The following is a 56,924-nucleotide window of genomic DNA, read 5'->3' on the forward strand; positions in this document are numbered from 1 at the left end:
ATCGCGAAGAAGAGGGAGACCAGGTAGCGCGCCGTGCCCAGCTCGGGCAGCACCCGGTCGAGCTGGCCGCCGAAGACCCAGGTGATCAGTGCGGCCACGAGGAACCAGCTGGGCGCGACGTACACCGGCACGCCGAACGGGCGGCCCATGAGAAGGCCGCCTCCGGGCTCTTCGGGGCGCTGCGGCTCGCCCTTGCCGGGGCCGGTTCCGGGGGTCGTGCCCCCTGCACCGGGCTGCGGCCGCCCGCTGTCGCCGCTCTCGTCCACGAGGTCCCTTCGGTCGGTGCCCTACGGCACGATCATGCAGTGTTCGAGGCTGTTGTGGTCGATGGTATGCCGACTGCTGTCAGTGGCGGGCCGTAGGGTCTTCGACATGACCTCCCTGCCGCGGCCCGCTCAGCCGCCTTCGTCCCTGTCGCCGTCGCGGGCGAGCGATTTCATGCAGTGTCCGCTGCTGTACCGCTTCCGGGTCATCGACAAGCTGCCGGAGAAGCCCAGCGAGGCGGCTACCCGGGGCACGCTCGTCCATGCGGTGCTGGAGCGCCTCTTCGACAATCCCGCGGTGGAGCGCACGACGGGCCGGGCCACGGCGCTGATCCCCGCCCAGTGGGACCGCCTGCTGGAGGCCAGGCCGGAGCTGTCGGAGCTGTTCGCCGAGGATGCCGGGGGCGAGCGGCTGGCGCGCTGGCTCTCGGAGGCGGAGAGCCTGGTGGAGCGGTGGTTCTCGCTGGAGGATCCGACGCGTCTGGAGCCCGCCGAGCGGGAGCTCTTCGTCGAGACGGAGCTGGAGTCGGGGCTGCGGCTGCGCGGGGTGATCGACCGGATCGACGTGGCGCCGACGGGCGAGGTCCGGATCGTCGACTACAAGACGGGGAAGGCACCGCGCCCGGAGTACGCGGAGGGCGCGCTCTTCCAGATGAAGTTCTACGCCCTGGTGATCTGGCGGCTGAAGGGTGTGGTGCCGCGCCGGCTCCAGCTCGTCTATCTCGGCAGCGGGGACATCCTGACGTACGACCCGGTGGTGGCGGACCTGGAGCGGGTGGAGCGCAAGCTGCTGGCGCTGTGGGACGCGATCCGGCTGGCCACCGAGACGGGCGAGTGGCGGCCCCGGCCGACGAAGCTCTGCGGCTGGTGCGACCACCGGTCGGTCTGTCCCGAATTCGGTGGCACTCCCCCGGTCTATCCATTGACGGCCCGCCCGGCCGAGGCGGAGCAGGATGTGCAGGGCAGAATGGATCCGGTCCATGCTGAGGCCGGCCGGCCTGTGGCCCTCGAAGGACCTTGAAGGAGACCCTGTGGCTATCCGCGTCCTACTGGTCGACGACCAGCCCCTGCTGCGTACCGGCTTCCGGATGATTCTGGAGGCGGAGGGCGATCTCGCGGTGGTGGGTGAGGCCGGGGACGGCCTCCAGGCTCTCGACCAGGTGCGGGCGTTGCAGCCCGATGTGGTGCTGATGGACATCCGCATGCCGCGGATGGACGGCGTCGAGGCGACGCGCCAGATCACCGGACCGGGCCGCGACGGCCCCGCGAAGGTGCTGGTGCTGACCACGTTCGATCTCGACGAGTACGTGGTGGAGGCGCTGCGCGCCGGCGCCAGCGGCTTCCTGCTGAAGGACGCTCCGGCCAATGAGCTGGTGCAGGCCATCCGGGTGGTCGCGGCGGGCGAGGCGATGCTCGCCCCGAGCATCACCCGCAGGCTCCTCGACAAGTACGCGGACCATCTGCCGTCCGGCGAGGAGCCGGTGCCCGACACCCTGCACACGCTGACCGACCGTGAGGTCGAGGTGCTGAAGCTGGTGGCACGCGGCCTGTCCAACGCGGAGATCGCCGCGGATCTGTTCGTCAGCGAGACGACGGTCAAGACGCATGTCGGCCATGTGCTGACCAAGCTCGGGCTGCGCGATCGCGTGCAGGCCGCGGTGTACGCGTACGAGAGCGGTCTGGTCCGTCCCGGCGCCCAGTGAGCGGAGCGGGAAGGGCGGCGTCGGCGTCCGTGGACCGGGGCGGCAGGCCGCGCCCGCTGCCCCGGCGTCTGCGGCCCCGGGGCGACGGCCGTGCCTGCGCCCCGGAGCGGCCGAGGTGACGCCCGTCCTCAGACGCGGCCGTCGCCCAGCTCCCAGAGCTGGAGTTCCGCGGAGGAGTTGACCGCCCACTCGACGCCGGTGAGGTCCTCGCGGGAGGCGACGTACTGCTTGCCCTGCCAGATCGGTAGCACCGGGACGTCGTCGGCGACGATGTCCTGGAGCTGCTGGAAGGCCTTGGCCGAGGCGCTGCGGTCGGTCTCGCGGCGGGACTGCGGAATGAGCGTCTTCTGGGCCCGCACCGACCTGTAGGGCGAGTTGAGGAAGTTGTTCCTGTCCAGGAACGGCGCCGTGAAGTTGTCGGGGTCCGGGAAGTCGGGGAACCAGCCCATGCCGTACACGGCGTAGTCGCCGCGCAGCTGTGCCGGGCGGTACTTCGCCCAGGGGGTTCCCTCGACGCTGATCTCGAACAGTCCGGTGTCGTCGAACTGCTTCTTCAGCGTTCCGAACTCGGCGGCGGTGCCGGCGCCGACGCGGTCGGTCGGGTAGTGCAGCGTGAGTTTCACCGGGGTGTCGACACCCGCGTCGTTCAGGATCGCCGCGGCCTTCGTGGTGCTGGGTTCGTTGTACTTGTTGTAGAACGCGTTGGCGTGCGCGGTGATGCCGGACGGGATCAGCGAGTACAGCGGCTCGGCCGTCGTGCCGTACACCTTGCTCGCGATCTCGCCGCGGTCGACGACCTGGGCCATGGCCTGACGGACGGCCTTCTTCTTCACCGCCGGGTCGTTGGTGTTGAAGCCCAGGAAATGGATGGCGAGGCCGGGCATCTCGGTGAGCTTGATGCCGTCCTCGGGCTCTACCAGCATCTGCTGGGACTGCTCGGGCGACATGGTGCGGGCCATCATGTCGATCTTCCGGTCGTCGAGAGCCTTTCCCATGGCCTTCGGGTCAAGAAAGACGTCCAGCTCGACCTTCTCGTTCCGTACCTTCAGATCCCCCTTGTAGTGGGGGTTCCTGGTGAAGAGGACCTTGACGATCTGATCGTGCTCGACTTCCGGCTTCATGGTGTACGGGCCGGATCCGTTCACCTGGAATCCGGTGCGCGCGGACTTCGCCTCGTACTGGCTCCGCGGCACGATCCCGGCGACCGGGGTGGCGAGCTTGTAGGGAAACGTGGCGTCCGGTGCGCGCAGGTGGAAGACGACCTCCCGCTCGCCCTGTGTCTCGACCGTGTCTATGTTGTCGAGCAGGGCGACGGGCCCGTTGGCGGCATCGATGCGGATGACGCGGTCGATGGAGTACTTCACGTCCTCGGCGGTGAGTGCCTTGCCGTCGGCGAACTTCAGACCGCCGCGCAGCTTGCAGCGGTAGCTCTCGTTCTGCGTGTCCGTGAAGGTGCAGCTCTCCGCGGCCTCCGGCACCGGCTCGCCGCCGCCGCGCGGCACGTGCACCAGGGTCTGCACGGTCTGCCGGAGCACGTTCCACACGCCGGCTTCGTAGCCGATGGCGGGATCGAGCGGTGCGGGGTTGTCCTTCGAGGCGACGAACTTGTCCGTGGTGCCGACAACGATGGCGGCGTTGCCATCGCTCCCGTCGCCCGACGCGCCGCAGGCGGCGAGTACGGGCGCGAGCAGGCCGACGACGGCCGGCAGCACCAGAGTCTTGCGGTTCATCTTGGACGCTCTCCCTCATCCGGGCATTGAGAAAGCGAGATTAGTAGGCATCGTCGGCAATGCCGGACCGGGTAACTGCCGGTGTAATCGGATGGTGATGGGAATTAGCGGCGAGCCGCTTTCCCGCCCCGGGCATGTTTCGCGAATATCCGGATGAACCAGGACAATCAAATACCCCAAAACGGGCGGCCCACTGGGACCCGAAAACCCTCCGGGCCGTTTCCGGGTGACAAAGCTCACGCTCCGGGGTGTTCGAATCCTTTAATCGATCACCGGCTCACCCACGCACGAACGACAGAAAATGCACCATCCGCCGCCGAGAGCTTTTCCATTCATTCACAGGAATACTCTCGGTATGCGGATCAATGGTTTCCGGTGACCAGGCCCCGGAGAAAAGCGAGATCGACCTCTTCGAGGGATCGTACGACCACCCGGCCGGACGCGGGGGCGATCGGGGCGACGGACGGTACGGCGACCACCCGGCAGCCCGCCGCCTCCGCGGCCGCGACACCGGTCGCGGTGTCCTCGATGACCGCGCAGCGCTCGGGGTCCGCGCCGAAACCGGATGCGGCGGTCAGATACGGCTCCGGATGCGGCTTGGTACGGGCGACCTCGTCGCCCGCGACGGTGAGGGCGAAGTGGTGGCGTCCCACCGAGTCCAGCACCCGGTCGATGATCCGCCGGTGCGAGGCGGAGACCAGGGCCGTCGGGATCTCGTGCCTGACCAGCTCGGCCAGCAGCCGGGCCGCGCCCGGCATCAGCGGCACACCGCGGCCGATGCGCTTCTCGAAGCGGTCGTTGAGCAGCACGGTCAGCTCGTCGAGGGCGATGTCCGCACCGGTGACATCGATGAGGTAGCCGGCGCTGCGGGTCATCGGCCCGCCGACCACCACATCCCGCCAGGCTTCGTCGAGCTGGTGCCCGAGCTCGGCGAACACCTCCACCTCGGCGTCCCACCAGAACCCCTCGGTGTCGACGAGGGTGCCGTCCATGTCGAGGAGGACGGCCTGGAGCGCGGCGCCTTCGGCCGTGCGGGTCAATGACGCGGGGACCGTGCTGGTCATCCGGCACACCTTCCGTAGGGACGAGAAGGCCGGCCGCCATTTCCCGTGGGAAGGGCGACCGGCCTGCACTGGACCGACAAGTGTACGACTTGTCCTGCTACCGCGCGTTGAACATCGTCTTACCGCGCGTTGAAGTACTTCGCCTCCGGGTGATGGATGACGATCGCGTCGGTGGACTGCTCCGGATGCAGCTGGAACTCCTCCGAGAGATGCACCCCGATCCGCTCGGGCTGGAGCAGCTCGGCGATCTTCGCCCGGTCCTCCAGGTCGGGGCAGGCACCGTAGCCGAGGGAGAAGCGCGCTCCCCGGTACTTCAGCGCGAACATGTCCTCGACGTCCGAGGGGTCCTCGGCTCCGAAGCCCAGCTCACCGCGGACCCGGGCGTGCCAGTACTCGGCGAGGGCCTCGGCCAGCTGTACGGACAGGCCGTGCAGCTCCAGGTAGTCGCGGTAGGAGTTGGCCTCGAAGAGCTTGGCGGTCTCGCCGCCGATCTTCGAGCCGACGGTGACGACCTGGAGGCCGATCACGTCCGTCTCGCCCGACTCCTCGGGACGGAAGAAGTCCGCGAGGCAGAGGCGGCGGCCGCGACGCTGGCGCGGGAAGGTGAAGCGGGTCCGCTCGGAGCCGTCCTCGTGGAGCAGGATCAGGTCGTCGCCCTTGGACACGCACGGGAAGTAGCCGTAGACCACGGCCGCTTCCAGGAGGTTCTCGGTGTGGAGCTTGTCGAGCCAGCCGCGCAGGTGCGGGCGGCCCTCGGTCTCCACCAGCTCCTCGTACGTCGGTCCGTCGCCGGCGCGGGCCTGCTTGAGTCCCCACTGGCCCTTGAAGAGGGCGCCCTCGTCGAGCCAGGAGGCGTACTCCTTGAGCTGGATGCCCTTGATGACACGGGTGCCCCAGAAGGGGGGCTCGGGCACCGGGTTGTCGACCGCGACGTCGGAGCGGACGCCCTCCTGCGGCTCGTCGACCTCCAGTACCGCCGTGTCCCGCTTGGGCACCCGGCGCTGCTTCAGCTCGGGCAGCACCGCGCCCGGGACACCGCGCTTGACCGCGATCAGCGCGTCCATCAGCCGCAGCCCCTCGAAGGCGTCGCGGGCGTAGCGGACCTCGCCCTCGTAGATCTCGTGGAGGTCCTGCTCGACGTAGGCCCGGGTGAGGGCCGCGCCGCCGAGGATGACGGGGAAGTCGGCGGCCAGCTTGCGCTGGTTCAGCTCCTCCAGGTTCTCCTTCATGATCACGGTGGACTTCACCAGGAGGCCGGACATGCCGATGACGTCGGCCCGGTGCTCCTCGGCGGCCTCCAGGATCGCGGAGACGGGCTGCTTGATGCCGAGGTTGACGACGTTGTAGCCGTTGTTGGACAGGATGATGTCGACGAGGTTCTTGCCGATGTCGTGGACGTCGCCGCGGACGGTGGCCAGGACGATGGTGCCCTTGCCCTCGGCGTCGGACTTCTCCATGTGCGGTTCGAGGTACGCCACGGCGGTCTTCATGACCTCGGCGGACTGGAGGACGAAGGGCAGCTGCATCTGGCCGGAGCCGAAGAGCTCGCCGACGACCTTCATGCCCTCCAGGAGGGTGTTGTTCACGATGTCCAGCGCGGGCGTGTCGGTGAGCGCCTCGTCGAGGTCGGCCTCCAGGCCGTTCTTCTCGCCGTCGATGATGCGGCGCTGGAGCCGCTCGTCGAGCGGCAGGGCCAGCAGCTCCTCGGCCTTGCCCGCCTTCATCGACTTGGTGCTGACGCCCTCGAACAGCTCCATGAGCCTCTGGAGCGGGTCGTAGCCCTCGGCGCGCCGGTCGTGGATGAGGTCGAGGGCGACCTTGACCTGCTCCTCCTCCAGTCGGGCGATCGGCAGGATCTTGGAGGCGTGCACGATGGCGGAGTCGAGTCCGGCCTTGACGCACTCGTCGAGGAAGACGGAGTTCAGCACGACGCGGGCGGCCGGGTTGAGGCCGAAGGAGATGTTGGACAGGCCCAGCGTGGTCTGCACATCGGGGTGGCGATTCTTCAGCTCGCGGATCGCCCCGATGGTGGCGATGCCGTCGCCGCGGGACTCCTCCTGGCCGGTGCAGATGGTGAAGGTCAGGGTGTCGATGAGGATGTCGGACTCGTGGATGCCCCAGTTGCCGGTCAGGTCCTCGATGAGCCGCTCGGCGATGGCGACCTTGTGCTCGACGGTCCGGGCCTGGCCCTCCTCGTCGATGGTCAGCGCGATCAGCGCGGCGCCGTGCTCGGCGGCCAGCGCGGTCACCTTGGCGAACCGGGACTCGGGACCGTCGCCGTCCTCGTAGTTGACCGAGTTCAGGACGGCGCGGCCGCCCAGCTTCTCCAGACCGGCCCGCAGGACGGGCAGCTCCGTCGAGTCCAGCACGATCGGCAGGGTGGACGCGGTGGCGAACCGGCCGGCCAGCTCCTCCATGTCGGCGACACCGTCGCGGCCCACGTAGTCGACGCAGAGGTCGAGCATGTGGGCGCCCTCGCGGATCTGGTCGCGGGCCATCTCCACGCAGTCGTCCCAGCGGGCTTCGAGCATGGCCTCGCGGAACTTCTTCGACCCGTTGGCGTTCGTGCGTTCGCCGATCGCCAGGTACGAGGTGTCCTGGCGGAACGGGACGGTCTGGTAGAGGGAGGCGGCGCCCGGCTCGGGGTGCGGAGTGCGGGGGGTGACGGCCACGCCCCGGACCCGCTCGACGACCTGGCGCAGGTGCTCCGGGGTCGTGCCGCAGCAGCCGCCGACCAGCGAGAGGCCGTACTCCCGTACGAAGGTCTCCTGCGCTTCGGCGAGCTCGGCCGGGGACAGCGGGTAGTGCGCGCCGTCCTTGCCGAGGACGGGGAGGCCGGCGTTGGGCATGCAGGAGAGCGGGATGCGGGAGTGCCGGGCGAGGTAGCGCAGGTGCTCGCTCATCTCGGCGGGGCCGGTGGCGCAGTTCAGGCCGATGAGGTCGATGCCGAGGGGTTCCAGGGCGGTGAGTGCCGCGCCGATCTCGGAGCCGAGCAGCATGGTGCCGGTCGTCTCGACGGTCACGGAGCAGATCACCGGGAGGTTGGCCCCGGTGGCCTCCAGCGCTCGGCGGGCGCCGATGACGGAGGCCTTGGTCTGGAGCAGGTCCTGGGTGGTCTCGATCAGCAGGGCGTCGGCGCCACCGGCGATCATGCCCTCGGCGTTCTGCTGGTAGGCGTCGCGGAGCTTGGTGTACGGGGCGTGGCCCAGCGTCGGCAGCTTCGTGCCCGGTCCCATCGAGCCGAGCACCCAGCGCTGCTGCCTGGTGGAGGCGGTGAACTCGTCCGCGACCTCGCGGGCGATGCGCGCGCCGGACTCGGAGAGCTCGAAGACCCGCTCGGGAATGTCGTACTCGCCCAGGGCCGCCAGGTTGGCGCCGAAGGTGTTCGTCTCGACGCAGTCCACGCCGACGGCGAAGTACTCCTGGTGCACCGAGCGCACGATGTCGGGGCGGGTGACGTTCAGGATCTCGTTGCAGCCTTCGAGGTTCTCGAAGTCCTCAAGGGTCGGGTCCTGTGCCTGGAGCATGGTGCCCATGGCACCGTCGGCCACCACGACACGGGTGGCGAGCGCCTCGCGGAGGGCTTCGGCTCGGTTCCGGCTGTCGGCGGAAGGGGTCGGCGACGAGGCCATGGATGTACTCCCTGGGATGCGACGGCTGTCGGCTTTGCGTCTCCGGTGGAAGGCGCACCAGGCCAGCCTAGCCGGGCGGCGGCCGGGGCCGTCACTCCGTCCCACGGAACGGACTGCATGCTGTGCGGGGGATGTCCCGATCGCAGTGGTGTCGCGGTTTTTGGCGCGCAGTCGAGCACGGGTCGGCATCGACCGATAGTGTTCAGCATTGTCGAACCAAGGTGGAGGAGTACGGCGCGATGGCCAAGAACATCCAGTCGCTGGAGCGGGCGGCGGCGATGCTGCGTCTGCTGGCAGGTGGCGAACGTCGGCTGGGGCTCTCCGACATCGCCTCTTCACTGGGCCTGGCCAAGGGCACCGCGCACGGCATCCTGCGCACGCTCCAGCACGAGGGCTTCGTGGAGCAGGACACCGCGTCCGGCCGCTACCAGCTGGGCGCCGAGCTGCTGCGCCTGGGCAACAGCTATCTGGACGTCCACGAGCTGCGGGCCCGCGCGCTCGTGTGGACCGACGACCTGGCCCGCTCCAGCGGCGAGAGCGCCCATCTGGGCGTGCTGCACCAGCAGGGCGTCCTGATCGTCCACCACGTCTTCCGCCCCGACGACAGCCGGCAGGTCCTGGAGGTCGGCGCCATGCAGCCACTGCACTCCACGGCCCTGGGCAAGGTGCTCTCGGCGTACGACCCGGTGGCGCACACCGAGGCGATGGAGGCCGAGCGGCAGCCCTTCACACCGCGCACCGTCACCGACCCGGAGGAGTTCGAGGCGATGCTCGACCTGACCCGGGCGCGCGGCTGGGCGGCCGATGTGGAGGAGACCTGGGAGGGCGTGGCCGCGGTGGCCGCCCCGATCCACGACCGGCGGCGGATGCCGGTCGGCGCGGTGGCCGTGACCGGTGCGGTGGAGCGGGTCTGCGCGGACGGGGAACTGCGCCCCGAGCTGATCGCGGCGGTACGCGACTGCGCCCGGGCGGTCTCCAGGGACCTGGGCGCCGGGCGCTTCTGACCGCTGCGGCGGCGCACCACCCGGTAACGATCGAGTTATAGGCCACACAACCCTTGACGCCCGATTCACCTGGGGGAAGCATTGCCGTTCACCGGTCGGCATTGTCGAACACCAAACGGAAACTCGCGTTAGGGTGTGACAGCGTCAAGGGCCGGAAACGCCCTCCCACGAGGGCGCGGACCACCGGAGGGACCCGGGGTTCGGCTTCCCTGGACGAAGGACAAAGGAGTCGCGGGTGTCCAGCTCCGACATCTTCATCGGCGAGACCATAGGTACCGCCGTGCTCATCCTGCTCGGCGGCGGTGTCTGTGCCGCCGTCACTCTCAAGCGCTCCAAGGCGCAGAACGCCGGCTGGCTGGCCATCACCTTCGGGTGGGGTTTCGCGGTGCTGACCGGCGCGTATCTGGCCGGTGGCGTTTCCGGCGCGCACCTCAACCCGGCGGTCACGATCGGTCTCGCGATCGAGGGCGGCACCAAGTGGAGCGACGTTCCGCTCTACCTCGTGTCCCAGCTGTTCGGCGCGATGATCGGCGCGGTGCTGGTCTGGCTGACGTACTACGGGCAGTTCCGGGCGCACCTCACGGATCCGGAGATCGTGGGCGCCCAGACGGGTGAAGAAGGCATGGTCGACAAGGCCGCCGCACCGAAGGCCGGCCCGGTCCTGGGCATCTTCTCCACCGGCCCGGAGATCCGGCACGCCGTGCAGAACCTGGCCACGGAGATCATCGCCACCGTCGTGCTGGTCCTGGCGATCCTCACCCAGGGCCTCAACAACGAGGGCAACGGTCTGGGCACGCTCGGCGCGCTGGTCACCGCCCTGGTGGTCGTCGGTATCGGCCTCTCGCTCGGCGGCCCGACGGGCTACGCGATCAACCCGGTTCGCGACCTCGGTCCGCGTATCGTGCACGCGCTGCTGCCGTTGCCGAACAAGGGCGGTTCCGACTGGGGCTACGCGTGGATCCCGGTCGCCGGACCGCTCATCGGCGGCGCGATCGCGGGCGGGCTCTACAACGTCGCCTTCGCCTGAGCCGCGGCGCCCAGAGCCGTAACCCTCACGACCACACAGACTTCCGGGAGCACACCGTGACCGACGCACACACCACCGGCCCGTTCATCGCGGCCATCGACCAGGGCACCACCTCCAGCCGCTGCATCGTCTTCGACAAGGACGGCCGGATCGTCTCCGTCGACCAGAAGGAACACGAGCAGATCTTCCCGAAGCCGGGCTGGGTCGAGCACAACGCGACCGAGATCTGGGAGAACGTCCAGGAGGTCGTGGCCGGAGCCATCGTCAAGGCGGGCATCACCGCCGCCGACGTGAAGGCGATCGGCATCACCAACCAGCGCGAGACCACGCTGCTCTGGGACAAGAACACCGGTGAGCCGGTCCACAACGCCCTCGTCTGGCAGGACACCCGGACGGACACGCTCTGCAAGGAGCTCGGCCGCAACGTCGGGCAGGACCGTTTCCGCCGCGAGACCGGTCTGCCGCTCGCCTCGTACTTCGCCGGTCCCAAGGTCCGCTGGCTGCTCGACAACGTCGAGGGGCTGCGCGAGCGCGCCGAGCGCGGCGACATCCTCTTCGGCACCATGGACTCCTGGGTCATCTGGAACCTGACCGGCGGCACCGACGGCGGCGTCCACGTCACCGACGTCACCAACGCCTCGCGCACCCTCCTGATGAACCTGCACGAGATGCAGTGGGACGAGCGGATCCTCCAGTCGATGGAGATCCCGGCCACGGTGCTCCCCGAGATCCGTTCCTCCGCCGAGGTGTACGGCAACGCCAAGGGCGGCGTGCTCGACGGCGTTCCCGTGGCATCCGCGCTCGGCGACCAGCAGGCGGCGCTCTTCGGCCAGACCTGCTTCTCCGAGGGCGAGGCCAAGTCCACGTACGGCACCGGCACCTTCATGCTGATGAACACCGGTGAGAAGCCCGTCAACTCGTACAACGGGCTGCTGACGACCGTCGGGTACCGGATCGGCGACCAGAAGCCGGTCTACGCCCTGGAGGGCTCCATCGCCGTCACCGGTTCGCTGGTGCAGTGGATGCGCGACCAGATGGGCCTGATCAAGTCCGCGGCCGAGATCGAGACCCTGGCCTCCTCGGTCGAGGACAACGGCGGCGCGTACTTCGTGCCCGCGTTCTCCGGTCTGTTCGCCCCCTACTGGCGCTCCGACGCCCGCGGTGTCATCGCCGGTCTGACCAGGTACGTCACCAAGGCGCACATCGCCCGTGCCGTCCTGGAGGCCACCGCCTGGCAGACCCGCGAGATCACCGACGCCATGACCAAGGACTCGGGGGTCGAGCTGACCGCCCTCAAGGTCGACGGCGGCATGACCTCCAACAACCTGCTGATGCAGACGCTCGCCGACTTCCTGGACGCACCCGTGGTGCGGCCGATGGTCGCCGAGACGACCTGCCTCGGCGCCGCCTACGCCGCCGGTCTCGCCGTCGGCTTCTGGCCGGACACCGACGCGCTGCGCGCCAACTGGCGCCGGGCCGCCGAGTGGACCCCCCGCATGGACGCGGACACCCGCGACCGCGAGTACAAGAGCTGGCTCAAGGCCGTAGAGCGCGCCATGGGCTGGCTCGACGAAGACACTGCCGAGGAGTAATCGACATGACCACCCTGCAGAGCGTCCCGGCCCTCGGGACGCACCCGGCCTCCGGCTCCCTCCCGAGCCGCGCCGAGACTCGGGAGCAGCTGTCCAAGGCTGCGTACGACCTCCTGGTGATCGGTGGCGGCATCCTGGGCATCTCCACCGCCTGGCACGCCGCGCAGTCCGGGCTGCGGGTGGCCCTGGTGGACGCCGGCGACTTCGCCGGCGCCACCTCCTCCGCCTCCTCCAAGCTGCTCCACGGCGGTCTGCGCTACCTGCAGACCGGCGCGGTGAAGCTGGTGGCGGAGAACCACTTCGAGCGCCGTGCGGTGTCCCGCCAGGTGGCCCCCCACCTGGCCAATCCGCTCACCTTCTACCTGCCGGTCTACAAGGGCGGCCCGCACGGCGCCGCCAAGCTCGGCGCGGGGGTGTTCGCCTACTCGGCGCTCTCCGCGTTCGGTGACGGCGTCGGGCACGTCATCAGCCCGGCGAAGGCGCAGCGCGATGTGCCGGAGCTGCGTACGGACAACCTGAAGGCCGTCGCGGTCTACGGCGACGACCAGATGAACGACGCCCGGATGGCGCTGATGACGGTGCGCGCGGCCGTCGACGCGGGTGCGGTCGTCCTCAACCACGCGGCGGTGACCGGGCTGCGGTTCACCAGGGGCCGGGTGACCGGCGCCGACCTCGAAGACCGCCTGGACGGCACGGAGTTCGGCGTCAACGCCCGTCTGGTGCTGAACGCCACCGGGCCGTGGGTGGACCACCTGCGCAGGATGGAGAACCCGGACGCGGCGCCTTCCATACGCCTGTCCAAGGGCGCGCACCTCGTCCTGAGGCGCACCCGTCCGTGGAAGGCCGCGCTGGCCACCCCGATCGACAAGTACCGCATCACGTTCGCCCTGCCGTGGGAGGACATGCTGCTGCTCGGCACGACGGACGAGGTGTACGAGGGCGATCCCGCGGACGTCGCGGTCAACGAGAAGGACACCGCGCAGATCCTCGACGAGGCCGCGTTCTCCATCCGGGACCAGCAGCTCTCGCGCGATCTGATCACGTACTCCTTCGCCGGTCTGCGGGTGCTGCCGGGCGGCCCCGGCGACACCTCCAAGGCCAAGCGCGAAACGGTCGTGACGGAGGGCCGGGGCGGGATGCTCTCGGTCGCGGGCGGCAAGTGGACGACGTTCCGCCACATCGGCCGTACGGTGATGAACAAGCTGGCCGCACTCCCCGGGCACCCGCTCGCACAGGACATGGAGCCGATCTCGCACCTGCCGAAGAAGCTCCCGCTGCCCGGCATCGCCAACCCGAACGCGGTGGCGCACCGGCTGCTGATCGACGGCACCGCGCCGGGCCCCCGGATGTCGGCCGACACCGCCCGGCACCTCGCCACGCACTACGGTTCGCTCTCCTTCGACATCGCCCGGATGGCGAACGAGAACCCGGCGCTGGCCGAGCGCATCCACCCGGACGCGCCGGAGATCTGGGCGCAGGTTGCCTACGCCCGTGACCACGAGTGGGCCGAGACGGCCGACGACGTGCTGCGCCGCCGGACGACGCTGACGATCCGGGGCCTGGCGACGGACGAGATCCGGGCCGGCGTCGAGTCCGTGCTCGGCGACCGGGGCTGACCGGACGGGCGTACGGGAAGGGGCGTACGGGAAGGGGCGGCTCCCGCGGGAGCCGCCCCTTCCCGCGTCTGCGGAGCGGCTTGGCCGGCCGACGCGCCACACGGCCGCCATACGGGTGCAATACGGCGCGGGGACAGTTGAGCCATGAAGTTCTCCGTGCTCTCCCTCATCGGCCACGCCCCGCACCCGCTGAACCACCGACTCCCCTCCCCCGCCGAACGGTTCGAGGAAGTGATCGGGACCGGGGTCGTCGCGGAACGGCTGGGATTCGACGCGTACGCGATCGGCGAACGGCACGCGGGCCCCTTCCTCTCGTCCAGCCCGGGCGTGGTGCTCGGCGCGCTGGCGGCCCGTACCTCCACGATCCGGCTGCTGACCGGCGTCACGGTGCTCGCGATCCTCGACCCGGTGCGGGTGGCCGAGGAGTTCGCGACGCTCGACCAGATCTCCGGCGGCCGGGTGGAACTGGTCGTCGGAAAGGGCGCGGAGGCCGGTCACTTCGACCTCTTCGGGCTCGACGAGGAGCGGCAGTGGGACCTCCAGCGGGAGAAGTACGAACTGCTGCGGCGGCTCTGGAGCGAGGAGGGCGTCGACTGGGCGGGCGAGTTCCGGCCGGCGCTGAAGAACACGACGACGCTGCCGCGCCCGTACGCGGGGCCGCCGCGCGTCTGGCACGGCTCGGCGACCAGCCTCGAATCCCCCGAACTGGCGGCGCGCCACGGCGATCCGCTGTTCACCGCCAACGCGATCCAGCCCCGTGCGGCGTACGCCCGGCTGATCGGCCACTACCGGGAGCGCTTCGAGGCGTACGGCCACGATCCGGCCCGCGCGCATGTGGCCGCGGGCTCGGGCGGGCTGCTGATCGCCGACAGCTCGCAGCAGGCGGTGGAGCGGTACAAGGAGGTGTACGAGGCGAGGGTGGCGCAGTCCTTCCGGCCCCATCTGGAGGGGAAGGCCGGGTACAACACGCCGTTCCGGACCATCGAGGAGGCCGTCGCGGACGGGCCCCAGCTGATCGGCAGCCCGCAGCAGATCATCGACAAGATCCTCGGCTGGCACGAGGTGTACGGGCACGACCTCCAGTCCGTCACCGTGGACGGTTTCGGGCTGGGCGCGGACGAGCAGGCCGAGACGCTCCAGCGGTTCGCGGAGGAGATCGCTCCGGTGGTGCGGCGCGAGGCGCCGTCCGCGCTCTGGGACTGAGCCCGGCGGGGCGTCCGGCCGCCCGCACCCGGGACGACCTGCGGCAGACCTGGTTCATCCGCTCTTCCGACCCGCATAATGAAGAGATACATCGGATGTCTGAACCCAGTTCTGATTCCAGTCCGGATCCAGGAGGACCGTCATGGCTGTCACCGACGAGGCGATCGAGAAGATCAAGGGAATGATCGTCTCGGGTGCGCTGCGCCCCGGCGACCGGCTCCCCAAGGAGAGCGAACTCGCGGCGGAGCTCGGCCTGTCCCGCAACTCGCTCCGGGAGGCGGTCCGGGCCCTCTCGCTGATCCGCATCCTCGATGTGCGCCAGGGCGACGGCACCTATGTGACCAGCCTCGATCCGCAGCTGCTCCTGGAGGCACTGAGCTTCGTGGTGGACTTCCACCGGGACGACACGGTGCTGGAGTTCCTCGCGGTCCGCAGGATCCTGGAGCCGGCCGCGACAGCGATGGCCGCCACCCGGATCAGCGAGGCCCAACTGGACGTGCTCAGCTCGCAGTTGGACGCGCTGGGGGCACAGCCCTCGGTGGAGGAGCTGGTCGCCTGCGATCTGGAGTTCCACCGCGGCATCGTGCAGTCGTCCGGGAATTCGGTGCTCTGCTCGCTGCTCGACGGGCTGTCGGGGCCGACGACCCGGGCGCGGGTCTGGCGCGGTCTGACCCAGGAGGACGCGGTCAGCCGCACGCTCCACGAGCACCGGGCGATCGTGTCGGCGCTGCGGGACCGGGACGCGGAGGCCGCGCGGGCGTGGGCGACGGTGCATGTGGCGAGCGTGGAGCAGTGGTTGCGCTCGACGCTGTAGCGCGGAACGGGGCGGGTGGGGCCTGCCCCCACCCGCCCCGTTCGCCGGCGGTCCTCAGTCCTGCTTCTCGCCGCTCGCGAAGCGGGAGATGACCAGGGCGACGATGATGATCGCGCCGTTGAGGAACTGGTTCCACAGCGCCGGGACACCGCCGAGGGTCATCACATTGACCACCAGCTGGAGCGTCAGCACACCGGTCAGCGCGCCGAACAGCGTGCCGCGACCGCCCTTGAGGCTGATGCCGCCGATGACCGCGGCGGCGAACACCTGGAAGATCCAGCCGTTGCCCTGGGTCGCCGCGACCGATCCGTAGTGGCCGGTGTAGAGGATGCCCGCGAAGGCCGCCAGCAGTCCGCCGACGGCGAGCACGATCCAGGTGACCCGGTCCACCCTGATGCCCGCGGCGCGCGCCGCCTCCGGGTTGCCGCCGATGGCGTACAGCGAGCGCCCGTGGCGCAGCCAGGCCAGCGCGGCGCCGCCGACGGCGAACAGCGCGAGGCAGATCCAGACGGCGGCCGGTGCGCCGAGCCACTCGCTCTTGCCGAGGTAGCGGAAGGACTCCGGGACGTCGGTGATGGACTTGCCCTCGGTGATCCCGATGTGCAGCCCGCGCAGCATGGTGAGCATGCCGAGCGTGGCGATGAAGCCGTTGACCCTGAGCTTCAGCATCAGGAAACCGTTGACCGCGCCGATGACGAGACCCACCAGCAGGCAGAGCGGGATCGCCGACCAGGTGGGCAGCAGCCCCAGGCCCGCGAAACGGCCGCCCTCGGCGGGCAGCACCAGCCACATCGCGACGACCGGAGCGATGCCGATCGTCGACTCCAGCGACAGGTCCATCCGGCCGCAGATCAGGATCAGCGCCTGGCCCAGCACCAGCAGGCTCAGCTCGGAGGACTGCTGGACCACGCTGATCAGGTTCTCGGAGGTCAGGAACACCGGCGAGACGATGAACCCGATCACCATCAGCACCAGGATCACCGGCACCAGGGAGAAGTCGCTCCACCTGATCAGCCTGAGCCGGTCCAGGGGCCGTTCGGGCCGTTCGCCGGTCGGGGAGCCCTTGGGCCCGCTGTCGATGCCGTCGGCCGCCAGGGGCCGTACCGTGCCGGTCATTCCCTTTCCCCCACACCTTCCATGGCGGCGACGAGCTCCCCGTCGTTCCACCCGCTTGCGAACGACGCGACCACGCGTCCGTGGAACAGGGCGAGCACCCGGTCGCAGACCCGCAGATCGTCCAGCTCGTCCGAGATGATCACTGCGGCGTTCCCCTCGTCGGCGACCCGTCGCACGACTCCGAGCAGCGAGTCCTTGGACTTGATGTCCACGCCCGCGGTGGGCCGTACCGCCACCAGCACGCTGGGGTCACGGGCCAGCGCCCTGGCGACCACCACCTTCTGCTGGTTGCCGCCGGAGAGTCCGGAGACGGGCTGCTCGGGCCCCTGGGTCTTGATGTCCAGCGAGGCGATCATCGAGCGCGCGAACTCCCTGGTGCGGGAGGGCAGTACGGTTCCCCAGGGGCCGAGCTGGTCGGTGACCGTGAGCGTGGCGTTCTCGGCGACGCTGCGTTCCAGGACCAGGCCCTGGTCGTGCCGGTCCTCGGGGATGTAGCCGATCCCGGCGTCCAGCGCGTGCGGCACGCTGCCCGAACGCACGGCCCTGCCGTGCACCCGGACCGTGCCGCCGCCCGCCTTCCGCATCCCGGCCAGGGTCTCGCCCAGCGCCGTGTTGCCGCTGGCCGCGGAGCCGGCCAGGCCGAGCACCTCGCCGGGCCGGACCTCCAGATCCAGCGGCTCGAACCGGCCCGGGACGGTGAGTCCCTCGGTGCGCAGCACGGGGGCGGCCGACTCGTCCCTCGCCGCCGCGCCGGCACCGTCAGCGTGCCAGGCGGTGGCTCCGGCGGACTGCTCGCCGGTCATCGCCGCCACCAGCTCCGCCTTGGCGATGCCGGCTACGGGGGCGGTCAGCACATGGCGGGCGTCGCGGTAGACGGTGACCGCCGTGCACAGTTCGTACACCTCCTGGAGATGGTGGGAGATGAAGAGGAACGCCACTCCCTGGCTCTGCAGTTCCCGCAGTTTGCCGAAGAGCCGGCCGATGCCCCGGGCGTCGAGCTGGGCGGTCGGCTCGTCCAGGACGATCAGCCGGGCGCCGAAGGACAGCGCCCTGGCGATCTCGACGAACTGCCGCTGCTCGACGGCGAGATCGCGCGCCCGGGTGCCGGGGTCGACCTGGACGCCGTATTCGGCCAGCAGCCGCTCGGCGCGTCTGCGCAGCTTGCCCCAGTTGATCCAGCGGGCGTTGTCGTCGAAGCGGTTGAGGAAGAGGTTCTCCGCGACGGTCAGGTCCGGGACGACCATGGACTTCTGGTAGACGCAGGCGATCTTCGACTGCCAGGCCGTGGTGTCCCCGAAGGCGGGCGCCGGTTCCCCGCCGAACGCGACGGTGCCCGCGTCCGCCTTGTGGAGTCCGGTCAGCACGCTGACCAGGGTCGATTTACCGGCGCCGTTTCGACCGACCAGGGCGTGCGACTCACCCGGCTGCACGGTGAGCCCCACTCCGTCGAGCGCCACGGTGGGCCCGAAGCGTTTGACAACGCCTTCCGCCTGTACGGCAGGTGGTGCCTGGTCCATGGCTAGCTCTTCTTCTCCAGCTGGTTGGCCCACAGCTTCGGGTCGTCGACGTTGTCCTTGGTCACCAGCGGCGCCGGGAGCTGGTCCTCGAAGCCGTTGGGGATCTTGATGATGGTGGAGTCGTGGTCGGTGGGGCCTTCCTTGAAGGTCTTGCCGTCCAGGGCCGCCTTGGCGTAGTACAGCGCGTACTTCGCGTACAGGTCGGCGGGCTGGGAGATCGTCGCGTCGATCTTCCCCGCCTTGATCGCGTCGAACTCCTCGGGAATGCCGTCGTTGGAGATGATCGTGATGTGCCCCGGCGTACCGGCCGGCTTCAGCAGCTTCTTCTGCTCCAGGAGGGCGAGGGTGGGCTGCAGGAAGACACCGCCCGCCTGCATGTAGATGCCGTTGATGTCGGGGTTGGCGGCCAGGGTGGCCTGGAGCTTGGCGGAGGCGACGTCGCCCTTCCAGTCGGTGGCCAGCTCGAAGACCTTGATGCCGGGGAAGTCCTTGTCCATGCAGGCCTTGAACGCCTCGGACCGGTCACGGCCGTTGATCGAGGAGAGGTCGCCCTGGAACTCGACGACCTTGCCCTTGCCCTTGAGCTGCTCGCCGAGGTACTTGCAGGCGTTGGTCCCGTACGCCTTGTTGTCGGCGCGCACCACCATGTAGATGTCGCCCTTGTCGGGGCGGGTGTCGACGCTGACGACCGGGATCTTCTTCTCGTTCAGCGTGTTGAGCGATTCGGCGATGGCGCCGGTGTCCTGCGGCGCCATCACCACGGCCTTGGCGCCCTGGTCGGTGAAGGTCTGCACGTTGGCGACCAGCTTGCCGATGTCGTTCTGCGAGTTGGTCAGCGGCAGCGCCTTCACCTCCCCCGCCTCGACGCCCTTCTCCACGTAGTTCTGGTACGAGTTCCAGAAGTCGCTGTCGCTGCGCGGCAGGTCGATCCCGACCTTCCCGCCGCCCGCGCCGTCGGCGGTGGACTCGCGGTTGCAGCCCGCGAGGGCCGTGACTGCCAGCAGTACGGCGCAGGCCGCCGCACTCGTCGTACGCACTCTCATGGGTGTCCCGTCCTTTGTGAGTACCGGCTCGGAGCTCTGTCGGCAAAACGGAGGTGCATGGTGCGGGGGGGAGGTGCGGCCCATGGCGCGGCTCGGGCCGCTCCCCGGTCAGCTCCCGGCGGGGCGCAGCCGCAGCCCCTGCATGCCGCCGTCGACGGCCAGCGCCGTGCCGGTGACCGAGGCGGCGGCGGGGCTCGCCAGGTAGACGATCGCGGCGGCCACCTCGTCGGCCGACACCAGCCGCCCCAGCGGCTGGCGGGCGTTGAGCGCGGCCCGCTCGGCGGCCGGGTCGCCGGCCTGGCCGAGGAGCCGGCCGATCCACGGGGTGTCCGCGGTGCCGGGGTTGACGCAGTTGACCCGGATGCCCTCGCGGACGTGGTCGGCGGCCATCGCCAGGGTCAGCGAGAGCACCGCGCCCTTGCTCGCGCTGTACAGGGCGCGCTGCGGCAGCCCGGCGGTCGCCGCGATGGAGCAGGTCTGGGTGATCGACACGGCTCCGGGGCGGGCGGCCGCCGCGCGCCGCAGATGGGGCAGGGCGTGCCGGGCGGTGCGGACCATGCCGAGAACGTTGATGTCCAGGACCCGGGTCCACTCGTCGTCGGCGTTGTCCTCGACGGTGCCGATGGATCCGATGCCGGCGTTGGAGACGACGGTGTGCAGTGCGCCCAGTTCGGCGGCGGCCCGGTCGACCGCCGCGCGCACCGCGTCGTCGTCGGTGACGTCGGCCTCGACGGCGAGGACGCCCTCGGGGGCGCCGGCGGTCTCCCGGTCCAGTACGGCCACCCGGGCGCCGCGCGCCAGCAGCATGGTCGCGACGGCGGCCCCGATGCCGGAGGCACCGCCCGTGACCAGGGCTCCCATTCCTTCGAAGTCGCTCGTCGCGGTCATCGGCCGGCCTCCTCGGTGGTGCGGCGGGACTGCCATACGGCGCCCTCCGGGTAGCGGTGTGCGTCGATCGACTCGGGGAGCATCCGGGCGGAGAAGCCCGGGGCGCTCGGCGCGGTGTAGCGGCCCGACTCGATCACGGTGGGATCGGCGAAGTGCTCGTGGAGATGGTCGACGTACTCGATCACGCGGTTGTCCCGGCTCCCGGAGACCGCCACGTAGTCGAACATCGAGAGGTGCTGCACCAGCTCGCAGAGTCCTACCCCGCCCGCGTGCGGGCAGACCGGCACGCCGTACTTGGCGGCGAGCAGCAGGATCGCCAGGTTCTCGTTGACGCCCGCGACACGGGCCGCGTCGATCTGGACGAAGTCGACGGCCCCGGCCTGGAGCAGCTGTTTGAAGACGACCCGGTTCGCGACGTGTTCGCCGGTGGCGACCTTGACCGGCTGGCCGGCCCGGACGGCGGCGTGGCCGAGGATGTCGTCGGGGCTGGTCGGCTCCTCGATCCAGTGCGGGTCGTACGGCGCGAGCGCGGTCATCCACTCGACCGCGCCCGGGACGTCCCAGCGCTGGTTGGCGTCGACGGCGATCCGGATGTCCGGCCCGACGGCCTCGCGGGCCAGGGCGAGCCTGCGGACGTCGTCGCTCAGGCTGCCGCCGACCTTGAGCTTGATCTGGGTGAAGCCGTCGGCGACGGCCTCCTTCGCGAGCCCGACCAGCTTGTCGTCGCTGTAGCCCAGCCAGCCGGGCGAGGTGGTGTACGCGGGGTATCCCTCGGCGCGCAGCCGCTCGGCGCGCTCGGCCCGGCCCGGTTCGGCGGCCCGCAGGATCTCCAGGGCCTCCTCGGGGGTGAGGGCGTCGGTGAGGTAGCGGAAGTCGACGAGGGAGACGAGCTCCTCGGGCGTCATCCCGGCGAGGAACTCCCAGACCGGTCTGCCCGCGAGCTTGGCGGCCAGGTCCCAGGCGGCGTTGACGACCGCTCCGGCCGCCATGTGCATCACGCCCTTCTCCGGGCCGAGCCAGCGCAGTTGCGAGTCGTGGGTGAGCTCGCGGTGCAGTGCGGCGAGATCGGCCGCGGTGCGGGGCACCGGGCGCCCCACCAGATAGGGGCGCAGCGTGTCGATGGCGGCGGCCATCACCTCGTTGCCGCGCCCGATGGTGAAACAGAAGCCATGTCCCTCGATGCCGGCACTGCCGCTGTCCGGTCCGCCCGTGCGGTCCTGGACATCGGTGCGCAGTACGACGTAGGCAGCCGAGTAGTCGGGATCGGGGTTCATGGCGTCCGAGCCGTCCAGTTGTTCCGAGGTCGGAAAACGGATGTCGTGGACCTCGAAATCCGTGACGGTCTGACTCATGTGCGCCCCCAGGGGAATAACATCGGACCTCTGTTCTGGTCATCCGATGTATAGCGCCATGAAGACCCCAACGTCCAGCGCCTGAACGAAATCTACCCACCACAGCTCGGATGTATCCAGGGTCTGATGCCCTGATTCGACCGGTGATACGCCCCCGGGCGCCGGGTTCGCCCGGCTGTGCACGGAGGCTGCGGCGCAGGTGGCCGGAAGCCGTAAGGTTGATGGGTACACAAGGGAACTTCGGAAGGAGGCCTGGGTGATCGAGCTCGAGGGAGTACCCGAGCTGATCGACCCGGTCATGGTGGCCGCGTTCGAGGGATGGAACGACGCGGGGGACGCCGCCTCCACGGCGGTGGCGCACCTGGACCGGGAGTGGAAGGGCGAGGTGTTCGCGGCGCTGGACGCCGAGGACTACTACGACTTCCAGGTCAACCGGCCGACGCTGTGGCTGGACGGCGGGGTGCGCAAGATCACCTGGCCGACCACCCGGCTCTCCGTGGTCCGCGTCGGCGGGGACAAGCCCCGCGATCTCGTCCTGGTCCGCGGTATCGAACCATCCATGCGCTGGCGCTCGTTCTGCAACGAGATCCTGGGTTTCGCCCATGAGCTGGGAGTGGAGATGGTGGTGATCCTGGGCGCCCTGCTCGGCGACACCCCGCACACCCGGCCGGTGCCGGTCAGCGGGGTCACCTCCGACCCGGACCTGGCACGGACCATGGACCTGGAGGAGACCAAGTACGAGGGGCCGACGGGCATCGTCGGCATCCTCCAGGAGGCCTGCACGCACGCGGGCGTGCCCGCGGTGAGCCTGTGGGCGGCGGTGCCGCACTACGTGTCGCAGCCGCCCAACCCGAAGGCCACACTCGCGCTGCTGAACCGTCTGGAGGACCTCATCGGTCTGCGCATCCCGCTGGGCGAACTGCCCGAGGACGCGCGCGCCTGGCAGCTCGGCGTCGATCAACTGGCCGCCGAGGACAGCGAAGTGGCCGAATACGTACAGACGCTGGAGGAGGCCCGGGACACCGCCGAGCTGCCCGAGGCGAGCGGCGAGGCCATCGCCCGGGAGTTCGAGCGCTATCTGCGCCGCCGGGACATCGGTCCGGGCCAGGCACCGGGCGGGCACGCGACGGAGAGCGGCGACACCTCGTACCTGCGCGACACCTCCAGCGGCCGCACCCGGCCGCCGAAGCCGGTCCGCCCCGACAGCGGCGGCGATCCGGGGTCCGGCGCGCCGCCCGCGGGCGGACCCGGCCGGCAGCCACCGGCCGACCGGGAGGGCGACGGGGACGGCGAGGGACCGCAGGGTCCGCCGGAGGACTCCCCGGAGGAGTGACGGGACCGGTGGAGCGCCGGGCGGGTACGTGCCCGCCCGGCGCTCCCGTGCTGTCCGGGTCATTCAGGAACAGGTGAACCGGGCCGCGGCCCAGTCCCCGTGGTCACCGGTCTTGGAGCCGTTGGTGTCCGTGACCTTCAGGTGCACATGGCGCGCGCCGTCGAGCTTCACGTCGACCGGTACGGTCGCCGAGGCCCCGGTCACCTTCGGGGAGGTCCACAGCACCTTGCCGTCCGCCTCGACGGAGAAGGCCACTTCGCCGTAGCCGTTGATCTCGTCGTCGATCCCCGCGTCGGCGGTGAACGCGGTGCAGCGCCCGCCGAGGTAGACCTCGATGTCGGAGTCGGCGTGGGTGCCGATCCCCTTCTCGTACGTCTTCCCGGCGAGGGTCAGCGGCTTGCCGTCGGCCGCGCCCGACTCGCCGTTGCTGCGGTCGCGTTCGGCCGGTCCGTAGCCGTTGGTGGACTTCAGCCAGACCAGATCGCTCGCCCAGGCCTCGCCGGTGGGCGGCGGCGGCATCACCGCGGCGGCGAACCGCTGGGTGGCGGTACGGGCTTCACCGGCCGACCGGTAGCGGACGAGGGCGGTGATCCGTGCCTCCCCCGCCGTGGCGTCCTTCGCGGGGGTGACGGAGACCTCCACCCGCCGGGTGGTGCCCGCCGGGATCCGGTCCACCTTCGCGGGCCGGGCGGCCCAGCCCTCGGGGACGTCCAGGCCGACCTCGGCGCCGGTCACGTCGGCCCTGCCCGCGGTGACGTCGACGGTGACGGTGCTCGCGGCCCCGGCGCCGAGCTCCTGCCCGGCCGGTGCGGAGACCGCGGCGTTCGCCGCGGCGGTCCGCCCGCCGACCGCGCTGGTGTGCTTCAGCTTCACGGAGAACGCCTTGTCGGTGGAGAGCGGCGCGGTCTTGATCTTCACGACACCGCCGCGGTCGTCCCGGTCGTACCACCAGCCCTGCTTCGCGGCCTTGTACGCGGCGGCGGAGTCCAGCCGGGGCAGCTTCCCGCCGAGTTCGACCGCGCTCGGCGCGGAGCCGGTGTGCACGCTGAACTCGTACGGGCGGCTGCTCTGCCTGCCGGTGAACTTCCCCTTGCTCGCGCCGATCCGCACGGTCACGTCGCCCGCGCCCCGGACCGGTGCGTCCACATCGGCCCGCTGGGTGGCGTACTTGCCGTCGCGGTGCTGCCGGGTGACGCCGTCGTCCTCGTACAGCGTGAAGGACGACTTGCCCTGCGGGTAGACGTCCCAGGCGAGCGGGGAGTCGGCGGTGCGGTCCTGGTACGAGCGGATGCCCGGCCACATCGGCACACTGGCACCGCCCTTGACGAACAGCGGCAGGGTGTCGAGCGGGGCGCTGTAGTCGTCGACGGTGACCGGCCCCTGGTAGGTGCGGCCGCTCCAGTAGTCGGTCCAGGTGCCCTTCGGCAGGTAGATGCCGTCGCGCTCGGTGCTGTCCTGGTAGACCGGGGCGACGAGGAAGTCCTCGCCGGACATGAACTCGTACTTCGCCGCGTCCGTCGCGGCCTTCGGGTCGTCCGGGTATTCGAGGACGAGCGGACGGACCATGCCGACGCCGGTCTTCGTCGCCTCGTGCGCGTAGGAGTACTGGTAGGGCAGCAGCGACTCCTTGAGCTTGAGGTAGTCGCGGTTGATGGTGGTGTACGGCTCCCCGTACCGGAAGGGCTGCTTGTCGCTGGCCGCCCAGCCGTCCATCGTCATCGTGGTCCCCAGGAACATCTTCCACTGGAGGTCACGGGTGTAGGTCTTGGCGCTGCCGCCGAAGATGCCGTCCACGTCACCGGTGGTGTAGGCGAGTCCGGACATCGTGGCGCCCGCGTAGGTCGGGATCTGCCAGCGGATGTAGTCCCAGGTGCCGTACTGGTCGCCGGACCACTGCACCCCGCAGCGCTGGGCGCCCGACCAGCTCTCGGGGGCGTAGGTGAAGCCGCGGGCGTCGCTGTTGTCCTCGATGCCCTTGTACGCGTCCTTGCAGCCGTCCAGGGCGAACTTGTAGCCGGCGCCGACCCAGGCCACGTCCAGCTTGGCGACCCGCTGGCCCGCCTTGACCTGCTCGCCGATCCTGTCGATGCCGTCCTCGGTCCACAGGCCCATCTGCATGCCGCGGTCCTGGAGGCCCTCGGCGGTCGCGGCGAGGTCCTCGTATCCGCAGCCGTAGCCGTCGTTGACGAGCATCCAGCCGTTCGGCATGTCGTTCTCGACATAGCCGTCGGCGACCTTCAGGGCGTCCAGGGTGTGGCGCTCACCCCGGTTGGCGTTGTGGAGGTAGCAGTCGGCGTCGCCGATCTCCATCCCGTACACCGGCGGCAGGAACGGCTTGCCGGTGAGCTTCGTGTACTGCCCGATGACGTCCTTGGCGTTGTCGCCCGCGAAGTAGTAGGCGTCGAAGCGCTGCTCCTTCGCGCTGGTGGTCACCGGGTCGGTGAAGGCGTAGGTGTTGGGCGCGTAGGTGTTGCGGAAGACGCCGTAGCCGGCCGAGGAGAGGTAGAACGGCACCGAGTTGGGGTGGCCGCCGTCGTCCCAGTTGTAGTCGACGCCGACCTCGACGGTCTTGTCGCGGTGCGAGGTGTTGCCCCGGCCGTTCTGCATGCCGGCGCCGTAGAACTGCTCGTCCGTGCCGCGGGCCAGCGTCTGGGTGGTCCTCTCGCCGTTCCAGCTCAGCCCCTTGGCCTCGGACCAGACCTGGCTGCCGTCCGCCCGGTACAGGGCGAACCGCAGCGGCGACTTGTAGGCGCGCAGGGTGACGCGGCCGGTGGAGAGTTCGTAGCGGTCGCCACGCTCCTTCCACCGGGTGTGCGGCGGGGTGCCCTGCGGCAGCACGATGTCGTCGCCCGTCGGGTCCGAGAACGTGCCGTCCGGTGCGAGTTCGATGCGGAAGGTCTCGTCGGAGACGAAGCTGACCCGGGCCTCGGCGGCCCCGGCCTTCAGGTGGTAGACGGATCCGTCGGCGGAGAACCCGGTGAGATCGCCGACCGTGGTGTCCGGCTCGGCGGCGCCGGCCTGGGCCGCGCCGGGGCCCGAGAGGACGGCGAGCAGCCCCAGCAAGGCTGCAACTGCCGCCGTTCTGATGCGCGTTGATGATTGCATAGAGCGCTTTTAGCGCAACACCGAGCACTTGACCATGGGCAAAACGGAACCGGCCCTGAACTTCGTCGAGAAGTCCAAGGCCGGTTCGTCCGGAACGTCCGGTGGATGTCAGCGGGTTGTCCCCCGGTGCGGCGCTACAGGGCGACGCCCAGCAGCGCGTCGACGGTGCGCGAGACGAGGCCGGGCGCGCCCTCGTCCGTACCGCCGTCGGCGATCTGCCGCTCGGCCCAGCGGTCCACGGCGGCCAGCGCGGCCGGCGCGTCCAGGTCGTCGGCGAGGGCCTCGCGGACCTCCTCGACCAGCGCGTCGGCGGGCAGTCCGTCGGGCCGGGAGACGGCGGCCCGCCAGCGGGCGAGCCGCTCCACCGCGTCGGCGAGCACCTGGTCCGTCCACTCCCAGTCGGACCGGTAGTGGTGCGAGAGCAGTGCCAGCCGGATCGCCGCCGGGTCCACACCGTCGCGGCGCAGCTGCGAGACGAAGACCAGGTTGCCCCTGGACTTGGACATCTTCTCGCCGTCCAGGCCGACCATTCCGGCGTGCACATAGGCCTGGGCGAAGGGGTGTTCCCCGGTCAGCACCTGGGCGTGCGAGGCACCCATCTCGTGGTGCGGGAAGGCGAGGTCGGACCCGCCGCCCTGGACGTCGAAGCCCATGCCGAGGTGGTCGAGGGCGATGGCGACGCACTCGATGTGCCAGCCGGGCCGGCCGGGGCCGAGCGAGGCGCCGTCCCAGCTCGGCTCGCCCTCGCGGGCGGCCATCCACAGCATCGGGTCGAGCGGGTTCTTCTTGCCGGGGCGCTCCGGGTCGCCGCCGCGCTCGGCGGAGAGCAGCCGCATCGCCTCGGCGTCGAGGTTGGAGACCTCGCCGAAGTGCGGGTCGGTCTCGACGGAGAAGTACACGTCGCCGTCGAGCTCGTAGGCGGCGCCGGCGTCGCGGAGCCGTTCCACCAGCGGGACGATGCCGGGTATCGCCTCCACGGCGCCGATGTAGTGCTTCGGCGGAAGCATGCGCAGGGCAGTCATGTCCTCGCGGAACAGGGCCGTCTCGCGCTCGGCGAGCTCGGTCCAGTCCTGGCCGTCGCGCACGGCCCGCTCCAGGAGCGGGTCGTCCACGTCGGTCACGTTCTGGACATAGTGAACCTGCCGCTTGGTGTCGAGCCACACGCGCTGAACGAGGTCGAACGCGTTGTAGGTCGCCGCATGACCCATGTGGGTCGCGTCGTACGGCGTGATGCCGCAGACGTAGATGCGGGCGACGGGACCGGGGTCAAGGGTGATCCGTCCGCCGGTCGCGGTGTCGTGGATCCGAAGGTCGCGGCCCTTGCCAGGCAGGGCGGGGACCTCAGAAGCGGGCCAGGCATGCATGCCACGAGCGTAACCGGATGCATGTTCCGGATACGAACCGGATGCCGGATCTTGACCGAAGAGGCGCTCTTGCGCCGGGGCGCTCCATCCGCTTCGGGACGCGGCCCCGGTACCCCGGTCCGCGCCCCGCGCCCCGTTCCTCCCCCGCTCCGCTCAGACCGGCGGCCAGGGGATCGAGGGCCACTCGCCGCTCGGCTCCGGGTGCCGTCCACTCGCCCTCAGCCCCGCCACACGGCCCCGCAGCGCCTCGATCTCGGCCTCGGTGATCAGCTCGCCCAGCCGGGTGACGAGCGGGGTGCCCGGCGCGAGTTGCGCCCCCAGCCGTTCGACGACCTCGACGGCCTCGGCCGTCAGCGGCTCTCCCGCCCAGCCCCAGAGCAGCGTGCGCAGCTTGTCGTCGGCGTTGAATGTCACACCGTGGTCGATGCCGTAGAGCCGCCCGTCCGGGGCGGGCAGCAGATGGCCGCCCTTGCGGTCGCCGTTGTTGATCACGGCGTCGAGGACGGCCAGCCGCCGCAGCCGGGCGTCGTCCGCGTGGACGAGCAGGGCCGTCCGGCCCGCACCGACCTCGGCCCGGGCCACCGCCTTCCAGCCCTCGCCGGGCTCCTCGTCCTCGACGAGCGCGAGCAGCCGAGGCCCGCCCGCCCCGTCGTCCTCGCCGTCCGCGTCCTCGCCGTCCGCGTCGTCACGGGAGGCCGCGTCGATCCACAGCTGGCACATGCCCTCGCCGTACGGGCCGTCCCGCAGCACGGTGGGCGGCACCAGGCCCCAGCCGGTCGCCTCGGAGATCTCGTACGCGGCCACCTCGCGCCCGGCGAGCGTGCCGTCCGGGAAGTCCCACAGCGGCTGTTCGCCAGCCACCGGCTTGTAGACGCAGGGAGCCTCCTCGCCGTCGCGCGCGACGGTGCAGTAGAGCACCGCGTTGGACGCGCCGCGGATCTGTCCGAGGACGGTGAGTTCGCCCTCGGTGAGCAGACCGACCAGGTCGGCGCCGGTCAGGCTCCGCGACGGTATCCGTTCTGGCGCGGGCATACGTGTCCTTCCGGGTCGAGCGGCAGGCTGCACAGCGGGCACGGCGGACGGCCGGCGTTCACCACGTCCAGGGCGCGCTTGGCGAAGGCCCTGGCCTGCGCGCCGCTGAGGCGGACCCGGAGCATCGGCGGACCGTTCTCCTCGTCCTGGAGCAGCCGCTCCTCGGCCTCGGCGAGATCCTCGTCGGATTCCACGTCCAGCTCGACCAGCGCCTGTGCCTCGACGATCATGCGCTGTTCCTCGCCGTCCCAGGCGAGCGCCATCGTGCCGACCCGGAACTCCTCCTCGACGGGGTTGTCCAGCGGCGCGGTGTCGGTGACGTCCATCGGCGCGACGGCGGGCACCGGGGAGTTTCCGCCGGTCCGCCGCACCACCTCGTCGAGCAGTTCGTCGATCCGCTCGGCGAGCGCGGCGACCTGGGTCTTCTCCAGGGCCACGCTGGTGACACGTCCGCCTGAGGATGCCTGCAGGAAGAACGTACGGCGTCCAGGCAGCCCGACCGTACCGGCCACGAAACGGTCCGGGGGGTCGTAGAGGAACACCTGACGGGACACGTCCTGTCTCCCTTGAATTCGACGGTGGATGAGGGGTGGCGCGGGCCCGGGACGTCCGTTCCCCGGGCCGGGGCCGTCCGGCCTCCGATCCGCCGGACGGGCCCCGGGGCCTACGGAGCGTCCACCCTACTGCGCGAAGCGATCACGGCGCCCCAGCGCCGCCCCCGACCGCCGCGTCCGCGTCCGAGTCCGCCGCCGGGCGGGGGTGCTCGCGGGGCGCCAGCGGGGCGAGGTCACCGGTGTCACCGAGCCGCAGCAGGAAGGGCCGCAGTCTGGTGTAGCGGATCGCGGTGACCGAACAGGGGTCGGCCTGGATCCGCTGGAAGAGGTCGAGATGCATGCCGAGCGCGTCGGCGACCAGGGCCTTGATGATGTCGCCGTGCGAGCACATCACGTACACGGCGTCGTCGCCGTGCGCGGCCTCGATCCGGGCGTTCCAGTCCCGCACCGCGTCGACCGCGCGCGCCTGCATGCCGCGCATCGACTCGCCGCCGGGGAACGCCGCGGCCGACGGATGCTGCTGCACGACGCCCATCAGCGGTTCGTCGGCGAGCTCCGCGAGCTTGCGCCCCGACCAGTCGCCGTAGTCGCACTCGCTGATCCGGTCCTCGGTGTGCAGCTCCAGCTCCGGCCGGGCGGCCAGCAGTGGCCGCAGGGTCTCCCGGCAGCGCTGGAGGGGGCTGCTGACGGCGGCGGCCAGCGGCAGCCCGGCGAGCCGGCCGGGCAGGGCGGCGGCCTGCTCCGCGCCGCGCTCGTCGAGCGCGACCCCGGGGGTGCGGCCCGCGAGCACCCCGGCGGTGTTGGCGGTGGAGCGTCCGTGGCGTACGAGGATCAGGGTGGGCATGCGGGCCAGCGTAGGGCCTTTCGTCCGGATCGGGACGCCGCCGGCGAGGTGCGCCGGGGAGCGCGGCAGGGAAGAATGCGCGCCGTGATCGTGGACTGTGCCATTTACCGGGACGGGCGCCGCACCGACGGCCCCGCCGACTTCTCCGATGCGCTCGCCAAGGCACGGGCCACCGGGGACGCCTTTCTCTGGATCGGGCTGCACGAACCGACGGAGAAGGAGTTCGACCTCGTCAGCAGCGAGTTCGGGCTGCACCCGCTGGCCGTGGAGGACGCCCTGAGCGCCCATCAGCGTCCCAAGCTGGAGGTGTACGACGACTCGCTCTTCGCGGTCATCAAGCCGGTGGTGTACGAGCAGAGCAGCGACACGGTCACCACCGACGAGCTCATGGCCTTCATCGGCGATTCCTTCGTCGTGACGGTCCGGCACGGGGAGGGCGCGCCGCTCGCCGCGGTACGCCGGCGGCTGGAGGCCGAGCCGGAGGTGCTCAAGCACGGGCCCACCGCGGTGCTGTACGCGATCAGCGACGCCGTCGTCGACCACTACATAGAGGTGGCGGGCGAGCTCCAGGTCGACCTGGAGGAGCTGGAGACCGAGGTGTTCGCGCCGGTCGGCGGTGCCGACACCAAGAGCACCGCGGCCCGCATCTACACCTTCAAGCGGCAGATCCTGGAGTTCCGCCGGGCCACCGGGCCGCTGAGCGCTCCCATGTCCCGGCTGGCGAGCGCGGACGTGCCGTTCGTCCACGAGCACTCGCAGCCGTTCTTCCGCGACGTCGGCGACCACCTGACGCGCGCCAACGAGTACGTGGAGGGGCTGGACCGGCTGCTCTCCGACATCCTCTCGGCCCATCTGGCCCAGGTGGGCGTGCGGCAGAACGACGACATGCGCAAGATCTCGGCCTGGGCGGCGATGGCCGCGGTGCCGACCATGGTGGCGGGGATCTACGGCATGAACTTCGAGCACATGCCGGAACTCCGCTGGGTGTGGGCCTATCCGGTGGTGATCGGACTGATGGGTGCCACGGTGTTCGCGCTGTACCGGCAGTTCAAGCGCCGCGGCTGGCTCTGACGGACGGGCGGTCACCGCACCCGGCTCGCGAGCGGCTCGCCCCGGTTCGTTCCCGGTTCAGGCGAATCCCGGCTCCGGCGTGGCCGGGCCGCCCAGCGCGTCGCGCCGCTCGGGCTGTTCCAGACTCACCATCCGCCGCCAGCCCACGAGCCGTTCGTACACGTAGACGGCGTGGATCCCGGCGGCCAGCAGCACCGATCTGGCCCGGGGCCAGCCCAGGATGCGGCCCATGTGATCCATCACGGCGAGGCTGACGTCGCGGTACACCCGGATCTCGGCGAGCGCGCACTCGCGCAGGGTGCGCTGGATGGTGCGGCCGTGTCCGTCCCGGGCGAGACGGAGCAGTTCCTCGTGGCAGTACGCCAGGTGGTTGTCCTCGTCGTTCGAGATCATCTTCACCGCGCGGCCGAGGTCGGGGTGGTCGGCGAAGTGCCTGCTGAGCAGTGCCATCTGCTCGGAGGCGCGCTGCTCGGTGACCCTGCTGTGCGCGAGGTAGGTGACGATGTCGCGCTCGGAGAGCCGTTCCTCGCCCCGCAGCTGTTCATGGGCGAGGCCGATGCCGTGCTTCTCCAGCAGCATCGTGTAGTCGGTCTCGTGCGGGACCTCCGCCGGCCGGAGCCCGCGCTTCTTCAGCAGCGCGTTGAAGATCCGGCCGTGCTTGTCCTCGTCGGCGCCGTGCCGGGCGATCTTGGGCGCCAGGGCGCGCTGGCTCTCGGGCGCCAGGGCCGCGATCCGGCCGTTCTCCCAGCCGCCCTGGGACTCCCCGCCGGCCGCGATGGAGCAGAACAGCCGGAAGGACTCGTCGTCGTCGAGAATCTCCTGGAACAGGTTCCTTGCCGAGAGCATGACCGCCACCTCCGTGCCGCATCCACCGAGCGCCAGTCAAGTGCGGCGCACCCGGGCGGGCAACAGGAAGGGGTCCCGGCTACGCCGGATGGGGCGCGGGCCGGCGTAACCGCCCGACCGTGCCCGCGTTGATACGCGTGACGGCCGTGGCGGGGAGGCCCCGAGCCCCCACCACGGCCGCGGTGCCGCTCCCGGCGGCGTCCGGGACCTGTTACGCGAGCCCGGAGCGCTCCAGCGCGTCCGTACCGGCCCGCAGGGCCGTGAGCCGCTCCTCCAGCGTGAACCCGGCCGGGGCGAGGGTCAGTGTCGTGACACCGGCCGCTGCGTAGGCCTGCATCCGCTCGGCGATCCGCTCGACCGGTCCGAGCAGCGTGGTCTGGTCGATCAGCCGGTGCGGTACGGCCGCGGCGGCGCCGCTCTTGTCGCCGGACAGGTACTTGTCCTGGATCTCGGCGGCTTCCTTCTCATAGCCCATGCGCTGCGCGAGCTGGTTGTAGAAGTTCTGCTTGCGGCTGCCCATGCCGCCCACGTACAGGGCGGTGTACGGACGGAACATGTCCGCGAGGCCGTTGACGTCGTCGCCGACGGCGAGCGGCAGGGTCGGGCAGACGTCGAAGCCCTCCATGGTCAGGCCCGCCTTCTCCCGGCCCGCCCGCAGGTACTTCACCGCCGTGTCCTCAAGGTGCTCGGCGGAGGGGAAGATCAGCAGCGCGCCGTCGGCGATCTCGCCGGTCTGCTCCAGGTTCTTCGGGCCGATCGCCGCGATGTAGAGCGGGATGTGCTCGCGCTGCGGGTGCACGGTCAGCTTGATGGGCTTGCCCGGACCGTCCGGCAGCGGCAGCGTCCAGTGCTCGCCCTCGTACGAGAGCCGCTCGCGGGACATCGCCCGGCGGACGATCTCGACGTACTCCCGGGTGCGGGCCAGCGGCTTGTCGAACTTGACGCCGTACCAGCCCTCGGAGACCTGCGGCCCCGACACGCCGAGGCCGAGCCGGAACCGGCCGCCGGAGAGCGAGTCGAGGGTGGCGGCGGTCATCGCCGTCATGGCCGGCTGGCGGGCCGGGATCTGCATGATCGCGGAGCCGACGTCGATGGACTCGGTCCGGGCGGCGACCCAGGAGAGCACGGTCGGCGCGTCGGAGCCGTACGCCTCTGCCGCCCAGCAGACGTCGTATCCGAGCCGGTCGGCCTCCTGGGCGACGGCGAGGTTGTCGCCGTCCATTCCCGCACCCCAGTAACCGAGATTGATGCCGAGCCGCATAGCCGCTCCCCTTACCGATCAGTAACGTCCCTGAGCTCCGGACTCTAGCGCGCGGCGGCGCGATCCGGCAGGGGCGACTTGACGCCGGGTTGTCCACAGGCTTCCGCCGGGTGGGGTTCTGGCCAGTAATCTCAGCGCCCATGGAGCAGAGGCATCTCGGCCGCACCGGCCTTCGAGTGTCCCGGATCGGGCTCGGCACCCTCACCTGGGGCCGGGACACCGATGACCACGACGCTGCGGAACAGCTGAAGGCCTTCTGGGAGGCGGGCGGCACGCTGGTCGACACGGCCGATGTGTACGGCGGTGGGGAGGCCGAGTACCTCCTCGGCCAGCTCCTCGACGGCCTGGTGCCCCGGCGTGATCTCGTCATCGCGACGAAGGCCGGCAGCGTGGCCGATCCGTACCGCCGGTTCGACGGATCGCGCGGGCATCTGCTGGCGGCGCTGGACGACTCCCTGGAACGGCTCGGCACGGACCATGTGGATCTGTGGCAGATCCACGCCTTCGACCCGGTGACCCCGCTGGAGGAGACGCTCCAGGCACTGGACCTGGCGGTGTCCAGCGGGCGCGCCCGGTACGCGGGGGTGTCGAACTTCTGCGGCTGGCAGCTGGCCAAGGCGGCGACCTGGCAGCTCGCCTCGCCCGGGGTGCGCACCCGCGTGGCGAGCACCCAGATGGAGTACTCCCTGTTGCAGCGGGGGGTGGAACGCGAGGTGGTGCCCGCCGCCCTCGATCTCGGTGTCGGGCTGCTGCCCTCGTCCCCGCTGGGCCGCGGCGTCCTCACCGGGAAGTACCGGTCGGGCACTCCGGCGGACTCGCGCGGTGCCTCGGAGCTGCTCGCTCCGTTCGTCGAGCCGTATCTCGACGAGGCCGCGAGCCGTGTGGTGGAAGCGGTGGCGACGGCGGCGGACGGGCTGGCCACGACGCCGCTCCAGGTGGCTCTCGCGTGGGTCCGGGACCGGCCGGGGGTGGTGGCCCCGATCGTCGGCGCGCGCAACGCGCGGCAGCTCGCGGAGGCGTTGTCAGTGGAGGCGCTTAGTCTTCCTGACGAGATCTGCCAGGCGCTCGACGATGTGTCGGCGCCCGTGCACCGCTATCCCGACCAGGACTGGAGCACGCTGTGACTGCGCTTCCCCGGGGGGAATCCCCCGGCTCCCCGGCCGCCGACGACGACGTCGCGCCCTCCGCCGCCGTGCCCGCCCCGTCCACCGGGGACGGGCCGGAGACGGACGGCGGCGCCCCCGGGACCGGCGAACGGGCTGAAGCGACGGACGGCACGGCCGACGGCACGGCGGACGGCGAAACGGACGCCGTGGGCGAAGCGACGGCGGACGGCGAAGCAGGTGCCCCCACGGCCGAAGCTCCCGACACCGACGACACTGCCAACCCTGCCGGAGGCTCCGGCGCCGGGCCGGACGCCGACGCCGCAGCCGGGACGGACGCCGGTGCCGCCCCCGCGCCGCTCTCCGAGGCCGAGGCCGAGCTCGCCGCGCAGCGTGAGCTGCGGGAGCGGATCGAGAGACGAAAGGCCGAGAAGGAGGGCCCCATCGCCGCCGGGGGGAAGCTGAGCGGCAAGGCGGCCGACCTGCTGGCGGCGGTGCGCGCGGTGGAGAGCGGCGAGCAGTCCGCCACCTCGTTCTTCGACTCCCCCGCACCCGCCGCCCCGCGCCGGACCGCCCCCGCCCCCGCCCCGGCCCGCCCCCACGTTCCGGAACCGGCGCAGGCACCGCGGAGCGCTTCTCCGGAGGCCGTCGCCGCGGCCGCCGCCGTGCTGGCCGAGGGCGGGGCTCCGGCGGCGCTGGCGGGTCCCGCGGCCGAGACCCTCGGGGCGCAGGCGGCCGACGCCCTGCGCACCGACCCCTGGCAGTTGCTGGGCGTGCCGGGGGTCAAGCCCGAACAGGCCGACGGATTCGCGCGGGCCCTGCTCGGCGCCGAGTGCGGCCCGGACGACGAGCGGCGGACCGCCGCCCTGGTCGGCTGGCTGCTGGAGCGGGCCGCGCTCCGGGGCCACACGGCGCTGGACGCGTCGGAGGTACGGGCCGCGCTGGCCGAGCGTTCGGTGGCCGATCCCGAGGCGGCCGTGCAGCATGCCGTCGCCGAGGGAGTCGTCCTGGTCTTCCAGGACGGCCAGGAGGACGAGCAGGTCCACGACGGCCAGGAATTCGAGGCACCCGCGGAGTCCGACGGGACCGAGGGCGGGGACGAAGGCGCGGGCGCCGGGCAGGCCGGGCAGGAGCCGGTGCAGGTGCTGCTCGGTCTCGACCGCTACGCACTCGCCGAGGAGAGCCTCGCCGACGGGCTGGCCCGGTTGGTCAACGCCTGCGAGAAGGACGCCGACTGGTCGCAGGCCGTCTCGGCCGCGGGCTCCCCCTCCGCGGCCGAGCTGATCCGCGCGGTCGCGGCCCACGGTCTCGTGGCACACACCGGGGGCGAGGCCGCCAGGGCCGAGCCCGCCGCCCTGATCACCGCGGCCCGCGCCCTCGGGCTGCGGGCCCTGGGCGCCGCGCACAGCGCCGACGGCAGGCGCCGGCTGGCCGAAGCGACCGGCGATCCGGAGACGGCCGTCACCCTCGCCGGGCTGCTGTCGGCCGAGCAGGGCCCGGGGCGCGACGGGGAAGGGGCGATCGCCGTCGACCTGCTCGTCGTGCTGGACGCCCCGCAGCTGGACGTGGAGACCGCCGCGATCCTGGTCGAGTCGCTGGCCGACGGCACCCGGCTGGTGCTCAGCGGCGATCCGGGCGTGCTGGGATCGGCCGGTGCGGGGCGGGTGTTCGCGGATGTGCTGGCGGCCCGGGCGTGCCCGCAGATCGTCTCCCGTACGCCGGATCCGGGGCCGATCGGCGAGCTGGTCTCCGGCATCGGCATCGGCGAGCTGAACCAGGTCGAGGCGCCCGGCAAGGAGGTGGTGATCGTCCCCGTGCGCGATGCGGGCGAGGCGGTGCACCGCACCGTGCAGCTGGTGGCCGACTCGGTGCCGCGCGCCATCGGCGTACCGTCGTCGGACACCCAGGTGATCACCGTCGGCCACGGCGGCCAGGCGGGCACCCGGGCGCTGAACGCGGCGTTGAAGCAGCGGCTCAACCCCGGTCCAGGCCGGTTCGGCGGATTCGACCCGGGCGACCGCGTCGTCCATGTCCCGGCACCCGGCAGGGCCGAGCCCGCCGTGGTCGTCTCGGCGGACGCCGAGGGTCTGCATCTGGACTGCGCGGGCACAGAGGTCGTCGTGGCCCAGGACCGGGTGGAGTCCTCCGTACGCCATGGCTGGGCCCTCAGCGCACATCAGGCGGCCGGGATGCGCTGGCCCGCGGTGGTCGTCGTGCTGCCGGGCGACGCGGCGCAGGGGCTGAGCCGTTCCTGGGTGTACACCGCCTTCGGCCGGGGCGAGCGGCATCTGTCCGTGGTGCACGGGGTGGATCAGGCGCTGCCCCGCGCGGTCGCCCAGCCCCCGGCCCAGGACCGCACGACGAGGCTGCGCACCCTGCTGGAGACCCCGGCCGGCTGACCGGCCCCCGGCGGGGACGCCGGCACCGGACGGGCCCGGCTCGGGCCCGTCCGGCAGGGGGTCAGGAGCTGTCCGCCGCCAGGCGGGCCGGTTCCTCGTCCGGTTCGTCCTCGTCGAAGACGGCGCTGACGTCGAAGCGGCAGACCACCAGCTGTGGATCCGCGTCGTCGAAGGGTGCGCCGAGCCATTCCCCAGCCTCGGGCAGGTCCTCGGCGGCCGTGACCCAGAGCGTGGAGTCCCCCTCCTCCAGGCCGAACTCCGTGTGCCGGGACGCGATCTCGTCGGGTTCGTACTCCCCGAAGAGCACGCCGAGCGCCGCGTGGACGCTGGAGCCGACCACCGCGGCGCTCCCGCCGCGCTCGTCCTGGTCGAGGTCGGCGATCCGCTGGGCCTGTGCGAGCAGCCTCGGCGGCTCCACCACCGCGTAGTCGCGCCGGATCAGCACACTGAGTGCGTTCGGTTCCTCGGGTCCGGTGTAGGGCGGCAGCGAATCCTCCGCACCCGGGATCTCGAAAGGGGTGACCTCGTCGTACCGGTCGTAGAGCAGCTCGTCGTAGAACTCGGCGGCAGCGGCCAGTGCGTTGAACGCGTCATAGACGGCCACATCGTCGTCCCCGGTCCGGCGTTCGACGGCCGCGAGGTGGTGGTCGAGCGCGGCTTTGACCGCCTCGGCGGCGGCGCGTACCTCGGCAGCGGTGGGCTGCGCAGCATCAGACATAGTGCAGACGCTATCCGTACACGGGCTCTGCCCGCACAATAGATGCGATGCCGGAATACGAATTTGTCGATGTGTACGTGCCGCGCGGGGTGTCCCGGAAGGAGACGGCCCGCCTGCTGACCGACCACGCCGAGTACGGTCACTGGGAGTTGGACCGGCTGACGCTGCGTCGCGACGGCAGTCGAAGGGTGCGCCTGCGGCGGCGGATCATCCGCCAGCTCCGGGCCACCTGGTGAGTCGGAGCGGGCCCGGCATCCGCGGGCCCGCTCCCTTCGTGGCGCTTGTGGCGCCGGTCCCGGTCCGCTACGCGGACGCCCGGGCGCGGCGGTAGAGCACCGTGCCCGCACCCGCCAGCAGCAGGCCGGCGCTCGCCGGGATCAGCAGGTCGAGCCCGCCCGCTCCGGTGTGTGCGAGCTGCGGGACATTCTGCGTCTCGGGCACGTTCGGCACGGGCGGCTTCTCCGGCGCCGGGGGCTTGTGCTCGGTGACCGGGGTGACCGGGGTGACCGGGGGCGGTGTGACGGCCTCCGGGGTGTTCTCGCAGTCGTTGCCGAAGGTGGGGTTGAGCAGACCACCGATGGTGATGCTGTTCCCACAGGCGTTCACTGGGATGTCGATGGGTACCTGGATGTTGTTGCCGGACAGCACCCCCGGCGAGCCCGTCGCGCCGCCCTGGGCCGTCGCCCCGCCGCCGATGGGGGCCCGGTGCTTGCCCTTGCCGGGCCGGCTCGCCTGGGTGAGGTCGCCGGAGACGTGGCTGCCGGAGACGTGCTTGCCCGGGGAGTCGCCCTGCGAACCGTTTCCGCAGGTGTTCCCGAACGCCGGGTTGAGCAGTGCCACGACGTCCACGGAATTGCCGCACACGTTGACCGGTACATGGACCGGGATCTGTACCGAATTCCCTGACAGCACCCCCGGGGAATTCGTCGCCTCGCCGGACGCTCCCGCGTCCGCGTGCGCATAGCCGCCACTCAGCGCGAGCGCGCCGCCCGCGGCCGCCATGGTGATCAGGCCTTTACGCGTGACCTGTCGCATAGGTTGATTCCTGCCTTCTTACCTTCCGGAAAACCCCCGGACTTGACCGTGCGGGGGCGGAGTACCCAGCAGCCCCGGAGCGCATGGCGTGCACTCCGGGGCCGACCGGGTTCAAACCCTTACGGGTTGACGCACAACGTCAGGCGTTGATGCAGGTGTTGCCGAAGGCGGGGTTCAGCAGCCCGATCACGGAGATCGTGTTACCGCACACGTTCACCGGCACGTGGATGGGCACCTGGATGTTGTTGCCCGAGATCACACCGGGGCTGCCGACAGCGGCGCCCTGGGCACCGGAGTCCGCGACGGCCATGCCCGCACCCGCGAGCACCAGACCACCGGTGACAGCCGCAGCAGCGACGACCTTCTTGATCATTGTTCCTCCTAGTTGGCAATGCGGTCCCAGCCGCGGACCGCATCACTTGTAACGAGGAAGAGCTAATCGGGCTACGAGCGTATGGACCCTTTCACTCGTTCCGGTCAAATCCGCACACGCTGGCGATTGTTGGTGCGGAAAGTCGGCGGAAATCCGGCAAGGCGTCAGCAGTTGTCGATGAAACGGTCGAGCACGCGCACGCCGAACTTCAGACCGTCCACCGGAACGCGCTCGTCCACACCGTGGAACATGCCCGCGAAGTCGAGCTCCGGCGGCAGCTTCAGCGGGGCGAACCCGAAGCAGCGGATGCCCAGATCGTCGAAGGACTTGGCGTCGGTACCGCCGGAGAGCATGTAGGGCACCGCACGGGCGATCGGGTCCTCCGCCTTCAGGGCGACCTGCATCGCGTCGACGAGCGAGCCGTCGAAGCTGGTCTCCAGCGCCTTGTCGCCGTGCACGTCCTCGCGCTTCACGCGCGGGCCGAGGATCCGGTCCAGGTCGGCCAGGAACTCGTCCTCGTAGCCGGGCAGGAACCGGCCGTCGACATGGGCGATGGCCTGGCCCGGGATGACGTTCACCTTGTAGCCGGCGCCCAGCATGGTGGGGGCGGCGGAGTTGCGGAGCGTGGCGCCGACCATCTTGGCGATGCCGCCCAGCTTGGCGAGCGTCGCCTCCATGTCCTCCGGGTCGAGCGGGGTGCCGAGCGCGTCGGACAGCTCGTCGAGGAAGGACCGCACGGTCTTGGTCACCCGGACCGGCCACTTGTGCCGCCCGAGCCGCCCGACCGCCTCGCAGAGCTCGGTGATCGCGTTGTCGTCGTTGGTCATCGAGCCGTGACCGGCGGTGCCGTCCACGGTGAGCCGCATCCAGTGCATGCCCTTCTGGGCCGTCTCGACGAGATAGAGCCGCAGCTTCTCGTTCACCGTGAAGGAGAAACCGCCCACCTCGCCGATCGCCTCGGTGACCCCGTCGAAGAGACCGGGGTGCTTGTCCACGAGGTACCGCGCGCCGTACGTGCCGCCCGCCTCCTCGTCGGCGACGAAGGCCAGCACGATGTCGCGCGGGGGCTTGCGGCCGCTGCGCATCCGGTCACGGACGACCGCCAGGGTCATCGCGTCCATGTCCTTCATGTCGACCGCGCCGCGGCCCCACACGCAGCCGTCCGCGACCTCGCCCGAGAACGGGTGGTGCGTCCAGTCGTGCGCGTTGGCCGGAACCACGTCGGTGTGACCGTGGATGAGCAGCGCGGGCCTGGACGGGTCCTCGCCCTCGATCCGGGCCACGGTCGAGGCGCGGCCCTTGTGCGACTCGAAGATCTGCGGCTCCAGCCCGACCTCGGCGAGCTTCTCCGCGACGTACTCGGCCGCGCCCCGCTCCCCCGGTCCCGAATGGTCCCCGTAATTGCTGGTGTCGATCCGGATCAGCTCACGACAGAGGTCCACGACCTCGTCCTCGCCGGAGACGGTCCGGGCCGTGTTGGTCTCGCTCACGCTGCTTCCTTCCACTGTCGCTGCGGTGCTCCCCCTCATCCTCCCGCGCCCGGCCCGCACACCCAAGGGCACCCGCCCCTCGTCATGCGTCCTTCACACGGTCCCGGGCGTGATCGAGCACCCCCGAATGTTTGCTATTGTTTTCCACGTCGGAACGGGCCGGGGCCCGCGAGACAGACACCTTGTCCGGGTGGCGGAATGGCAGACGCGCTAGCTTGAGGTGCTAGTGCCCTTTATCGGGCGTGGGGGTTCAAGTCCCCCCTCGGACACAAGGCAGAGCGCCGATCAGGAGCAATCCTGATCGGCGCTTCTGCGTTGTGCCCCGAGTGAGGAGTCCCGCTGTGATCCGCACGCACGCGCCCGCCCTTCCCTGGTACGAGGACATGGCCCCCGGATCCGGCGGGACGGCGCCGCGGGCCTGGTACGCGGACTCGGACGCCGGGCGGATGTCGCTGAACGGCCAGTGGCTGTTCCGGCTCTCGCCGGGTGCCGCCGACCGGGACGAGTCGTTCGCGCGCCCCGGGTTCGACGCCTCGGGGTGGGCGACGGTCGCGGTTCCGGGGCACTGGGTGCTCCAGGGGGCCGGCGGGGCGCCCGCCTACACGAACGTGGTGTATCCCTTCCCGGTGGATCCGCCGAGGGTACCGGCCGAGAACCCGACCGGCGACCATCTGCGGAGCTTCGACCTGCCCGCCGGGTGGCCGGGGGACGGGGAGGTGCTGCTCCGTTTCGACGGGGTGGAGTCCTGCGCCCGGGTCTGGCTCAACGGCGTGGAGCTGGGCGACTTCAAGGGGTCACGGCTGCCGCACGAGTTCGCCGTCGGCGGGCTGCTGCGGCCCGCGGGCAATGTGCTGGCGGTGCGGGTGCACCAGTGGTCGTCGGGGAGCTATCTGGAGGACCAGGACCAGTGGTGGCTGCCCGGGATCTTCCGCGACGTGACCCTGCTGGAGCGGCCGCCGGGTGCGCCCCTGGACTTCTTCGTGCACGCCGGGTACGACCACCGCGACGGGTCCGGGACCTTGCGGGTGGAGTGCGCGGGGGCAGAGGGGCGGGTTCTGGTGCCCGAGCTGGGGATCGATGTCGCGGCGGGTGAGGCGGTGACCGTCGCCGTCGAGCCGTGGACGGCCGAGACGCCCCGGCTGTACGACGGGGAGCTGGTGACCTCCGGCGAGCGGATCGGGCTGCGGGTGGGGTTCCGCAGCGTCGTGGTCGAGGACGGGAACGTCCGGGTCAACGGGCGGCGGGTGCTGTTCCGCGGGGTGAACCGGCACGAGTTCCATCCGGAGACCGGGCGGACGGTGGACACCGCGACCATGCGGCGCGACCTGGTGCTGATGAAGCGGCACAACATCAACGCCGTACGGACCAGCCACTATCCGCCGCATCCCGCCTTCCTCGATCTCTGCGACGAGCTGGGGCTCTGGGTGATCGACGAATGCGACCTGGAGACGCACGGCTTCTCCGGTCAGGATTGGCGCGGCAACCCGGTGGACGACGAGCGGTGGACCCCGGCGCTGCTCGACCGGGCCGCGCGGATGGTGGAGCGCGACAAGAACCACGCCTCGGTGATCATCTGGTCGCTCGGCAACGAGTGCGGGACGGGGCGCGGGCTGAGCGCCATGGCCGGGTGGATCCGGGGCCGGGATCCGGAGCGGCTGGTGCACTACGAGGGTGATCCCTCCTGCCGGGACGTCGACCTGTACTCGCGGATGTACCCGACGCACGCCGAGGTCGAGCTGATCGGCCGCCGGGCGGAGGAGCCGCTGCCCGACCCGGAGGCGGACGCGCGACGGCGTGCGATGCCGTTCCTGATGTGCGAGTACGCGCATGCGATGGGCAACGGTCCGGGCGGGCTCGGCGAATACCAGCGGCTGTTCGAGCGGTACGGGCGCTGCCAGGGCGGATTCGTCTGGGAGTGGATCGATCACGGCATCGCCCACCCCGAGCACGGCTTCGCGTACGGCGGGGACTTCGGCGAGGAGCTGCACGACGGGAACTTCGTCTGCGACGGGCTGCTCTTCCCCGACCGCACGCCTTCCCCCGGGCTGATCGAGTACAAGAAGGTCATCGAGCCGGTGCGGATCGAACCACTGACGGATGCGGGTTCGGTCCGGGTCACCAACGGGTACGACTTCGCGGGTTCGGCGCACCTGGGCTTCGAGTGGTCGCACGAGGTGGACGGGGTGCCTGTCGGATCGGGCGCGCTCGCCGTGCCGGAGCTCGCGCCCGGTGCGTCGGCCCAGGTGCGGCTGCCGATGGACGGTGCCGGGGTGTGGACCGTACGGGCGGTGCTGGCCCGGGACACCGCCTGGGGCGAGCGCGGGCATGTGGTGGCGTGGGGGCAGGCAGAGGCGGGCGCGCCCGTCGTTCCCGCCGTCGCGAGGGGCGCGCGGCCGGAGCGGGCCGAGGGGCTGGTCACCCTGGGCCCCGGGGTCTTCGACGCGGCGACCGGGGACCCGGTGCGGCTGGGCGCGGTGCCGTTGGAGGGGTTCCGGCTGGATGTCTGGCGGGCGCCCACCGACAACGACAACGGGGCCGCGTGGCAGCCGGACGAGCAGTACGGGCCGCGGTGGCGGGAGTCGGGGCTGCACCGGATGCGGCACCGGCTCGACGCGGTCGAGGCCGGCGAGGACGCGCTGGTCGTACGGACCAGGGTGGCGCCGGCCGGGGGCGAGCTGGGGTTGCGTACCGCGTTCCGGTGGACGGCCGACGGGGAGCGGCTGGGGCTGACGGTGTCCGTGGTGCCGGAGGGCGAGTGGCGGGTGCCGCTGCCCCGGCTGGGCGTCCGGTTCGGGCTGCCCGCCCGGTACGGCGCGGCGCGTTGGTTCGGCGGCGGGCCCGGGGAGGCCTACCCGGACACCCGGGCCGCCTCGGTGCTCGGCCGGTGGCGGATGTCCGTGGACGAGATGCAGACGCCGTACGTACGGCCCCAGGAGAACGGTGCGCGGGCCGACGTCCGGTGGGCGGAGCTGACGGACGGCAGCGGGGCGGGCGTACGGATCGAGGGAGGCGGACCGTTCTGGTTCACCGCGCGGCGGTGGACGAGCGAACAGCTCGATGCGGCCGGTCACGTACCGGAGTTGCGGGCCGGCGGGAGCGTCTGGGTGAATCTGGATCACGCGATGCAGGGGGTGGGTTCGGGGTCGTGCGGGCCGGGGGTGACGGCCGGTCACCGGCTCGACGCACGGCCCGCGGAGTTCTCCTTCGTGTTCTCGCCGTCGGGCTGAGCGGCGGGGCGGGGCCCGGCCCGTGCCCCTGAGCCGACGACGTACCATCGGGGCTTTGCGCGATCTTGGTACTTCACGGGGGAATGCGATGGGCGGCAGGCGCGGACGGCGCGGAGCGATACTGGCCGGGACGGTCGCCGCGGCGGTGCTCGCCTCCGGCATCGGGCTGTGGGCGACGGACAGCCCGCCGTTCCGGGACAGCTACTGCTGGGGGGCGTGGGAGCAGAACAGCGGTGTGCCGTTCCTGGGTGACGACGGGCTCGCCAAGTCCGGCTCGGAGCGGCGTGCCACCGAGTCCGCGCCGCCCTCGGCCGGCCACCTCCGGGCCAGTTGCACGGTCACGGTGACCTCGACGGTGCCGGACGACGACGCGGACGAGCCGCTCCGGTTCAAGGAGCAGGTCACCGTCGAGTACGGTCCGGTCCCCTCCGGTGCCGAGGAACACCGCGCCTGGATAGGCCGGTACTTCCACGGGTCCGCCTCCCGCCTGCCGGACGGGCTGGACGGGCTGGTCGCCGGGGACCGGGCCATGCTGGTCCTGCCCGCTGCCTGCGATGTGGACGGCCGGCCGTCCACGGTGACCATCCGGAGCGAGAGCACCGGCGACGGCCATCTGGGCAAGCTGGCCATGCCGTTCACGATCGGCAGCCGGTCCGAGGTCGCCCGGATGCTGCTGGACGCCGCGAACACCGGTATGCGCGAGGCCGGTTGCGCTCCGGGCGAGCCGCTGCGCGTGACGTCGCCGTTCGTCACGGTCGCCGAGGACGACGGGTCCGCCGGGAAGCCGCTGTGCCGGATACCCGGTGTGACCTTCGGGTTCGGCCCGGGCGCCAGGTACCGGGAGCAGGCGGGTGTGGTCGACGGGCGGCTCCAGACCTGTTCGGTGGTGTGGAAGACGCCGGGGACGCCCGACGAACCGGCGGCGCAGTACGTGATGGCCGGCGATCCGCGTATGGCCGCGCTGTTCGCGGGGCTGCCCGAAGGGGCCGGGCACGGACTCGTGCGCACCGAGTGCGACGGGCGGCCGACCGTGTTCTACGGGAACGTCCAGTCGGGACTGAAGGGTTCGGGGCGGCCGGACGACCGGCGGGTGTTCGAGAACTTCACCGAGTCCGTGAGCAAGCGCATCGGGTGCGGGGCCGGTGAGGGCGCGTGAGCGGCGGAGAGACCGGAGCGACCGAAGGAACCAGGGAGAACGGGGCAGCGGCTGTGGACGGGAACGACGAGAGGACCGCGGTTCCTGAGCCTCGGGACCAGGAGCAGGAGTGCAGATCTCCGGGGCCGGAGCCCGCTCCCGATCGCGTTCCGGTGCTGCGGCGTCTGTTGCGCAGCCGTACCGCCCGTGCCGTCACCGCCGCCGGGCTGGTCGGCGCGCTCCTCGGCGCCGGTGCGGTGGCCTGGCGCACGGACACGCTTCCGCTGGTCGGTCCCGCGCCCTGCTGGGACTCGCTCACCGACACGACCGTGTCGGACCTCTTCGGCGACCGCAGGACCGAGGCCGAGGAGCAGTCGCTGCAGGCCAACCCTCGTGACCAGGAGTCCTCGTACGGCCAGTGCCGCATCACCAGCTACAAGGACGACATGGCCCGCCGCCAGGTGACCGTGCGGGTGCACCGGCTGGACGGGTTGCGGGGCACCGACGCGCACGAGTGGCCGCGGGAGTACCTCGCGGCCGGTCTGGTGGCGCTCGGCGACGGGCTGCCCGGGATGACCTCGTCCACGCGTGCCTGGCTGGCCCTCCCGCAGAGCTGTACCGGACGGGACGAGTTCACCGGCCCCACCGTGGTGGACGTCGCCATGGGGCAGGCCGGGCTGGAGGTCTCGGCGGAGTACGACCGGGAGGACCGGGCGGCGCTGACCCGTGCGGTGGTGGAGGCCGCCAACGGGGCCATTCGCGAGTTCGGCTGCTCGGGCACCTACCGGGCGCCTCGTGACCTGCCCTCCCTCGTGACGCAGCAGGACACGGAGGCCGATGCCTTCTGCGGCATCAAGGGCCTCACACTTCCCGCGGCGTACCGCAAGGACCTGGTCCGGACCCGTCTCGGCGGCGACGGCGGGCCCGCCCGGATCTGCGAGGCCGGTGGCGGCTACCGCCCCGCGCTGCGGATGACGACGGTGACGGACGCGGCGCTGACCGAGATCTTCTCCCGGGACGCGCTCAAGGCCGGTCTGTCCGTGAAGGGCACCAACGGGTACGGCAGGTTCGACGGCGCCAGGGCGCTCTACCGCGCGTCCTGCCAGACCGGTCCCGTGGTCTTCATGGTGGAGCAGCTGGAACCGGTGGCCGACGGGGACTTCGGCCTCACCCGCGCGCTGCTGCCGGGTTATGTCTCCGCCGAGGCGGAGCGCATCGGCTGCGGTCCGCTGGAGGTGACGCTGCCGGGGGCGTGACGGCTCCGGCCCGGTGACCGGCGATAATGGGCGCACACCCCGGGGCGACGGAACGAGGAGCCTGCACCATGAGCACCGCCGTAGTGGTCGGCGTTCCCCGGTGAGGGGGCGCGCGAAGCCCCCGGCGGCGCCGCTGCCGCAGCGGGACGGGATCGATCCGGTCCGGCTGCGGCTCCCGGAGGATCCGGACGGGGCGTGGCCGACGGTGCGTGATCATCTGCTGGCGCGGTTCGCGGACGCGATCGGGGCGCGGCGGGTGGACGCCATGTTCGCCGAGGGCCGGTTCGTCTCGGTGCGGGGCCCGGTCGCCGCCGAGGAGCCGTACGCGGCGGGCCGGTACATCTGGTTCCACCGGGATTTCGCGCCGGAGGTGCCGGTGCCGTTCCCGGTCGGGGTCGTCCACCGCGACGAGCATCTCGTCGTCGCCGACAAGCCGCACTTCCTGGCGACGACGCCGCGCGGCCGGCACATCACCGAGACCGCGGTGGCCCGGCTGCGCCGCGAGCTGGGGCTGCCCGCGCTCCAGCCGGCCCATCGGCTGGACCGGCTGACCGCGGGCCTCGTGCTGTTCGTCGTACGGCCCGGGGAGCGGGGCGGGTACCAGACGATGTTCCGGGACCGGCTGGTACGCAAGGAGTACGAGGCGGTGGCGCCGTACGATCCCGCGCGGGCCTTCCCGCGGACCGTGCGCAGCCGGATCGTGAAGGAGCGCGGGATCGTGGCCGCGCGCGAGGAGCCGGGCGAGCCGAACAGCGAGAGCCGGATCGAGCTGCTGGAGCACCGTGAGGGGCTCGGCCGCTACCGGCTGCTGCCGGCCACCGGGCGGACCCATCAGCTGCGGGTCCACATGAACGGCCTGGGGCTGCCGATCGTCCACGACCCGGTCTATCCGGTGGTCGAGGCCGAGGGGGCACCGGACGACTTCTCGCGTCCGCTCCAACTCCTGGCCCGGGTACTGGAGTTCACCGATCCGGTCACGGGCGAACCGCGCCGCTTCGAGAGCGGCCTGCGGCTCTCCGCGTGGCCGGACCGGTGAGGGTCCGCGGTTCTCAGTGACCGCGGGCGATCCACTCGTCCAGCTGCGGGGCCTCCGCGCCGATGGTGGTGGAGTCGCCGTGTCCGGTACGGACGGTGGTCTCCGGCGGGAGGGTGAGCAGCCGGTCCCGGATCGACGCGACGATGGTCGGGAAGTGGGAGAAGGACCGTCCGGTGGCGCCGGGTCCGCCCTGGAAGAGCGTGTCCCCGGTGAAGACGGTGGACAGGCCGGGGGCGTACAGGCAGACGGCGCCCGGGGCGTGACCGGGGGTGTGCAGGACCCGGAGGGTCGTTCCGGCGATCTCCAGCTCCTGGCCGTCGGCCAGTTCGCCGTCCGGGAGGCGGTCCGGGTGGGTCTGCTTCCACAGCGGCAGGTCGTCGGGGTGCAGCAGAACCGGGGCGCCGGTCGCCCCGGCGAGGGCCGGGGCGGCGTCGATGTGGTCGTTGTGCGCGTGCGTGCAGACGATGGCGCGCAGCGTACGGCCGTTCAGCGCGGCCTCGATGGCGGCGGCGTCGTGGGCGGCGTCGATGACGATCGCCTCGGTGTCGTCGCCGACGATCCAGACGTTGTTGTCGACGTCCCATTCCCCGCCGTCGAGGGCGAAGGTGCCGGAGGTGACCAGGTGGTCGACGCGGGCGGTCATCAGAAGACCACCACCGAGCGCAGCACGTCGCCGTCGTGCATCCGGGCGAAGGCCTGCTCGACGTCGCCGAGCCCGATGGTCTCGGTGACGAACGCGCCGAGGTCGATCCGGCCCTGCTGGTGCAGGTCGATCAGCATCGGGAAGTCGCGCGAGGGCAGGCAGTCGCCGTACCAGGAGGACTTGAGCGAGCCGCCGCGCCCGAAGACGTCGATCAGCGGCAGCTCCAGCTGCATCTCCGGGGTGGGGACGCCGACCAGGACGACGGTGCCGGCGAGGTCGCGGGCGTAGAAGGCCTGCTTGTACGTCTCGGGGCGGCCGACCGCGTCGATGACGACGTCCGCGCCGTTGCCGTCGGTCAGCGCGCGGATCGCCTCGACCGGGTCGGTGGAGCGGGAGTTGACGGTGTGCGTGGCGCCCATCGTCTTCGCCGTCTCCAGCTTGCGGTCGTCGATGTCCACGGCGATGATCTTCGCCGCGCCGGCCAGCCGGGCGCCGGCGATCGCCGCGTCGCCGACACCGCCGCAGCCGATCACCGCGACCGAGTCGCCGCGGCCGACCTGTCCGGTGTTGATGGCGGCGCCGATGCCCGCCATCACACCGCAGCCGAGCAGTCCGGCGACGGCCGGGGAGACCTCCGGGTCGACCTTGGTGCACTGGCCGGCGGCGACCAGGGTCTTCTCCGCGAACGCGCCGATTCCGAGGGCCGGCGACAGTTCCGTGCCGTCGAGCAGTGTCATCCTCTGCTTCGCGTTGTGGGTGTCGAAGCAGTACCAGGGGCGGCCGCGCAGACACGCGCGGCACTGGCCGCACACGGCACGCCAGTTGAGGACGACGAAGTCGCCGGGGGCGACGTCCGTGACGCCCTCGCCGACGGACTCCACCACGCCCGCGGCCTCGTGGCCGAGCAGGAAGGGGAAGTCGTCGTTGATCCCGCCCTGCTTGTAGTGCAGATCGGTGTGGCAGACACCGCACGCCTGGATCTTCACCACGGCCTCGCCGGGGCCCGGGTCCGGGATCACGATCGTCTCGATCCGTACCGGCTCGTTCTTCCCCGGTGCGATGACTCCTTGCACCTGCTGCGACATACCGTGGTCTCCTGTTTCCGTCTTTTTGCGAAGATCGATCGCGGACAACCGTACGCCCAGTGAGGGTGTCACGGCGGCGCGCCGCGTTGGCGGGAAACGATTGCCGTCCGCCCGGTGGACCGTACCGGTTTTGGTCAGATTGCCCCCATCGATGAACTGCTGCGGCTTCCAGGCGGTCCTTCGATACACAGGGGCCACCGAATCATTACCTGCGGGGGCAGGGGTCGCGTGGTCCACCAGCAGTGAAATCGCGGATCATGGGGGAAGTACCTTGACCGAAATCGCCGAGATCATGGAGAAGACGGGGCGGACCGGCCGGCGGAGCGAGGGGCGGGGGCCCGATTCCGAGGCGGCCGCGCTCGGGGCGCCGGTCGGCGGACTCGTGCCGTACACCGACGCGTTGCCCGTTCCGCCGGTGCTCCGCCCGCAGACCGGTGAGGTGCTGCGCGAGACGGAGATCACCCTCTCGCCCGCCTGGGTGCGGCTGCACGCGCAGCTGCCGCCGACCCTGATGTGGGGGTACAACGGCACGGTGCCGGGGCCGACCATCGAGGTGCGGCGCGGGGAGCGGATCAGGATCGCCTGGACCAACCGCATCCCCGGGGGAAGCGAGTACCCGGTCACGGCGGTGGAGGTCGGTCCGGTCAAGCAGGGCGAACCGGCGCCGCACAACCGTCCCGGACGCGACGGGGTGAAGCCGAACGAGGACGTCGCGGCGCTGCCCGCCTGGACGGTGACGCATCTGCACGGCGCGCAGACCGGCGGCGGCAACGACGGCTGGGCGGACAACGCGGTCGGCTTCGGCGACGCGCAGCTGTCGGAGTACCCGAACGACCACCAGGCCACGCAGTACTGGTACCACGACCACGCCATGAACATCACCCGGTGGAACGTGTACGCCGGGCTCGTCGGCACCTATCTGATCAGGGACGACGAGGAGGACGCGCTCGGTCTGCCGTCCGGCGACCGGGAGTTGCCGCTGATCCTGGCCGACCGCAATCTGGACACCGACGAGGACGGCCGGCTCAACGGGCGGCTGCTGCACAAGACGACGGTGATCTCCGAGGCCGACCCGGAGACCGGGAAGCCGGTGTCGCTGCCGTTCCTCGGCCCGTACACGACGGTCAACGGCCGTATCTGGCCCCATCTGGACGTGGACGACGCGTGGTACCGCTTCCGGCTGGTCAACGCGTCCAACGCGCGGATCTACGACCTGGTGCTGGTGGACGAGGAGAACAACCCGGTGCCGGGCGTGATCCGGCAGATCGGCAGTGACGGCGGGCTGCTGCCGCGCCCGGTGCCGGTCGACTTCGACGAGGTGCTGCCGCAGCTGACGATCGCTCCGGCCGAGCGGATGGACCTGCTGATCGACTTCTCGGCGCTGGCCGGCCGCCGGGTCCGGCTGGTCAACCGGGGCAGGCTCGCGCCCGGGGTTCCGGACCCCGCCGCGAACGTGCCGTTCCCGCAGGTGATGGAGTTCCGGGTGCGGGAGACGGGGCGCCGGGACGGCTTCGAGCTGCCCGAGGTGCTGTCGGGTTCCTTCCGGCGGTACGAGCACGGCGAGGTGGAGCACGGGCACCGGCTCGTGGTACTGACGGTGCCCGGCACGGTCGGCGGTGGCGGTCACCCGGAGATCTGGGAGATGGCCGAGGTCGAGGACGCCGCCGAGGTGCCGGTGCCCTCGGACGGTGTGATCCAGGTGCGGGGCGAGGACGGCACGGTGCGCACGTACCGCAGGACCGCGCGGACCTTCAACGACGGTCTCGGCTTCACGGTGGGCGAGAGCAGCTACGAGCAGTGGTCGTTCCTCAACCTGGGCGGTCCGACGCATCCGATGCACATCCATCTGGCGGACTTCCAGGTGATGGGCCGGGAGGCGTACAAGCTCGACGGCTTCGATCCGGCGGTCGGCGGAACCCGTTCCCCGGTGGCGTTCGACCACGGCACCACGATCGCGACGGCACCGAACGAGCAGGGCTGGAAGGACGTCTTCCGGGTGCCTGCCGGGCAGTTGGTGAAGGTGCTCGGGAAGTTCGACGGCGCGTACGGGCGGTTCATGTACCACTGCCATCTGCTGGAGCACGAGGACATGGGCATGATGCGGCCGTTCGTCGTGATGCCGCCCGAGGCGATGAAGTTCGACCACGGGGCCGGGCACGGCGGCCACCACGGGCACAGCGGCTGACCGTACGGGACCGTACGCACGCGGGCGGCCCCCGCGGACTCGCTCCGTGGGGGCCGCCCCCGTGTCCGGGGAGCCGGGGATCGGGGCCCGGGGCACGGAACGGGTGGCTCCGGAGCCTCGGCCGGCCGCCGGGATCCTGCACGGCGACGGAACCGCAGCGCCGGTCACCCGGTCACCGGTCGCGTCCGGTTCACCGGGGCCGAGGGCCGAAAGCGGAGTCGGGCAGGGTTCTCGGCAGGTCGGCCGCGACCAGTTCGGCGGCGTGCGCGGGGTTGCCGTCCGCGCGGGCGAGCAGTGCCTCGATGTCGTAGTCCGACGGCCCGGAGCCGGCGGCGACGCCCAGGGAGCGGCCCCAGCCGAAGCGTTCCATCGAGACGGCGGCGTCCAGGTCGGGGCGGAGCCGGTGGAGCGTGGTGACCACCTCCCAGGCCCAGGCGTCCAGGCGGGCCCGCCGCACCGGGTTGCAGGCGTTCACGGCGTCGGTGACCCAGTCGTCGCCGGGCTCGTACTCCTGGATGGCCGGCGGCGCTTCGGAAACGTCCGTGGTCTGCGCCGCGTCGAACGTGAGGACGTGTGCGCCCTCGGGGTTGCCGAGCAGTCCGGCCAGGAGCGGGACGGCGCGGGGGTCGTGCCGGCAGGCCAGTGCGCGGATCGCCTCCCTGCGGGTCTCGGCGTGCTCGTCGGCCGTCCGCTCCCGGAGCGCGGCCCGGATCGCGGGGCTGTCCACCTCGGCCTGGACGCCGAGGGTGAACGTCGCCCAGTCCCGGACGTGCCGGTCCGGGTCCCGGGTCAGCCGGATGAGGGTGCGGATGTCCGGTCCGTCCGGCAGCCCGGTGACGACCTCCGCGAACGAGCGGGCCACTTCCTCGCGGATCTCGGCCTCGGGACGCCCGGCGAGGGCGACGAGGACGGGGACGGCGCGCGGGTCGTACGTCATCCCGATCGCGCGCGCCAGCGACCGCAGCACGCGCCCCTCGGTCTCCCGCTGCGCGAGGGCGACCAGCGCGGTGGCCGTCCCGGCGCGGACTGCCTCGTGCCGATCGCCGGTGTCGCGCAGCAGGTCGCAGCCCGCCTCGCGCTCGACGGGATCGGCCGAACCGATCAGCTCCAGGCCGAGCGGCAGCGCCGCCGCCCCGTCGGCGGCCGCCCGCCACAGCAGTGGTGCGTACTCGTGCAGGCTGTCCTGGTCGCCCGGGTCGTCCGGGCCGGTGGCGGCGCGCAGTGCCGCCAGTGCCCGCGTGACCAGTTCCGCCACGCTGTCCGTGTCCATGCGGGCATTCTGGTGTGCGAGCCGCGAGTGCGCGCGGGAATTGCCGGACAGCCCTTAGGGGGCGAGCACGTCCAGCTCGTGCAGGGCGCCGACCGCGATCTCCTTCGTCAGCCGCTCCGCCGCCACCGCGTCGCCCTCGCGCACCGCCTCGGCGAGCCGGACGTGGAGGGTGACCGCGGCCGGGTCCGGGTCCTCGAACATCACCTGGTGGTGGGTGCGGCCCGCCAGGACCTCGGCGACGACATCGCCGAGCCGCGCGAACATCTCGTTGCCGGAGGCGTTGAGCACGATCCGGTGGAACGCGATGTCGTGCTCCAGATAGCCCTCCAGCTGCTGGCCGCGCGAGGTGGCGACCATGCCGAGCGCGCACTCGGTGAGGGCCGCGCACTGCTCGGGGGTGGCGTTGCGGGCGGCGAGGCCGGCAGCGACCGGTTCGACGGCCGACCGCAGCACGGTCAGGGAGCGCAGCTGGCGCGGGCGGTCGGCGCCGGCCAGCCGCCAGCGGATGACCTGCGGATCGTAGACGTTCCATGCCTCGGTGGGCCGCACCGTCACGCCGACCCGGCGCCGGGACTCGACCAGGTGCATGGACTCCAGGACGCGGATCACCTCGCGGACCACGGTGCGCGAGACGTCGAAGCGACGGGCCAGTTCATCGGTGCGCAGCACCTGTCCCGGCGGGTGTGCCCCGGCGGCGATCTCCAGACCCAGGGTGTCCAGCACATGTGTATGCAGCCCAGGGCCCTGTGTGGTCATGAGCACAGCCTACGGGGCGGCCTTCAGGAACAAAAAGTACGACGTTTATGTCACAGCATCTTGAATAAGTCGTACGTATGGGTTTCAGTAGCGCGACGGACCGATGTCGAGGAAGACGTCGAACAAGACTGCGAGGCACCACCAATGAGCACCCCCCACGTCGTCGTGGTGATGGGCGTAGCAGGGACCGGCAAGACCACGATCGGCCCCCTGCTCGCCGCCGGACTCGGCGTTCCGTACGCAGAGGGCGACGACTTCCATCCCGCGGCGAACATCGCCAAGATGTCGGCCGGCGTTCCGCTGGACGACTCCGACCGGTGGCCCTGGCTCGACGCGATCGGCCGGTGGGCGCACGGCCGGGCCGGGCTCGGCGGAGTGGTCAGCAGTTCGGCGCTCAAGCGCGTCTACCGGGACCGGCTGCGCGCCGAGGCACCCGGCGCGGTCTTCCTCCACCTGACCGGAGACCGGGCTCTGATCGAGAAGCGCATGGCGGAGCGCAAGGGGCACTTCATGCCCACCGCGCTGCTCGACTCGCAGTTCGCCACCCTGCAGCCGCTGCAGGAGGACGAGGCCGGGGTCTCGGTCGACGTGTCCGGCACCCCCGAAGAAATCACCGAGCGAGCCGTCGCCGCGTTGCGCCGGCTCGATAACTAAGGATCACCGTGACCAGTCTCAGCGTCGAGATGTTGGCAGCGGACGCCGTCGAACCGATCACTTCGGCAGGCAACGCGCAGTTGGGTATCGCCGTTCTGGCGGGCATCGCCGTCATCGTTCTGCTCATCACCAAGTTCAAGATGCACGCGTTCCTCGCGCTGACCATCGGCTCGCTGGCGCTCGGCTCGTTCGCCGGTGCCGCTCCGGCCAGGACGATCGCCAGCTTCACCGCGGGCCTCGGCTCGACCGTCGCGGGTGTCGGTGTGCTGATCGCGCTCGGCGCGATCCTGGGCAAGCTGCTGGCCGACTCCGGCGGCGCCGACCAGATCGTCGACACCATCCTCGCGAAGGCGAGCCGGCGCTCCATGCCGTGGGCGATGGTGCTGATCGCCTCGATCATCGGGCTGCCGCTCTTCTTCGAGGTCGGCATCGTGCTGCTGATCCCGGTGGTGCTGCTCGTCGCCAAGCGCGGCAACTTCTCCCTGATGCGGATCGGCATCCCGGCGCTGGCCGGTCTCTCCGTGATGCACGGTCTGATCCCGCCGCACCCCGGCCCGCTGGTGGCGATCGACGCCCTCGGCGCCAACCTCGGGGTCACGCTGGCGCTCGGTGTGCTGGTCGCGGTCCCGACCGTGATCATCGCCGGGCCGGTCTTCTCCCGTTACGCGGCGCGCTGGGTGGACATCGAGGCGCCGGAGAAGATGATTCCGCAGCGCCCCTCGGAGGACCTGGACCGCCGCCCCGGCTTCGGCGCCACCCTGGCGACGATCCTGCTGCCGGTCGTACTGATGCTGATCAAGGCACTGGTCGACATCGTGGTGGACGACCCGGAGCAGAGCCTGCAGAAGGTCACCGACGTGATCGGCTCGCCGCTGATCGCGCTGCTCGCGGCCGTCATAGTCGGGATGTTCACGCTGGGCCGGGCCGCCGGGTTCTCCAAGGGCCGGCTCTCCACCACCGTCGAGAAGTCCCTGGCCCCGATCGCCGGTGTGCTGCTGATCGTGGGCGCGGGCGGCGGTTTCAAGCAGACCCTGATCGACGCCGGTGTGGGCCAGATGATCCTGGACTTCTCCAAGGACTGGTCGATCCCCGCGCTGCTGCTGGGCTGGCTGATCGCCGTCGCGATCCGGCTGGCGACCGGTTCGGCGACCGTGGCCACCATCTCGGCGGCCGGTCTGGTCGCCCCGCTGGCCGCCGACATGTCGACGTCCCACGCCGCCCTGCTGGTCCTCGCCGTCGGCGCGGGCTCGCTCTTCTTCAGCCACGTCAATGACGCCGGATTCTGGCTGGTGAAGGAATACTTCGGCATGAACGTCGGCCAGACGGTGAAGACCTGGTCGGTGATGGAGACCATCATCTCCGTGGTCTCGCTGGCCTTCATCCTGCTGCTGTCGCTGGTTGTCTAGCGCGGCTGCCCCGCACGGTCCTCCCCCCACAGCGAATGCTGTGACCGTGCCCGATGGCGCTCGACCGACCCGGTACGCATGCCACGGCGTGCCTCCGGGCCGGTGGGCGCCATTGCCGTGTGCCCGGCGCCGGACTTCCCGGCCGGGCACCGGGCTTCGCCAACTCCGGGTTCCCTGACGTGAGTTGACGGCCCCGGCCCGGTGCTCGCCCCGGTGTCGCGTCCCGGGGCCGTGTCAGACTTGGCACCATGCCGAACCATGAACCCCTCAAGCCCTTCCTGCTCGCCTTCCCCGGACCGCTGCGCGACCAGCTGGTGGGGGCGGTGCTCGCCGGTACGAAGGTGTCGACGACCGGGCTGCTCGCGGAGTACGAGACCGAGAAGGAGGAGTTGCCTCCGGTGGGTGAGCGCTCCGCGCTGATCGACTCGGACGGCCGGGAGATCGCGGTGCTGGAGGTGACCGAGGTACGGGTGCTGCGCCTGGGCGATGTCGGCCTCCAGCATGCGATCGACGAGGGCGAGGGCGACTCATCGGTCGCCGAGTGGCGTGCGGGACACGAGAAGTTCTGGCAGGGCGAGGAGATGCGGGAGGCGCTCGGCGACCCGGAGTTCACCGTCGACGACGACACCATGGTGGTCGCCGAGCGGTTCCGGGTCGTCGAGCTGCTGGACCCCGCCACGGGCACCGGCAGCCGGTAGACCGGGCGGGCTGCGGGGCGCTACGACCGTCGGGCGAGGACCTCGCGGCAGGTCAGCGGGGGCGCGACGGCACCAGGACGGCCGGTGCGGACAAAGGCGGTCCAGGTGGCGCGCACGGCCCTGCCCAGCTCGTCCACCTCCTCCCAGGCGGTGTCGCCCAGCATCGGGGAGTCCCGCCAGGCGGACCGGGAGCCGAGGAGCAGCGGCAGTTCCACACAGTGGGTGGCGCCGTACTCCGATCCGGCCGGGCGCCAGTCGAGCCGGTAGGCGTGCACCCGGGCTCCGGCCCGTACGAGCTGTTGCCCGAGGGCGGTCAGCGGTTCGGCGTACATCCGCCGGGTCGGCTCCGCCGGGTGACCGGTCCCGCTCTTCTCACCGGGGAAGGCCGACATGTCGTCCGCGTTCCAGCCGTACATGATGTCCAGGCCGCTGACGTGCGGTCCGGGGCCGGCGACGGCCGTGCCGACGGGGCCGAACGGCGGCTCCAGGGTGGAGCCGGAGCGTTCCCGGTGGGCGAGCCCGGTGTCCCGTTGTGCCGCGAGTACGGCCGCCCGGTCGGCGGTGCGCGGGTCGGCGCCGGGGGCGTGTACCGCGAGCCGCTCGACGAAGATCCGGCCGAGGGCTTCGGCATCGGCCCGCGGCCGGGTGGCGATCGCCAGTGGCGCGCTCTGCAGGATCGCCCGGCGGAACAGCCCCCGGGCCTCGGGCAACTCCATCAGCAGCCGGATGGAGAGCGCCCCGGCGGACTGCCCGAAGACCGTGACGTCGGCGGGGTCGCCACCGTACGCGGCGATGTGCGTCCGCACCCAGCGGAGCGCTTCGAGCTGGTCGTACAGGCCGAGATTGCCCTCGGACACCCCGTCGAGGCAGAGGTATCCGAGTGCGCCGACACGGTAGTTGACGGCCACCACGACGACATCGCCCTCGGTGGCGAGTGCCCCGCCGTCGTACCAGTCCATGAGGCCCGCGCCGCTGCTGAACCCGCCGCCGTGGAACCAGACCATCACCGGCCGTGCCGCACCGTCGCGGGCGGGTGTGGTGACGGTCAGGTTCAGACAGTCCTCGCCCTGCGGGTGCCGGTCGAGCGGCGGTCCCATCACCGCGTCGAGCCTGGACGGCAGTTGCGGGCAGATCTCGCCGGAGGGCGGGCGGTCGTCGTCACGCGCCGGTCGGGGCCGCGCGAAGCGCTCGGCCACGGCGTAGCGGACCGGGCCGGACCGGACCACGGCGGCGCCGGTCATGCGCCGTGCCCGGAGAGCGAGCGGGCCGGGACGGCCGGTACCGGCTCCGGCGCCCCCTCGGGTACCAGCCGGAACAGCGCGACCGCGCCGGCCAGGCTGACCGCGCAGATCCCGACGAGGTACCACGTCACCCCGGTCGACGAGCCGCCCGAGTTGAGCAGTGCCGTGGAGATCATGGGGGCGAGGCCGCCGCCCAGGATGGCGCCGCCCTGGAGGATCACCGAGGAGCCGGAGTACCGG

At 71.3% G+C, this 56,924-nt stretch carries 47 protein-coding genes, 1 tRNA gene and 1 pseudogene (2 of these 49 running past the window's edge); 22 read left to right on the forward strand and 27 right to left on the reverse strand.

Going from position 1 to position 56,924, the window contains the following annotated elements:
- Nucleotides 1-266: the beginning of a site-2 protease family protein gene (locus tag ACGF8B_RS16765; protein WP_392738954.1), read on the reverse strand. The gene continues 985 nt to the left of window position 1, outside the view; only the first 266 of its 1,251 coding nucleotides appear in the window; its start codon is at nt 264-266; its stop codon lies off the left edge, out of view.
- 172 nt (nt 267-438) lie between these two features.
- On the opposite strand from ACGF8B_RS16765, the gene ACGF8B_RS16770 reads away from it, so the two are divergent.
- Nucleotides 439-1,284: a RecB family exonuclease gene (locus ACGF8B_RS16770; RefSeq protein ID WP_392739289.1), complete on the forward strand. Its 846-nt coding sequence runs from the start codon at nt 439-441 to the stop codon at nt 1,282-1,284.
- Between the two features lie 10 nt (nt 1,285-1,294).
- On the forward strand, nt 1,295-1,966 hold the full coding sequence (locus ACGF8B_RS16775) for a response regulator transcription factor (RefSeq protein WP_093541287.1): 672 nt from the start codon (nt 1,295-1,297) through the stop codon (nt 1,964-1,966).
- A 128-nt stretch (nt 1,967-2,094) separates the two neighbouring features.
- Here the strand turns inward: ACGF8B_RS16775 and ACGF8B_RS16780 are convergent, their stop codons facing one another.
- From ACGF8B_RS16780 to metH, 3 genes are all read right to left on the reverse strand, one after another.
- On the reverse strand, nt 2,095-3,696 hold the full coding sequence (locus ACGF8B_RS16780; RefSeq protein ID WP_392738957.1) for an ABC transporter substrate-binding protein: 1,602 nt from the start codon (nt 3,694-3,696) through the stop codon (nt 2,095-2,097).
- Between the two features lie 362 nt (nt 3,697-4,058).
- Nucleotides 4,059-4,760, reverse strand: coding sequence for an HAD family hydrolase (locus ACGF8B_RS16785; RefSeq protein ID WP_392738959.1), 702 nt, complete (start codon nt 4,758-4,760; stop codon nt 4,059-4,061).
- Between the two features lie 119 nt (nt 4,761-4,879).
- Nucleotides 4,880-8,392: a methionine synthase gene (metH, locus tag ACGF8B_RS16790; protein WP_392738962.1), complete on the reverse strand. Its 3,513-nt coding sequence runs from the start codon at nt 8,390-8,392 to the stop codon at nt 4,880-4,882.
- Nucleotides 8,393-8,631: 239 nt separating this feature from the next.
- Between metH and ACGF8B_RS16795 the strand changes: the two genes are divergently transcribed.
- From ACGF8B_RS16795 to ACGF8B_RS16820, 6 genes are all read left to right on the forward strand, one after another.
- On the forward strand, nt 8,632-9,396 hold the full coding sequence (locus ACGF8B_RS16795; RefSeq protein WP_392738965.1) for an IclR family transcriptional regulator: 765 nt from the start codon (nt 8,632-8,634) through the stop codon (nt 9,394-9,396).
- 235 nt (nt 9,397-9,631) lie between these two features.
- The gene (locus ACGF8B_RS16800) at nt 9,632-10,423 is read left to right on the forward strand and encodes an MIP/aquaporin family protein (protein WP_342280757.1); all 792 of its coding nucleotides are present in this window, start codon (nt 9,632-9,634) and stop codon (nt 10,421-10,423) included.
- 56 nt (nt 10,424-10,479) lie between these two features.
- On the forward strand, nt 10,480-12,015 hold the full coding sequence (gene glpK, locus ACGF8B_RS16805; RefSeq protein WP_392738969.1) for a glycerol kinase GlpK: 1,536 nt from the start codon (nt 10,480-10,482) through the stop codon (nt 12,013-12,015).
- Between the two features lie 5 nt (nt 12,016-12,020).
- Entirely contained in the window at nt 12,021-13,631 is a 1,611-nt protein-coding gene (locus tag ACGF8B_RS16810; protein ID WP_392738971.1) for an FAD-dependent oxidoreductase, read from the forward strand.
- A 144-nt stretch (nt 13,632-13,775) separates the two neighbouring features.
- On the forward strand, nt 13,776-14,834 hold the full coding sequence (locus tag ACGF8B_RS16815) for an LLM class flavin-dependent oxidoreductase (protein ID WP_392738973.1): 1,059 nt from the start codon (nt 13,776-13,778) through the stop codon (nt 14,832-14,834).
- 142 nt (nt 14,835-14,976) lie between these two features.
- Nucleotides 14,977-15,648, forward strand: a complete 672-nt coding sequence (locus ACGF8B_RS16820; RefSeq protein WP_037700470.1) for a FadR/GntR family transcriptional regulator — start codon at nt 14,977-14,979, stop codon at nt 15,646-15,648.
- A gap of 54 nt (nt 15,649-15,702) precedes the next feature.
- On the opposite strand, the gene ACGF8B_RS16825 is transcribed toward ACGF8B_RS16820, so the two are convergent.
- The 5 genes from ACGF8B_RS16825 to ACGF8B_RS16845 all read right to left on the reverse strand — a co-directional run bounded on the left by ACGF8B_RS16825 (nt 15,703) and on the right by ACGF8B_RS16845 (nt 21,564).
- Complete coding sequence (locus ACGF8B_RS16825; RefSeq protein WP_392738976.1) at nt 15,703-16,764, reverse strand: ABC transporter permease; 1,062 nt, start codon at nt 16,762-16,764, stop codon at nt 15,703-15,705.
- Nucleotides 16,761-18,281 (reverse strand): sugar ABC transporter ATP-binding protein, encoded by a 1,521-nt coding sequence (locus ACGF8B_RS16830; protein ID WP_392738979.1) that lies wholly within the window; start codon nt 18,279-18,281, stop codon nt 16,761-16,763. Before ACGF8B_RS16830 ends, ACGF8B_RS16825 begins: the two co-directional genes overlap by 4 nt.
- A 2-nt stretch (nt 18,282-18,283) precedes the next feature.
- On the reverse strand, nt 18,284-19,324 hold the full coding sequence (locus ACGF8B_RS16835; protein WP_392738982.1) for a sugar ABC transporter substrate-binding protein: 1,041 nt from the start codon (nt 19,322-19,324) through the stop codon (nt 18,284-18,286).
- A gap of 108 nt (nt 19,325-19,432) precedes the next feature.
- A complete protein-coding gene (locus ACGF8B_RS16840; RefSeq protein ID WP_392738985.1) occupies nt 19,433-20,212 on the reverse strand; it encodes an SDR family NAD(P)-dependent oxidoreductase in 780 nt (259 codons plus the stop codon).
- Nucleotides 20,209-21,564, reverse strand: coding sequence for an L-fuconate dehydratase (locus tag ACGF8B_RS16845; protein WP_392738988.1), 1,356 nt, complete (start codon nt 21,562-21,564; stop codon nt 20,209-20,211). Before ACGF8B_RS16845 ends, ACGF8B_RS16840 begins: the two co-directional genes overlap by 4 nt.
- 256 nt (nt 21,565-21,820) lie before the next feature.
- Here ACGF8B_RS16845 and ACGF8B_RS16850 point away from each other — a divergent pair, with 256 nt between their 5' ends.
- A complete protein-coding gene (locus ACGF8B_RS16850) occupies nt 21,821-22,897 on the forward strand; it encodes a PAC2 family protein (protein WP_392738990.1) in 1,077 nt (358 codons plus the stop codon).
- A 63-nt stretch (nt 22,898-22,960) separates the two neighbouring features.
- Here the strand turns inward: ACGF8B_RS16850 and ACGF8B_RS16855 are convergent, their stop codons facing one another.
- The 5 genes from ACGF8B_RS16855 to ACGF8B_RS16875 form a co-directional block, all read right to left on the reverse strand.
- Nucleotides 22,961-26,002, reverse strand: coding sequence for an NPCBM/NEW2 domain-containing protein (locus ACGF8B_RS16855; protein ID WP_392738993.1), 3,042 nt, complete (start codon nt 26,000-26,002; stop codon nt 22,961-22,963).
- 134 nt (nt 26,003-26,136) lie between these two features.
- Nucleotides 26,137-27,366: a cysteine--1-D-myo-inosityl 2-amino-2-deoxy-alpha-D-glucopyranoside ligase gene (gene mshC, locus ACGF8B_RS16860; protein ID WP_266917032.1), complete on the reverse strand. Its 1,230-nt coding sequence runs from the start codon at nt 27,364-27,366 to the stop codon at nt 26,137-26,139.
- A gap of 153 nt (nt 27,367-27,519) precedes the next feature.
- Nucleotides 27,520-28,398, reverse strand: coding sequence for an SCO1664 family protein (locus ACGF8B_RS16865; RefSeq protein WP_392738996.1), 879 nt, complete (start codon nt 28,396-28,398; stop codon nt 27,520-27,522).
- On the reverse strand, nt 28,362-28,952 hold the full coding sequence (locus ACGF8B_RS16870) for a DUF3090 domain-containing protein (protein ID WP_392738998.1): 591 nt from the start codon (nt 28,950-28,952) through the stop codon (nt 28,362-28,364). Before ACGF8B_RS16870 ends, ACGF8B_RS16865 begins: the two co-directional genes overlap by 37 nt.
- 142 nt (nt 28,953-29,094) lie before the next feature.
- Nucleotides 29,095-29,796: a histidine phosphatase family protein gene (locus ACGF8B_RS16875; RefSeq protein ID WP_342280769.1), complete on the reverse strand. Its 702-nt coding sequence runs from the start codon at nt 29,794-29,796 to the stop codon at nt 29,095-29,097.
- 75 nt (nt 29,797-29,871) lie between these two features.
- Between ACGF8B_RS16875 and corA the strand changes: the two genes are divergently transcribed.
- Entirely contained in the window at nt 29,872-30,867 is a 996-nt protein-coding gene (corA, locus tag ACGF8B_RS16880) for a magnesium/cobalt transporter CorA (protein ID WP_392739000.1), read from the forward strand.
- Nucleotides 30,868-30,924: 57 nt separating this feature from the next.
- Here the strand turns inward: corA and ACGF8B_RS16885 are convergent, their stop codons facing one another.
- Nucleotides 30,925-31,713, reverse strand: coding sequence for a ferritin-like domain-containing protein (locus tag ACGF8B_RS16885; protein ID WP_392739002.1), 789 nt, complete (start codon nt 31,711-31,713; stop codon nt 30,925-30,927).
- Between the two features lie 211 nt (nt 31,714-31,924).
- Nucleotides 31,925-32,974, reverse strand: coding sequence for an LLM class F420-dependent oxidoreductase (locus tag ACGF8B_RS16890; protein ID WP_266917023.1), 1,050 nt, complete (start codon nt 32,972-32,974; stop codon nt 31,925-31,927).
- 140 nt (nt 32,975-33,114) lie between these two features.
- Between ACGF8B_RS16890 and ACGF8B_RS16895 the strand changes: the two genes are divergently transcribed.
- Together ACGF8B_RS16895 and ACGF8B_RS16900 are read left to right on the forward strand one after the other, a co-directional pair.
- The gene (locus tag ACGF8B_RS16895) at nt 33,115-34,098 is read left to right on the forward strand and encodes an aldo/keto reductase (protein ID WP_392739004.1); all 984 of its coding nucleotides are present in this window, start codon (nt 33,115-33,117) and stop codon (nt 34,096-34,098) included.
- Nucleotides 34,095-36,476, forward strand: coding sequence for an ATP-dependent RecD-like DNA helicase (locus ACGF8B_RS16900; RefSeq protein ID WP_392739006.1), 2,382 nt, complete (start codon nt 34,095-34,097; stop codon nt 36,474-36,476). Before ACGF8B_RS16895 ends, ACGF8B_RS16900 begins: the two co-directional genes overlap by 4 nt.
- Before the next feature lie 61 nt (nt 36,477-36,537).
- On the opposite strand, the gene ACGF8B_RS16905 is transcribed toward ACGF8B_RS16900, so the two are convergent.
- Complete coding sequence (locus ACGF8B_RS16905) at nt 36,538-37,194, reverse strand: hypothetical protein (protein ID WP_392739008.1); 657 nt, start codon at nt 37,192-37,194, stop codon at nt 36,538-36,540.
- 47 nt (nt 37,195-37,241) lie between these two features.
- Between ACGF8B_RS16905 and ACGF8B_RS16910 the strand changes: the two genes are divergently transcribed.
- Complete coding sequence (locus ACGF8B_RS16910; protein WP_030918345.1) at nt 37,242-37,430, forward strand: DUF5703 family protein; 189 nt, start codon at nt 37,242-37,244, stop codon at nt 37,428-37,430.
- A gap of 67 nt (nt 37,431-37,497) precedes the next feature.
- Here the strand turns inward: ACGF8B_RS16910 and ACGF8B_RS16915 are convergent, their stop codons facing one another.
- The 3 genes from ACGF8B_RS16915 to ACGF8B_RS16925 form a co-directional block, all read right to left on the reverse strand.
- The gene (locus ACGF8B_RS16915) at nt 37,498-38,229 is read right to left on the reverse strand and encodes a chaplin (RefSeq protein ID WP_392739010.1); all 732 of its coding nucleotides are present in this window, start codon (nt 38,227-38,229) and stop codon (nt 37,498-37,500) included.
- 139 nt (nt 38,230-38,368) lie between these two features.
- On the reverse strand, nt 38,369-38,602 hold the full coding sequence (gene chpH / locus ACGF8B_RS16920; protein WP_259929665.1) for a chaplin ChpH: 234 nt from the start codon (nt 38,600-38,602) through the stop codon (nt 38,369-38,371).
- Nucleotides 38,603-38,766: 164 nt separating this feature from the next.
- On the reverse strand, nt 38,767-40,092 hold the full coding sequence (locus ACGF8B_RS16925; protein WP_342280778.1) for a M20/M25/M40 family metallo-hydrolase: 1,326 nt from the start codon (nt 40,090-40,092) through the stop codon (nt 38,767-38,769).
- Nucleotides 40,093-40,276: 184 nt separating this feature from the next.
- Between ACGF8B_RS16925 and ACGF8B_RS16930 the strand changes: the two genes are divergently transcribed.
- The 5 genes from ACGF8B_RS16930 to ACGF8B_RS16950 all read left to right on the forward strand — a co-directional run bounded on the left by ACGF8B_RS16930 (nt 40,277) and on the right by ACGF8B_RS16950 (nt 46,746).
- Nucleotides 40,277-40,361, forward strand: a tRNA-Leu gene (locus tag ACGF8B_RS16930).
- 114 nt (nt 40,362-40,475) lie between these two features.
- Complete coding sequence (locus ACGF8B_RS16935; protein WP_392739291.1) at nt 40,476-43,319, forward strand: glycoside hydrolase family 2 TIM barrel-domain containing protein; 2,844 nt, start codon at nt 40,476-40,478, stop codon at nt 43,317-43,319.
- Between the two features lie 88 nt (nt 43,320-43,407).
- Nucleotides 43,408-44,475, forward strand: coding sequence for a hypothetical protein (locus tag ACGF8B_RS16940; protein WP_392739014.1), 1,068 nt, complete (start codon nt 43,408-43,410; stop codon nt 44,473-44,475).
- Nucleotides 44,476-44,627: 152 nt separating this feature from the next.
- On the forward strand, nt 44,628-45,710 hold the full coding sequence (locus ACGF8B_RS16945; protein WP_392739017.1) for a hypothetical protein: 1,083 nt from the start codon (nt 44,628-44,630) through the stop codon (nt 45,708-45,710).
- A gap of 100 nt (nt 45,711-45,810) precedes the next feature.
- Nucleotides 45,811-46,746, forward strand: coding sequence for a pseudouridine synthase (locus ACGF8B_RS16950; RefSeq protein ID WP_392739019.1), 936 nt, complete (start codon nt 45,811-45,813; stop codon nt 46,744-46,746).
- A 13-nt stretch (nt 46,747-46,759) separates the two neighbouring features.
- On the opposite strand, the gene ACGF8B_RS16955 is transcribed toward ACGF8B_RS16950, so the two are convergent.
- Together ACGF8B_RS16955 and ACGF8B_RS16960 are read right to left on the reverse strand one after the other, a co-directional pair.
- Entirely contained in the window at nt 46,760-47,389 is a 630-nt protein-coding gene (locus ACGF8B_RS16955; RefSeq protein ID WP_392739022.1) for an MBL fold metallo-hydrolase, read from the reverse strand.
- On the reverse strand, nt 47,389-48,474 hold the full coding sequence (locus tag ACGF8B_RS16960) for an S-(hydroxymethyl)mycothiol dehydrogenase (protein WP_392739025.1): 1,086 nt from the start codon (nt 48,472-48,474) through the stop codon (nt 47,389-47,391). Before ACGF8B_RS16960 ends, ACGF8B_RS16955 begins: the two co-directional genes overlap by 1 nt.
- A gap of 292 nt (nt 48,475-48,766) precedes the next feature.
- Between ACGF8B_RS16960 and phsA the strand changes: the two genes are divergently transcribed.
- The gene (phsA, locus tag ACGF8B_RS16965) at nt 48,767-50,659 is read left to right on the forward strand and encodes an O-aminophenol oxidase PhsA (protein ID WP_392739293.1); all 1,893 of its coding nucleotides are present in this window, start codon (nt 48,767-48,769) and stop codon (nt 50,657-50,659) included.
- A 190-nt stretch (nt 50,660-50,849) separates the two neighbouring features.
- Here phsA and ACGF8B_RS16970 read toward each other — a convergent pair whose 3' ends face one another.
- On the reverse strand, nt 50,850-51,929 hold the full coding sequence (locus tag ACGF8B_RS16970; protein ID WP_392739028.1) for a HEAT repeat domain-containing protein: 1,080 nt from the start codon (nt 51,927-51,929) through the stop codon (nt 50,850-50,852).
- Between the two features lie 54 nt (nt 51,930-51,983).
- Nucleotides 51,984-52,685 carry a FadR/GntR family transcriptional regulator gene (locus ACGF8B_RS16975; protein ID WP_392739031.1) on the reverse strand — a complete coding sequence of 234 codons (702 nt, stop codon included), beginning with the start codon at nt 52,683-52,685 and terminating at the stop codon, nt 51,984-51,986.
- A gap of 144 nt (nt 52,686-52,829) precedes the next feature.
- Between ACGF8B_RS16975 and ACGF8B_RS16980 the strand changes: the two genes are divergently transcribed.
- Both ACGF8B_RS16980 and ACGF8B_RS16985 read left to right on the forward strand, forming a co-directional pair.
- Complete coding sequence (locus ACGF8B_RS16980; RefSeq protein ID WP_392739034.1) at nt 52,830-53,339, forward strand: gluconokinase; 510 nt, start codon at nt 52,830-52,832, stop codon at nt 53,337-53,339.
- A gap of 8 nt (nt 53,340-53,347) precedes the next feature.
- Nucleotides 53,348-54,745, forward strand: coding sequence for a GntP family permease (locus ACGF8B_RS16985; protein WP_392739037.1), 1,398 nt, complete (start codon nt 53,348-53,350; stop codon nt 54,743-54,745).
- Here the strand turns inward: ACGF8B_RS16985 and ACGF8B_RS16990 are convergent.
- Nucleotides 54,742-54,873 (reverse strand): annotated as a pseudogene (locus ACGF8B_RS16990) (formate dehydrogenase); the annotation flags it as partial. The gene ACGF8B_RS16985 and the pseudogene ACGF8B_RS16990 sit on opposite strands and share 4 nt — an antisense overlap.
- Before the next feature lie 120 nt (nt 54,874-54,993).
- Here ACGF8B_RS16990 and ACGF8B_RS16995 point away from each other — a divergent pair.
- Nucleotides 54,994-55,443: an ASCH domain-containing protein gene (locus ACGF8B_RS16995; RefSeq protein ID WP_392739040.1), complete on the forward strand. Its 450-nt coding sequence runs from the start codon at nt 54,994-54,996 to the stop codon at nt 55,441-55,443.
- Between the two features lie 20 nt (nt 55,444-55,463).
- Here ACGF8B_RS16995 and ACGF8B_RS17000 read toward each other — a convergent pair whose 3' ends face one another.
- Both ACGF8B_RS17000 and ACGF8B_RS17005 read right to left on the reverse strand, forming a co-directional pair.
- Entirely contained in the window at nt 55,464-56,684 is a 1,221-nt protein-coding gene (locus ACGF8B_RS17000) for a carboxylesterase family protein (protein ID WP_392739042.1), read from the reverse strand.
- A protein-coding gene (locus ACGF8B_RS17005) for an MFS transporter (protein ID WP_392739295.1) crosses the window boundary here: on the reverse strand, nt 56,681-56,924 show its 3' end. It continues 1,022 nt past the right edge of the window; the window shows 244 of its 1,266 coding nt (coding positions 1,023-1,266); its start codon lies off the right edge, out of view; it ends in the stop codon at nt 56,681-56,683. Before ACGF8B_RS17005 ends, ACGF8B_RS17000 begins: the two co-directional genes overlap by 4 nt.

Origin of the sequence: Streptomyces sp. NPDC047917, from assembly GCF_043204345.1 — a bacterium.
Lineage (GTDB): Bacteria > Actinomycetota > Actinomycetes > Streptomycetales > Streptomycetaceae > Streptomyces > Streptomyces sanglieri.

Bases quoted from the DNA above. Each gene is read 5' to 3' on its own strand.
- ACGF8B_RS16975 (WP_392739031.1), bottom strand. From the start codon at position 52,685: ATGACCACACAGGGCCCTGGGCTGCATACACATGTGCTGGACACCCTG.
- ACGF8B_RS16980 (WP_392739034.1), top strand. From the start codon at position 52,830: ATGAGCACCCCCCACGTCGTCGTGGTGATGGGCGTAGCAGGGACCGGC.
- ACGF8B_RS16770 (WP_392739289.1), top strand. From the start codon at position 439: ATGCAGTGTCCGCTGCTGTACCGCTTCCGGGTCATCGACAAGCTGCCG.
- ACGF8B_RS16825 (WP_392738976.1), bottom strand. From the start codon at position 16,764: ATGACCGGCACGGTACGGCCCCTGGCGGCCGACGGCATCGACAGCGGG.
- ACGF8B_RS16855 (WP_392738993.1), bottom strand. From the start codon at position 26,002: ATGCAATCATCAACGCGCATCAGAACGGCGGCAGTTGCAGCCTTGCTG.
- ACGF8B_RS16780 (WP_392738957.1), bottom strand. From the start codon at position 3,696: ATGAACCGCAAGACTCTGGTGCTGCCGGCCGTCGTCGGCCTGCTCGCG.
- ACGF8B_RS16970 (WP_392739028.1), bottom strand. From the start codon at position 51,929: ATGGACACGGACAGCGTGGCGGAACTGGTCACGCGGGCACTGGCGGCA.
- ACGF8B_RS16995 (WP_392739040.1), top strand. From the start codon at position 54,994: ATGCCGAACCATGAACCCCTCAAGCCCTTCCTGCTCGCCTTCCCCGGA.
- ACGF8B_RS16885 (WP_392739002.1), bottom strand. From the start codon at position 31,713: ATGCTCTCGGCAAGGAACCTGTTCCAGGAGATTCTCGACGACGACGAG.
- ACGF8B_RS16940 (WP_392739014.1), top strand. From the start codon at position 43,408: ATGGGCGGCAGGCGCGGACGGCGCGGAGCGATACTGGCCGGGACGGTC.
- ACGF8B_RS16785 (WP_392738959.1), bottom strand. From the start codon at position 4,760: ATGACCAGCACGGTCCCCGCGTCATTGACCCGCACGGCCGAAGGCGCC.
- chpH (WP_259929665.1), bottom strand. From the start codon at position 38,602: ATGATCAAGAAGGTCGTCGCTGCTGCGGCTGTCACCGGTGGTCTGGTG.
- ACGF8B_RS16830 (WP_392738979.1), bottom strand. From the start codon at position 18,281: ATGGACCAGGCACCACCTGCCGTACAGGCGGAAGGCGTTGTCAAACGC.
- ACGF8B_RS16865 (WP_392738996.1), bottom strand. From the start codon at position 28,398: ATGCCCGCGCCAGAACGGATACCGTCGCGGAGCCTGACCGGCGCCGAC.
- metH (WP_392738962.1), bottom strand. From the start codon at position 8,392: ATGGCCTCGTCGCCGACCCCTTCCGCCGACAGCCGGAACCGAGCCGAA.
- ACGF8B_RS17000 (WP_392739042.1), bottom strand. From the start codon at position 56,684: ATGACCGGCGCCGCCGTGGTCCGGTCCGGCCCGGTCCGCTACGCCGTG.
- phsA (WP_392739293.1), top strand. From the start codon at position 48,767: ATGGAGAAGACGGGGCGGACCGGCCGGCGGAGCGAGGGGCGGGGGCCC.
- ACGF8B_RS16875 (WP_342280769.1), bottom strand. From the start codon at position 29,796: ATGCCCACCCTGATCCTCGTACGCCACGGACGCTCCACCGCCAACACC.
- ACGF8B_RS16935 (WP_392739291.1), top strand. From the start codon at position 40,476: ATGGCCCCCGGATCCGGCGGGACGGCGCCGCGGGCCTGGTACGCGGAC.
- ACGF8B_RS16905 (WP_392739008.1), bottom strand. From the start codon at position 37,194: ATGTCTGATGCTGCGCAGCCCACCGCTGCCGAGGTACGCGCCGCCGCC.
- ACGF8B_RS16960 (WP_392739025.1), bottom strand. From the start codon at position 48,474: ATGTCGCAGCAGGTGCAAGGAGTCATCGCACCGGGGAAGAACGAGCCG.
- ACGF8B_RS16835 (WP_392738982.1), bottom strand. From the start codon at position 19,324: ATGAGAGTGCGTACGACGAGTGCGGCGGCCTGCGCCGTACTGCTGGCA.
- ACGF8B_RS16840 (WP_392738985.1), bottom strand. From the start codon at position 20,212: ATGACCGCGACGAGCGACTTCGAAGGAATGGGAGCCCTGGTCACGGGC.
- ACGF8B_RS16810 (WP_392738971.1), top strand. From the start codon at position 12,021: ATGACCACCCTGCAGAGCGTCCCGGCCCTCGGGACGCACCCGGCCTCC.
- ACGF8B_RS16795 (WP_392738965.1), top strand. From the start codon at position 8,632: ATGGCCAAGAACATCCAGTCGCTGGAGCGGGCGGCGGCGATGCTGCGT.
- ACGF8B_RS16955 (WP_392739022.1), bottom strand. From the start codon at position 47,389: ATGACCGCCCGCGTCGACCACCTGGTCACCTCCGGCACCTTCGCCCTC.
- ACGF8B_RS16915 (WP_392739010.1), bottom strand. From the start codon at position 38,229: ATGCGACAGGTCACGCGTAAAGGCCTGATCACCATGGCGGCCGCGGGC.
- mshC (WP_266917032.1), bottom strand. From the start codon at position 27,366: ATGCATGCCTGGCCCGCTTCTGAGGTCCCCGCCCTGCCTGGCAAGGGC.
- ACGF8B_RS16845 (WP_392738988.1), bottom strand. From the start codon at position 21,564: ATGAGTCAGACCGTCACGGATTTCGAGGTCCACGACATCCGTTTTCCG.
- ACGF8B_RS16890 (WP_266917023.1), bottom strand. From the start codon at position 32,974: ATGCGGCTCGGCATCAATCTCGGTTACTGGGGTGCGGGAATGGACGGC.
- corA (WP_392739000.1), top strand. From the start codon at position 29,872: ATGCGCGCCGTGATCGTGGACTGTGCCATTTACCGGGACGGGCGCCGC.
- ACGF8B_RS16910 (WP_030918345.1), top strand. From the start codon at position 37,242: ATGCCGGAATACGAATTTGTCGATGTGTACGTGCCGCGCGGGGTGTCC.
- ACGF8B_RS16820 (WP_037700470.1), top strand. From the start codon at position 14,977: ATGGCTGTCACCGACGAGGCGATCGAGAAGATCAAGGGAATGATCGTC.
- ACGF8B_RS16815 (WP_392738973.1), top strand. From the start codon at position 13,776: ATGAAGTTCTCCGTGCTCTCCCTCATCGGCCACGCCCCGCACCCGCTG.
- ACGF8B_RS16895 (WP_392739004.1), top strand. From the start codon at position 33,115: ATGGAGCAGAGGCATCTCGGCCGCACCGGCCTTCGAGTGTCCCGGATC.